The sequence below is a fragment of the Cellulomonas marina genome (assembly GCF_900111925.1).
Taxonomy (GTDB): Bacteria; Actinomycetota; Actinomycetes; order Actinomycetales; family Cellulomonadaceae; genus Cellulomonas; species Cellulomonas marina.
The window spans coordinates 1-55,727 of sequence record NZ_FOKA01000013.1; the positions used below are offsets into that span (position 1 = coordinate 1).

58 protein-coding genes, 1 tRNA gene and 1 pseudogene (1 of these 60 running past the window's edge) are annotated in these 55,727 nt (G+C 75.5%); 23 read left to right on the forward strand and 37 right to left on the reverse strand.

Annotated elements, in window-relative coordinates; all coding sequences use genetic code 11:
• On the forward strand, positions 1–548 hold a 548-nt coding region (locus tag BM048_RS18265), incomplete at its 5' end, for an HNH endonuclease signature motif containing protein (protein ID WP_175499552.1).
• Positions 549–657: 109 nt separating this feature from the next.
• On the opposite strand, the gene BM048_RS13495 is transcribed toward BM048_RS18265, so the two are convergent.
• From BM048_RS13495 to clsA, 12 genes are all read right to left on the reverse strand, one after another.
• Positions 658–1,059, reverse strand: coding sequence for a hypothetical protein (locus BM048_RS13495; protein ID WP_090033855.1), 402 nt, complete (start codon positions 1,057–1,059; stop codon positions 658–660).
• Between the two features lie 199 nt (positions 1,060–1,258).
• Complete coding sequence (locus tag BM048_RS13500; RefSeq protein WP_090033856.1) at positions 1,259–1,690, reverse strand: VOC family protein; 432 nt, start codon at positions 1,688–1,690, stop codon at positions 1,259–1,261.
• On the reverse strand, positions 1,687–1,827 hold the full coding sequence (locus BM048_RS18270) for a hypothetical protein (RefSeq protein ID WP_175499553.1): 141 nt from the start codon (positions 1,825–1,827) through the stop codon (positions 1,687–1,689). The genes BM048_RS13500 and BM048_RS18270 overlap by 4 nt, the downstream gene beginning before the upstream one ends.
• 96 nt (positions 1,828–1,923) lie before the next feature.
• A complete protein-coding gene (locus tag BM048_RS13505) occupies positions 1,924–2,589 on the reverse strand; it encodes an MBL fold metallo-hydrolase (protein ID WP_175499554.1) in 666 nt (221 codons plus the stop codon).
• 138 nt (positions 2,590–2,727) lie between these two features.
• Complete coding sequence (locus tag BM048_RS13510) at positions 2,728–3,309, reverse strand: MerR family transcriptional regulator (RefSeq protein WP_090033859.1); 582 nt, start codon at positions 3,307–3,309, stop codon at positions 2,728–2,730.
• Between the two features lie 179 nt (positions 3,310–3,488).
• On the reverse strand, positions 3,489–3,986 hold the full coding sequence (locus BM048_RS13515; RefSeq protein WP_090033979.1) for a bifunctional nuclease family protein: 498 nt from the start codon (positions 3,984–3,986) through the stop codon (positions 3,489–3,491).
• A 127-nt stretch (positions 3,987–4,113) separates the two neighbouring features.
• A complete protein-coding gene (ftsR, locus tag BM048_RS13520) occupies positions 4,114–4,779 on the reverse strand; it encodes a transcriptional regulator FtsR (RefSeq protein WP_090033861.1) in 666 nt (221 codons plus the stop codon).
• A gap of 254 nt (positions 4,780–5,033) precedes the next feature.
• On the reverse strand, positions 5,034–5,492 hold the full coding sequence (locus BM048_RS13530; RefSeq protein ID WP_090033981.1) for an FHA domain-containing protein: 459 nt from the start codon (positions 5,490–5,492) through the stop codon (positions 5,034–5,036).
• A 255-nt stretch (positions 5,493–5,747) separates the two neighbouring features.
• Positions 5,748–6,545, reverse strand: coding sequence for a DUF881 domain-containing protein (locus BM048_RS13535; RefSeq protein WP_090033864.1), 798 nt, complete (start codon positions 6,543–6,545; stop codon positions 5,748–5,750).
• The gene (locus tag BM048_RS13540; protein ID WP_090033865.1) at positions 6,542–6,874 is read right to left on the reverse strand and encodes a small basic family protein; all 333 of its coding nucleotides are present in this window, start codon (positions 6,872–6,874) and stop codon (positions 6,542–6,544) included. The genes BM048_RS13535 and BM048_RS13540 overlap by 4 nt, the downstream gene beginning before the upstream one ends.
• Entirely contained in the window at positions 6,871–7,824 is a 954-nt protein-coding gene (locus BM048_RS13545; protein ID WP_090033866.1) for a DUF881 domain-containing protein, read from the reverse strand. Before BM048_RS13545 ends, BM048_RS13540 begins: the two co-directional genes overlap by 4 nt.
• Positions 7,825–7,870: 46 nt before the next feature.
• Positions 7,871–8,491, reverse strand: coding sequence for a cardiolipin synthase ClsA (clsA, locus tag BM048_RS13550; protein WP_090033982.1), 621 nt, complete (start codon positions 8,489–8,491; stop codon positions 7,871–7,873).
• A 408-nt stretch (positions 8,492–8,899) separates the two neighbouring features.
• On the opposite strand from clsA, the gene BM048_RS13555 reads away from it, so the two are divergent.
• A complete protein-coding gene (locus BM048_RS13555; RefSeq protein ID WP_373308469.1) occupies positions 8,900–10,786 on the forward strand; it encodes a DEAD/DEAH box helicase in 1,887 nt (628 codons plus the stop codon).
• 96 nt (positions 10,787–10,882) lie between these two features.
• On the opposite strand, the gene BM048_RS13560 is transcribed toward BM048_RS13555, so the two are convergent.
• Entirely contained in the window at positions 10,883–11,977 is a 1,095-nt protein-coding gene (locus BM048_RS13560; protein WP_090033984.1) for a threonine aldolase family protein, read from the reverse strand.
• A gap of 125 nt (positions 11,978–12,102) precedes the next feature.
• Between BM048_RS13560 and BM048_RS13565 the strand changes: the two genes are divergently transcribed.
• Positions 12,103–12,648, forward strand: a complete 546-nt coding sequence (locus BM048_RS13565; protein ID WP_239079039.1) for a DUF6328 family protein — start codon at positions 12,103–12,105, stop codon at positions 12,646–12,648.
• Here the strand turns inward: BM048_RS13565 and BM048_RS13570 are convergent.
• The 3 genes from BM048_RS13570 to ku form a co-directional block, all read right to left on the reverse strand.
• The gene (locus BM048_RS13570) at positions 12,605–13,060 is read right to left on the reverse strand and encodes a Fur family transcriptional regulator (RefSeq protein WP_090033869.1); all 456 of its coding nucleotides are present in this window, start codon (positions 13,058–13,060) and stop codon (positions 12,605–12,607) included. The two genes, BM048_RS13565 and BM048_RS13570, sit on opposite strands and share 44 nt — an antisense overlap.
• A 95-nt stretch (positions 13,061–13,155) precedes the next feature.
• Complete coding sequence (locus BM048_RS13575; protein ID WP_308439555.1) at positions 13,156–14,193, reverse strand: PHP domain-containing protein; 1,038 nt, start codon at positions 14,191–14,193, stop codon at positions 13,156–13,158.
• A gap of 126 nt (positions 14,194–14,319) precedes the next feature.
• Positions 14,320–15,459: a non-homologous end joining protein Ku gene (gene ku / locus BM048_RS13580; protein WP_090033871.1), complete on the reverse strand. Its 1,140-nt coding sequence runs from the start codon at positions 15,457–15,459 to the stop codon at positions 14,320–14,322.
• Positions 15,460–15,564: 105 nt separating this feature from the next.
• Here ku and ligD (BM048_RS13585) point away from each other — a divergent pair, with 105 nt between their 5' ends.
• The 4 genes from ligD (BM048_RS13585) to BM048_RS13600 all read left to right on the forward strand — a co-directional run bounded on the left by ligD (BM048_RS13585) (position 15,565) and on the right by BM048_RS13600 (position 19,385).
• Positions 15,565–16,515, forward strand: coding sequence for a non-homologous end-joining DNA ligase (ligD, locus tag BM048_RS13585; protein WP_090033988.1), 951 nt, complete (start codon positions 15,565–15,567; stop codon positions 16,513–16,515).
• The gene (gene ligD, locus BM048_RS13590) at positions 16,512–17,525 is read left to right on the forward strand and encodes a non-homologous end-joining DNA ligase LigD (RefSeq protein WP_090033989.1); all 1,014 of its coding nucleotides are present in this window, start codon (positions 16,512–16,514) and stop codon (positions 17,523–17,525) included. The genes ligD (BM048_RS13585) and ligD (BM048_RS13590) overlap by 4 nt, the downstream gene beginning before the upstream one ends.
• Before the next feature lie 119 nt (positions 17,526–17,644).
• A complete protein-coding gene (locus tag BM048_RS13595; RefSeq protein ID WP_090033872.1) occupies positions 17,645–18,220 on the forward strand; it encodes a Dps family protein in 576 nt (191 codons plus the stop codon).
• 31 nt (positions 18,221–18,251) lie between these two features.
• Positions 18,252–19,385, forward strand: a complete 1,134-nt coding sequence (locus tag BM048_RS13600) for an App1 family protein phosphatidate phosphatase (RefSeq protein ID WP_090033874.1) — start codon at positions 18,252–18,254, stop codon at positions 19,383–19,385.
• A gap of 17 nt (positions 19,386–19,402) precedes the next feature.
• On the opposite strand, the gene BM048_RS13605 is transcribed toward BM048_RS13600, so the two are convergent.
• Positions 19,403–19,600: a hypothetical protein gene (locus BM048_RS13605; protein WP_090033875.1), complete on the reverse strand. Its 198-nt coding sequence runs from the start codon at positions 19,598–19,600 to the stop codon at positions 19,403–19,405.
• Between the two features lie 101 nt (positions 19,601–19,701).
• On the opposite strand from BM048_RS13605, the gene mqo reads away from it, so the two are divergent.
• Positions 19,702–21,237: a malate dehydrogenase (quinone) gene (gene mqo / locus BM048_RS13610; RefSeq protein WP_090033877.1), complete on the forward strand. Its 1,536-nt coding sequence runs from the start codon at positions 19,702–19,704 to the stop codon at positions 21,235–21,237.
• A gap of 11 nt (positions 21,238–21,248) precedes the next feature.
• Positions 21,249–21,545, forward strand: a complete 297-nt coding sequence (locus BM048_RS13615; RefSeq protein WP_308439554.1) for a hypothetical protein — start codon at positions 21,249–21,251, stop codon at positions 21,543–21,545.
• Positions 21,546–21,594: 49 nt separating this feature from the next.
• Here the strand turns inward: BM048_RS13615 and BM048_RS13620 are convergent, their stop codons facing one another.
• Positions 21,595–21,876: a DUF2277 domain-containing protein gene (locus BM048_RS13620; RefSeq protein ID WP_090033878.1), complete on the reverse strand. Its 282-nt coding sequence runs from the start codon at positions 21,874–21,876 to the stop codon at positions 21,595–21,597.
• Positions 21,877–21,950: 74 nt separating this feature from the next.
• A complete protein-coding gene (locus BM048_RS13625; protein ID WP_090033880.1) occupies positions 21,951–22,721 on the reverse strand; it encodes an HAD-IIB family hydrolase in 771 nt (256 codons plus the stop codon).
• Positions 22,722–23,014: 293 nt separating this feature from the next.
• Here BM048_RS13625 and BM048_RS13630 point away from each other — a divergent pair, with 293 nt between their 5' ends.
• From BM048_RS13630 to BM048_RS13640, 3 genes are all read left to right on the forward strand, one after another.
• Positions 23,015–25,252 carry a glycoside hydrolase domain-containing protein gene (locus tag BM048_RS13630; RefSeq protein ID WP_090033881.1) on the forward strand — a complete coding sequence of 746 codons (2,238 nt, stop codon included), beginning with the start codon at positions 23,015–23,017 and terminating at the stop codon, positions 25,250–25,252.
• Positions 25,253–25,355: 103 nt separating this feature from the next.
• Entirely contained in the window at positions 25,356–26,690 is a 1,335-nt protein-coding gene (locus BM048_RS13635) for a glycosyltransferase (protein WP_090033883.1), read from the forward strand.
• Positions 26,691–26,737: 47 nt separating this feature from the next.
• Positions 26,738–26,814 (forward strand) — tRNA-Pro (locus tag BM048_RS13640).
• Between the two features lie 41 nt (positions 26,815–26,855).
• Here the strand turns inward: BM048_RS13640 and BM048_RS13645 are convergent.
• From BM048_RS13645 to BM048_RS13660, 4 genes are all read right to left on the reverse strand, one after another.
• Complete coding sequence (locus BM048_RS13645; RefSeq protein ID WP_139224458.1) at positions 26,856–27,155, reverse strand: site-specific integrase; 300 nt, start codon at positions 27,153–27,155, stop codon at positions 26,856–26,858.
• Positions 27,156–27,225: 70 nt separating this feature from the next.
• Positions 27,226–29,127 (reverse strand): hypothetical protein, encoded by a 1,902-nt coding sequence (locus BM048_RS17925; RefSeq protein WP_139224459.1) that lies wholly within the window; start codon positions 29,125–29,127, stop codon positions 27,226–27,228.
• Positions 29,128–29,390: 263 nt separating this feature from the next.
• A complete protein-coding gene (locus tag BM048_RS17930) occupies positions 29,391–30,311 on the reverse strand; it encodes a PIN domain-containing protein (protein WP_139224460.1) in 921 nt (306 codons plus the stop codon).
• On the reverse strand, positions 30,308–31,318 hold the full coding sequence (locus BM048_RS13660; protein ID WP_090033890.1) for a ParA family protein: 1,011 nt from the start codon (positions 31,316–31,318) through the stop codon (positions 30,308–30,310). Before BM048_RS13660 ends, BM048_RS17930 begins: the two co-directional genes overlap by 4 nt.
• A 637-nt stretch (positions 31,319–31,955) precedes the next feature.
• Here BM048_RS13660 and BM048_RS13665 point away from each other — a divergent pair.
• The 3 genes from BM048_RS13665 (at position 31,956) to BM048_RS13675 (ending at position 34,525) form a co-directional block, all read left to right on the forward strand.
• The gene (locus BM048_RS13665) at positions 31,956–32,225 is read left to right on the forward strand and encodes a hypothetical protein (RefSeq protein ID WP_090033891.1); all 270 of its coding nucleotides are present in this window, start codon (positions 31,956–31,958) and stop codon (positions 32,223–32,225) included.
• 171 nt (positions 32,226–32,396) lie between these two features.
• Positions 32,397–33,416, forward strand: a complete 1,020-nt coding sequence (locus BM048_RS13670) for a glutamate--cysteine ligase (RefSeq protein ID WP_239078863.1) — start codon at positions 32,397–32,399, stop codon at positions 33,414–33,416.
• Positions 33,417–33,538: 122 nt separating this feature from the next.
• Positions 33,539–34,525, forward strand: coding sequence for a M20/M25/M40 family metallo-hydrolase (locus tag BM048_RS13675; RefSeq protein ID WP_090033892.1), 987 nt, complete (start codon positions 33,539–33,541; stop codon positions 34,523–34,525).
• Position 34,526: 1 nt separating this feature from the next.
• Here BM048_RS13675 and BM048_RS13680 read toward each other — a convergent pair whose 3' ends face one another.
• Both BM048_RS13680 and BM048_RS17935 read right to left on the reverse strand, forming a co-directional pair.
• Complete coding sequence (locus BM048_RS13680; RefSeq protein ID WP_090033894.1) at positions 34,527–35,786, reverse strand: BaiN/RdsA family NAD(P)/FAD-dependent oxidoreductase; 1,260 nt, start codon at positions 35,784–35,786, stop codon at positions 34,527–34,529.
• A 9-nt stretch (positions 35,787–35,795) separates the two neighbouring features.
• Positions 35,796–35,942 (reverse strand): chromosome partitioning protein, encoded by a 147-nt coding sequence (locus BM048_RS17935; protein WP_139224461.1) that lies wholly within the window; start codon positions 35,940–35,942, stop codon positions 35,796–35,798.
• Between the two features lie 144 nt (positions 35,943–36,086).
• Between BM048_RS17935 and BM048_RS13690 the strand changes: the two genes are divergently transcribed.
• Genes BM048_RS13690 through BM048_RS13705 form a run of 4 tightly spaced genes read left to right on the forward strand, consistent with a single transcriptional unit; the run spans position 36,087 to position 39,140 of the window.
• Positions 36,087–37,049 carry a universal stress protein gene (locus BM048_RS13690; RefSeq protein ID WP_175499556.1) on the forward strand — a complete coding sequence of 321 codons (963 nt, stop codon included), beginning with the start codon at positions 36,087–36,089 and terminating at the stop codon, positions 37,047–37,049.
• Positions 37,050–37,083: 34 nt separating this feature from the next.
• Complete coding sequence (locus BM048_RS13695; protein ID WP_090033897.1) at positions 37,084–37,803, forward strand: MSMEG_4193 family putative phosphomutase; 720 nt, start codon at positions 37,084–37,086, stop codon at positions 37,801–37,803.
• Positions 37,804–37,812: 9 nt separating this feature from the next.
• Positions 37,813–38,361 carry a DUF3090 domain-containing protein gene (locus BM048_RS13700; RefSeq protein ID WP_090033899.1) on the forward strand — a complete coding sequence of 183 codons (549 nt, stop codon included), beginning with the start codon at positions 37,813–37,815 and terminating at the stop codon, positions 38,359–38,361.
• Positions 38,358–39,140: an SCO1664 family protein gene (locus tag BM048_RS13705; protein ID WP_090033900.1), complete on the forward strand. Its 783-nt coding sequence runs from the start codon at positions 38,358–38,360 to the stop codon at positions 39,138–39,140. The genes BM048_RS13700 and BM048_RS13705 overlap by 4 nt, the downstream gene beginning before the upstream one ends.
• 31 nt (positions 39,141–39,171) lie before the next feature.
• On the opposite strand, the gene BM048_RS13710 is transcribed toward BM048_RS13705, so the two are convergent.
• Both BM048_RS13710 and BM048_RS13715 read right to left on the reverse strand, forming a co-directional pair.
• Complete coding sequence (locus BM048_RS13710) at positions 39,172–41,226, reverse strand: vWA domain-containing protein (RefSeq protein ID WP_090033902.1); 2,055 nt, start codon at positions 41,224–41,226, stop codon at positions 39,172–39,174.
• A gap of 11 nt (positions 41,227–41,237) precedes the next feature.
• Positions 41,238–42,623, reverse strand: coding sequence for a magnesium chelatase ATPase subunit I (locus BM048_RS13715; protein WP_090033904.1), 1,386 nt, complete (start codon positions 42,621–42,623; stop codon positions 41,238–41,240).
• A 158-nt stretch (positions 42,624–42,781) separates the two neighbouring features.
• On the opposite strand from BM048_RS13715, the gene BM048_RS13720 reads away from it, so the two are divergent.
• Both BM048_RS13720 and BM048_RS13725 read left to right on the forward strand, forming a co-directional pair.
• Positions 42,782–44,335: a GAF domain-containing protein gene (locus BM048_RS13720; RefSeq protein WP_090033905.1), complete on the forward strand. Its 1,554-nt coding sequence runs from the start codon at positions 42,782–42,784 to the stop codon at positions 44,333–44,335.
• A 58-nt stretch (positions 44,336–44,393) separates the two neighbouring features.
• Positions 44,394–44,732 carry an STAS domain-containing protein gene (locus BM048_RS13725; protein ID WP_090033907.1) on the forward strand — a complete coding sequence of 113 codons (339 nt, stop codon included), beginning with the start codon at positions 44,394–44,396 and terminating at the stop codon, positions 44,730–44,732.
• A 31-nt stretch (positions 44,733–44,763) separates the two neighbouring features.
• On the opposite strand, the gene BM048_RS13730 is transcribed toward BM048_RS13725, so the two are convergent.
• On the reverse strand, positions 44,764–45,591 hold the full coding sequence (locus tag BM048_RS13730; RefSeq protein WP_090033908.1) for an alpha/beta fold hydrolase: 828 nt from the start codon (positions 45,589–45,591) through the stop codon (positions 44,764–44,766).
• 39 nt (positions 45,592–45,630) lie between these two features.
• A complete protein-coding gene (locus BM048_RS13735) occupies positions 45,631–46,053 on the reverse strand; it encodes an isoamylase early set domain-containing protein (protein ID WP_239078865.1) in 423 nt (140 codons plus the stop codon).
• Positions 46,054–46,163: 110 nt separating this feature from the next.
• Between BM048_RS13735 and BM048_RS13740 the strand changes: the two genes are divergently transcribed.
• Positions 46,164–47,477, forward strand: coding sequence for a malectin domain-containing carbohydrate-binding protein (locus BM048_RS13740; RefSeq protein ID WP_090033910.1), 1,314 nt, complete (start codon positions 46,164–46,166; stop codon positions 47,475–47,477).
• Between the two features lie 24 nt (positions 47,478–47,501).
• On the opposite strand, the gene BM048_RS19065 is transcribed toward BM048_RS13740, so the two are convergent.
• Positions 47,502–48,083 (reverse strand): DUF885 domain-containing protein, encoded by a 582-nt coding sequence (locus BM048_RS19065; protein WP_203708870.1) that lies wholly within the window; start codon positions 48,081–48,083, stop codon positions 47,502–47,504.
• 85 nt (positions 48,084–48,168) lie between these two features.
• Positions 48,169–49,245: pseudogene (locus BM048_RS19070) on the reverse strand (DUF885 family protein); the annotation flags it as partial.
• 120 nt (positions 49,246–49,365) lie between these two features.
• Between BM048_RS19070 and BM048_RS13750 the strand changes: the two are divergent.
• A complete protein-coding gene (locus BM048_RS13750; RefSeq protein ID WP_090033912.1) occupies positions 49,366–50,241 on the forward strand; it encodes a hypothetical protein in 876 nt (291 codons plus the stop codon).
• A gap of 62 nt (positions 50,242–50,303) precedes the next feature.
• Here BM048_RS13750 and BM048_RS13755 read toward each other — a convergent pair whose 3' ends face one another.
• From BM048_RS13755 to BM048_RS13780, 6 genes are all read right to left on the reverse strand, one after another.
• Complete coding sequence (locus BM048_RS13755) at positions 50,304–50,705, reverse strand: MauE/DoxX family redox-associated membrane protein (protein WP_090033913.1); 402 nt, start codon at positions 50,703–50,705, stop codon at positions 50,304–50,306.
• Between the two features lie 69 nt (positions 50,706–50,774).
• On the reverse strand, positions 50,775–52,259 hold the full coding sequence (gene der / locus BM048_RS13760) for a ribosome biogenesis GTPase Der (protein WP_090033914.1): 1,485 nt from the start codon (positions 52,257–52,259) through the stop codon (positions 50,775–50,777).
• Between the two features lie 183 nt (positions 52,260–52,442).
• Positions 52,443–53,183: a lysophospholipid acyltransferase family protein gene (locus tag BM048_RS13765; RefSeq protein ID WP_239078866.1), complete on the reverse strand. Its 741-nt coding sequence runs from the start codon at positions 53,181–53,183 to the stop codon at positions 52,443–52,445.
• A complete protein-coding gene (cmk, locus tag BM048_RS13770; protein WP_090033916.1) occupies positions 53,180–53,953 on the reverse strand; it encodes a (d)CMP kinase in 774 nt (257 codons plus the stop codon). The genes BM048_RS13765 and cmk overlap by 4 nt, the downstream gene beginning before the upstream one ends.
• On the reverse strand, positions 53,950–55,095 hold the full coding sequence (locus tag BM048_RS13775; protein WP_239078867.1) for a prephenate dehydrogenase: 1,146 nt from the start codon (positions 55,093–55,095) through the stop codon (positions 53,950–53,952). Before BM048_RS13775 ends, cmk begins: the two co-directional genes overlap by 4 nt.
• On the reverse strand, positions 55,092–55,727 hold the 3' portion of the coding sequence (locus BM048_RS13780; RefSeq protein WP_373308431.1) for a pseudouridine synthase. 99 nt of this gene lie beyond the right edge of the window; 636 of the gene's 735 nt are visible here — the last part of the coding sequence; its start codon lies off the right edge, out of view — the gene reads right to left on this strand; the stop codon is at positions 55,092–55,094. The genes BM048_RS13775 and BM048_RS13780 overlap by 4 nt, the downstream gene beginning before the upstream one ends.

Below are 55,727 nucleotides of genomic sequence, written 5' to 3' on the forward strand. Positions count from 1 at the left end.
CCGTCACCACCCGCCAGCTCCTGGCCGGCGCGACGTGCTTGACCCGCGTCCTGACCGACCCGGTCACCGGGGACGTGCGCGCGGTGGACGGCACGTCCTACCGGCCCCCGGCAGCCCTGCGACGGTTCCTGCAGACCCGCGACGGCACCTGCCGCTTCCCCGGCTGCGGACGCGTCGTGACCGGGTGCGACAACGACCACGTCCAGGACTGGGCCCGCCGCGGCCCCACCACCGCCGGCAACCTGCTGAACCTGTGCCGCCACCACCACCGCCTCAAGCACCTCGGCGGCTGGTCGGCCACCCTGCACCCCGACGGCCGCGCCACCTGGCACTCACCCCGAGCACGCACCTACACCACCGAACCAGCCTGGACACCACCACCGACCCCACCACCCACCCCGGCGGGCACCACGAGCAGCACCCGGACGGCCGGATCAGACTTCCGGGACGGGGAGACGTCGGCGGACGGATCAGACGCGCTTGCACCCCTGCCGGGACGGGGCCTGCCGTCGTCCCTGCCCGGGCCGGACGACCCACCGCCCTTCTGACCAGCACCGCCACCGTGCCGCCGCCAGGCCCCCGGGACGTCCCGCCATGCCCTCTGGGTGTCACGGTGCTCGCGGCTTCACCCCCACGAGAGGGACCGCGGTGACGCGGTCAGCCGGCGACGCGGACGCGTGCAGCCGGGCGGAGCGCGACGAGGTGGTCGTGCGCGGCCCGCGCGGCCGCGAGGACCGCCTCGCGCTGGGCGGGCGTGAAGCCGCGGCGGGGCGTCGCCGCCGCGAGCACGGCCGTCACGAGTCCGTCGACCCGTACGGCCGCGACCACGACGTCCGGCCGCAGCGGACCCGTAGCCCGGCCGTGCAGGACGTCCTCCGCGGTGTCGAGCAGCCCCGAGCCGGCGGCGTGCACCGGGCCCCACAGATGGGCGGCGTCGAGACCCGTGGCGCCCCCGGCGACCACGAGGACCGCGGAGGCCGCCTCGGCCGCGAGAGCCGCCTGCCGAGGCAGGTCGGCGAGCTGGCGGTGACGTCGGGCGGCGGTGTCCTGGTCGAGCACGATGACCTCCTACGGGACGGGATGCTCTCCCCGGCCGATCGGCCCTCCGGGTGAGGTCCTGAGGCGTCCGGTGTGAGGTGTGCCGCTTGTCCTCAGGCCCGAGCCGGCGCCCTGCAGCAGTCGCGCCGCGGCCCGGACCGACCGGGGGGGCAGCGCGCACACGGGCTGCACCCCTCGTTACAGCACCGCGGCGGGGTCCTCAGGCGACGAAGACGCAGAACGGGTGGCCCGCCGGATCCGCCAGGACGAACAGGGGCTCTTCGGGGTCGTCCGACCGGTCGTGCAGCTCGCGGGCGCCCAGGGCGAGAGCTCGGCGGCGGACCTCCAGCAGGTCGGCGACCGACCCCACGGCGGTGTCCAGGTGCAGCATCTGCGGCACACCCGGCTCGGGCCACGTCGACCGCGGCTGCTCGTCGACCTGCTGGAACGCCAGGCGCACGTCGCCGTCGCCCTGCAGCACGAGCCAGTCCTGGTCGGGCCGGCCGTCCGTCGGCGGCTCGTCACCCTCCCGGTAGGTCAGCCCGAGCAGTACCCGGTAGAACTCCGCCAGCCCGCGGACGTCCGTCGTGTCCAGCACCACGGACACGAGACGGGGGACGACGGCGACCGCGTCGCCCCCCGGTGTGGTCATCCCTGCCCGCCGTGCCCGGCGGGGTCGGGCGTCGCGCGCAGGGCGTCGGCGACCTCCTCCTCCGGGCGCGGGGCCACGGTCTCGTCGTCCTCCAGCAGCGGGACCTCCGCGGTCCCGGGCGGCAGGCTCTCGGTCATCGGCCCTTCCTCTCCTCGTCGTACCGGTCGTGCTGTGGGCTCGTGGGTGTCGCGCCGGCGCACCCGTGTGGGCTGACGCGTCGTGCGGCACCGGTGTCACAGGTCCGTGGACTCGCCCATCTCCAGCACCACGGGCTCGCCCGCGCCGCCGAGGTTCGTCAGCAGGGTCGACGCGAGCTGGCGGCCGGCGCCGCTGAGGACGGCCTCGTGGATCGGCACGACGCGCCGCGGCGCGACCGAGCGCACCCAGTCGATCGTGTCGGCCAGCTTGAGCCAGGGCGCGCCGACCGGCACGAGCAGCGTGTCGACCGTGACCCCCTCGGGCGCCGCGACGAAGGCGTCCCCGGGGTGCAGGACCGTCCTCCCCTCCACCTCCAGGAGGAACCCGACGTTCGCGATCCCCGGGATGTCGGGGTGGATCACCGCGTGGTCGCCGCCCACGACGGTGAAGGTGCCCCCCGCGAGGTCCAGCCGGTCGCCGGGCGACACGGCGTGCGCCCGCTCGGCGGGCAGGCCGGCCTCGACGAGCGCGTCCACGACCGCCTGCGGGGCGTGCACCTCGGTCGACGACCCGAGCCCCGCGAGGTGCGCGACGAGGTCCGCCGGCACGACGTGGTCCTGGTGCTCGTGCGTCACGAGAACCGCGACGGCCCCGGGCAACGAGCGGTCGAGGTCCGAGAACGCGCCGGGATCGACGACGACGGCGCCCCCGGGCAGCTCGAACCGGACGCAGGAGTGTCCCCAGTGGGTGAGTGTGCTCATGGGGGTCAGCATGCCGCGAGGCCCTGAGGACGGCACGCGCAGGCGCACCGCTCGCCGCAGGCGTCGGTGGCCCTCCGACGTGCGGCGGAGCAGACGCCCGAAGGTCAGCCGGCGCGGCAGGTCGGCCGGCGCGGCAGGTCAGCCGGCGCTGCGTGCCCGGCGGCGGGCGGCGAGCTCGTCGCCCGGGGCGGGCTCGGCGGTCGCGTCGTCCTCGGCGCGCTCGGTCGGCAGCTCGGCCAGCGTGCCCTCCACCTCGCGCCACACGCGGCCGACGGCGATGCCGAACACGCCCTGCCCGCCCTGCACGAGGTCGATCACCTCGTCCGCCGACGTGCACTCGTACACCGACGCCCCGTCGGACATGAGCGTGATCTGGGCGAGGTCGTCGACGCCGCGCTCGCGCAGGTGCGCCACGGCCGTGCGGATCTGCTGCAGCGAGACCCCGGTGTCGAGCAGCCGCTTGACCACCCTGAGCACGAGGATGTCGCGGAAGGAGTACAGGCGCTGCGTGCCGGACCCGGTCGCGGGCCGGATCGACGGCTCCACCAGCCCGGTGCGCGCCCAGTAGTCGAGCTGGCGGTAGGAGATGCCCGCCGCGCGGCAGGCCGTCGGGCCGCGGTATCCGGTCGCCTCGTCGAGGTCGGGCAGCGCGTCGTCGAAGAGCAGACCCTGCGCGCGTTGCGGGACGCCCGTCGTCTCCGCGCCGTCTGTGCTGGCCACTGGTCCTCCTCGGTCCGGACGCGGCCGCTGCCTCGCCGTCGTGGTCACGCTAGGGGTGCGGGCACCCCGGCGCAACGACGTGCCCCCCGAGCGGCCCCCGGCGTGTCGCGCCCAGGCGGGCGCGGTGCTCCTCCGCTGCGCACGCTGTGCGCCGCCCCGGGGGGCACGACCCGCGACGGTCAGCCCTCGTCCTCGGGCTCGAAGTCGTCGGCGGTCACGTCGTCGAGGAAGGCGCGGAATCGCGCGACCTCGTCCTCCGGCGTGGTGCGCCGCACCTCCACGCCGGCCCGCTCGACGACCGCCCGGGCGCAGAGCACGGGGCAGCCGAAGCGCAGCGCGACGGCGATCGCGTCGGAGGCGCGGGCGTCGACCCGTGCGCCGCCCAGCAGGAGCAGCTCGGCGTGGAAGACGCCGGCGGTCAGCGCCGTCACAGCGACGCGCACGACAGGCTCCCCCGCGGCGACGAGCGCGTGGTGCAGCAGGTCGTGCGTCATGGGCCGCGGCGGCGTCTCCCCCGCCATGGCGGCGACGATGGCGGCACCCTCCGGTCGACCGACGACGATGGGGACGACGAGATCCGTCCCCGGCTCGAGCAGGAGGACGAGCACGGCCTCCTCCTCCGGCTGCTGCCGGACGCCGACCACCTCGACGGGGACGAGCCCGGGGTCCTCACCCATGCCGCCCACGGTACGACCCGGGGGCGCGTCCGGCAGCGGGGCCGTCGGTCCGCCGGCAGCGTCCGTCAGACCGACCGCAGCACCACCGCAGACCGGCCGGACCAGGTCCAGCGGCGGGAGGTGAGGCTCAGGGCGTGAGGTCGGCGACCGCCGCGCGCAGGACCGCCGTGTGCACCTGGCCGCAGAGCTCCCCGAGCTCCGCCGCGAGCCCGGCCGCCCGGGCCCGGGCCGACGCGCTGCGCTGCCCACGGATGGGTGCGACCGCCTGGGCGACGAGCTCGACCTGCCGCTCGGCCGCGACGCGGATCTGCCGCAGGTGCCGCGCGTCGATGCCGTGCTGCGCCAGCGTGGCCGCCGCCCGCACCAGCTCCGCGTCCGCCGGGGCGTACGTCCCGCGCGCGTCGGCCCGCAGCACGCCCGCCGCGGCGAGCTCGGCGACGAGGGCCGCGCCCACGCCGGCCTCCTGCGCGAGGCGCGGAGCCGTCCACCGGGCCGTCGTCGGCACACGGTCGCCGTCCCGGGTCGCCAGGCGCGCACGCGGGGTCGGCTCGTCCTCCAGGCCTGCGTCGAGCGCGGCGAGGCGTTCGGCGATCACCTTCAGCGGCAGGTACCGGTCGCGCTGCTGCGCCAGCACGTAGCGCAGCCGCTCGACGTCCGCCGGGGAGTACTGGCGGTACCCCGCCGGGGTCCGCACGGGCGTGACGAGCCCGTGCTCCTCCCAGAACCGCAGCTTGGACGTCGTCACCGCGGGGAACTCGACCTGGAGGGCCGCCAGCACGTCCGATATGCGCATGGAGGCGCGTCGCGAGATGCCCCGCGGCCAGGGCTCGTCCGCGGCACCGGGACCGGCGGTGGCCGACCCGGCCGTCGCCGACGCAGCCGTGGAGGACCCGGCCGAGGATGCTCCCGCCGACGACGGTCCTGCCGACGACGGTCCTGCCGACGACGGTCCTGCCGACGACGGTCCTGCCGACGACGGTCCTGCCGACGACGGTCCTGCCGACGACGCCTCCGCCGACGCCCGTGCCCCGCCCCGAGCGGCCGCGCTCACCCCTGGCCCTGGCCCCGGGCGGGGCTCGGGTGGAAGGTCAGGCGGTACTTGCCGATCTGCACCTCGTCGCCAGCGCGCAGGACGGCCTCGTCGATGCGCGTGCGGTTGACGTAGGTGCCGTTGAGGGAGCCCACGTCCCGCACGGTGAAGGAGGTGGCCTGCCGGACGAACTCCGCGTGCTTGCGCGAGACCGTCACGTCGTCGAGGAAGATGTCGGCGTGGGTGCTGCGACCCGCGGCGGTGCGGTCCGCGTCGAGGAGGAACCGCGCCCCGGCGGACGGCCCCCGCTGGACGACGAGCAGCGCCGACGTCGGCGGCAGCGCCTGCACCGCGGCGACGTCCTCGGCGCCGAGCCCCACGGGGGCCAGCGCGTCCACGTCGCCGACGTCGACGGCGCCGAACTGGATCGTCGTCTCCGGGACCGCGGGGCGCGGAGCGGGGGTGCTCCCCGGCAGGCCCTCCACCTGGTCCTCCGGCTGGCCCTCCGGGAGGTCCTGACGCTCGCTCACCCTTCGCCTCCCGACGTCGTCGCAGCCACGCCGCACACCCTACGCACACCGGCCCGGCGGGCGCACCGACCTGGCCGCACGGCCCGGCGGCCCGTCCCTGCCGCCCGTGCAGGTCGCCGGTGCGGGTCGCCGGTGCAGGTCGCCGGTGCAGGTCGCCGGTGCAGGGTCGCCGGTGCAGGTCGGTTCAGGCCGTCCGGGCCCTCAGCCGTCCTCGGCCGGCAGCGGGGTCGCCCAGGTCGGCGGTGCGGGGGTCGCGAGCGCCGTGACCTCCACCTCCTCGCGCCGCAGCACGCCGCCGTCGCCGCCGTCACGGCGCACCGCGGCCAGCGCACCGCCGGGGATCTCGAGCGCGGTGGCGATCGTGTCCGGGTCCCCGATGACCACCCACCGGTACGGCGCCTGCAGCGGCTGCCCGTCCAGCAGCACCTCGCCCGCACCGCCCGTGAAGGCGCTCGAGGCCGTGAGCCGCACGTCGCCGACCTGCATGGCCTCGGCGCCCGCGTTGCGCAGCTCCTCGAGCAGGTTGAGCAGGGTCGCCGGCTTCACGCGGCCGTCGGGGTCGGCGACGGTCACGACGACCCCCGGCCCGACGGCCGGCAGGCGCCCGGTGAGGATCCCCTGCGTCTCGGCGGACCGCCGGGCGGCGTCCTGCGCTGCCTGCCGGGAGCTGTCGTCGGAGAGCAGCTCGTCGCGCTCGGCCTCGAGGCGGGTGAGCTCGCGCGCCAGCTCGTCGCCGCGCGTGGTGGTCTCGTCGAGCAGGCGCACGAGGTCGTCCTGCCGCAGCGTGCTCAGCGTGGCCGTCGACGCCTGGCGCACCTGCGTCACGACGGCGAACCCGAGCAGCGCGCACAGCACCCCCGTCACGACCTGCGCGCGGGAGACCCGCGGGCGCAGCGCGTGCGCGAGCACGGACCACCCGGACGGCGCGCGCTCCTCGCGCGCGGCGTGCCGGTGGTGCCCGCCCGGAGCGGGGCCGCGGCCCCCGTCGGCCGTGCTCACGCGTGGAAGAGGTGCCGCCGGATGGAGGCGGCGTTGGAGAAGATGCGGATGCCGAGGACGACGACGACGGCCGTCGAGAGCTGGGAGCCGACGCCGAGCTGGTCGCCGATGAAGACGATGAGCGCGGCGACCACGACGTTGGACAGGAACGAGACGACGAAGACCTTGTCGTCGAAGATGCCGTCGAGCAGCGCGCGCACGCCGCCGAACAGCGCGTCCAGCGCCGCGACCACCGCGATGGGCAGGTACGGCTGCAGCTCGACCGGCACCTCCGGCCGTACGGCCAGGCCGACGACGACCCCCAGCACGAGCCCGATCGCCGCGATCATCCGTCCGTCCCCTCCGACGCCGGTGCCCCGCCCGACCCCTCGTCCCGTCCCTGCGACCCGTCCTGCAGGCCGTCCTGCACGTCGTCCTGCGCGACGCCGGCCGCCGACGGTCCACCCGTCACGGGATCCACGCCCTCCGGCAGCCGCGACTCGCGCAGCGCCGGCGCGCGCCCGGCCGGCAGGGTCAGTGTGCCCTGCCGGGAGGTCTGCACGCCGATGCCCCACACCGAGCGCAGGGCCGCCAGGTGGTCGGCGGCCGACGAGCGCGCGAGCCCCGTCTCCAGCCCGGCGGGGTCCCCCACCGCCTCGACGACGTACGGCCCGACGACCGGCACGAGGTCGACGAGCACCGCGCCCGCCCGGTTGCGGATCTCCGCGGTCGCCGTCAGCCGCTGCCCGCCGACGGCCACCGCCTCCGCCCCGGCCGCCCACAGGGCGTTGACGAGCAGCTGCAGGTCACCGTCCCGCACGGCCGACTCCGGCTCGCTGCCGTCGGCGGCGCCGGGGCCGTCGGTCAGCACCACCCGCAGGCCGGGCCCGCGCACCGGCGCGGACCCGGCCGCGACGACGTCGGCGGCCAGCACGTCGGCCAGCGCCGGGTCCAGCCCGGCCAGCGCCTCGTCCTGCAGCTCGCGCACCTGCGCGCCGAGCTCGGCCGCCCGGGCGTTGCGCTCCACGACCCGCGACGAGCGCTCCTCGATCTGCTCGACGAGCAGCGCCCGCGCCCGTTCCGCCGACCCCGCGGGCCGGCGCAGCTGCAGGACGGCGGCCGACGTGATGAGCCCGAGGACGAGCGCCGTGGCGACCAGCAACGCGGTCGCGCGCCGGGAGCGCCGCGGCGCCGGTGCCCCCGCGCGCGCCGCTGCCGCTTCACGCTCGGCGCGCCGGGCCGCGGCCAGCGCGTACCCGGGGTCGAGCGGGCGCTCCTGCGCCTCGACCAGCAGCGTCATCGACGCGTCGGGCCGCGGGGTCCCGCGCGCTCCTGCGTCGGGCCGCTCAGGCACCGGACCGGCGGGCGCCGACGAGCACGCGCGTCGCCTGGAGGAGGTACGCGGCGCCGGCGACCCAGTAGAGGGCCAGCCCCCACAGGGCGAAGGCCCACCCGACGACCGTGGCGGCGTGCCCGACCACGGAGGACCACTCCGACAGGAGCAGCAGCGGGAACGCGTAGAGCAGCGCGAACGTGCCGGCCTTGCCGGCCATGTGCACGGGCAGCGGCGCGTACCCGGCGCGCGCCAGCACGAGGAGGACGACGAGCAGCACCACGTCCCGCGCCACCAGCACGGCCACGAGCCACCACGGCACGACCCCGCGCCACGCCAGGCCGAGCAGGGTCACGAGGATGAACAGCCGGTCGGCCGCCGGGTCCAGCATCTGCCCGAGCCGGCTCACCTGGTGCAGCGACCGCGCGAGCACGCCGTCCAGCCAGTCGCTGAACCCCGACACCGCCAGGACGAGGACCGCCCAGCCGTCGTGGCCCTGCGCGATGAGCACGGCGAAGACGGGCACGAGGGCGAGCCGGGCCGCGGAGATCGCGTTGGGGACGGTCCACACGCGGCGGGTGACCGGCTCGTCGGCGCCGGGGACGGGCGTGCCGCGGCGCTCCTGCGCCGTCATGCGCCCCGCGTCCGTCGTCACCCCGTCGCCACCCTCCACCGGTCGTCGCGCCCGATCCTAGGGGGTCGGTCCCCCGGACCGGCGAGGGCGCCACCCCATCCGCAGCCCCGCCCGCCACCCGTGCCCCGCCGTATTCCCGTCGCGGCCCCCACGGGCGCGTCGTGCAGGACACAGGCCCCCTCCCCGCCCGGCGCGGGCCCGCTCCGGTAGGCTCTCCGGTGATCCAGGAGTTCGTCGCTTCCCCCGTGGGTGCGCCGGGACCGTCCCCGTCCGGGGCCGGTGGCGCGCGAGCAGTCAGGCACCGGCCGTCGCCGGTGGTCCTCAGGGTGTCGGGGCCGCGACCACCGCCCACCGTCCCGGTGCGCGGTCGGGGCTCCTCCCGCACGAACGGTTCGCCTCTTGAGCACTGTGCTGCCCGCTTCCCCCCACCACGACCTCCTCCCCGACGACGAGGCCCGCGCGGCCGACGTCACCGGCACCGACGAGGCCCCGGCGACGCCCGCCGCCGCCGGCCCGGCCGGGTCCGCCGCCCCGAGCGCCCCCGTCGCCGGCGGCTTCGACGCGCTGGGGCTGCCCCCGGTGCTGCTCGACGCCGTGCTGGATCTCGGCTTCGTCACGCCCTCCGCCATCCAGGCCCAGGCGCTGCCGGCCCTCCTCGACGGCCGCGACGTCGTCGGCGTGGCGCAGACCGGCACCGGCAAGACCGCCGCGTTCGGCCTGCCGCTGCTCGCGGCCGTCGACCCCGAGGTCGGCGCCGTCCAGGCCGTCGTCCTGACCCCGACGCGCGAGCTCGCGATGCAGGTGGCCGACGCCATCTCCTCCTTCGCCTCGCGGCTGCGCGGCCTGTCAGTGGTGCCCGTCTACGGCGGTGCGCCCTTCCTGCCGCAGAAGCGCGCCCTCGAGCGCGGCGCCCAGGTCGTCGTCGGCACCCCCGGCCGCGTCCTGGACCACCTCGACCGCGGCTCGCTGCACCTGGAGGACGTCCGCTTCCTCGTGCTCGACGAGGCCGACGAGATGCTGCGCATGGGCTTCGCGGAGGACGTCGAGCGCGTGCTGTCCTCGGCACCCGTCGAGCGCCAGGTCGCCCTCTTCTCGGCGACGATGCCGCCGGCCATCCGCCGCGTCGCGAACGAGCACCTGCGCGACCCGCTGGAGATCACGGTCGCCCGGCAGTCCTCGACGGTCACGGCGGTCCGGCAGACCTACGCCGTCGTCCCGCACCGGCACAAGACCGGCGCCCTCGCGCGCGTCCTGCAGGTCACGGACGCCGACGCCACGATCGTCTTCGTCCGCACCCGCGGCGCGGCCGAGGAGGTCGGCACGGCCCTCGTCGCGCAGGGCATCCCCGCGGCCCACATCTCCGGCGACGTCGCCCAGGCCGACCGCGAGAAGATCGTCGAGCGCCTGCGCAGCGGTGCCCTCGACGTCCTCGTCGCCACCGACGTCGCCGCCCGCGGGCTCGACGTGGACCGCATCGGCCTCGTCGTGAACTTCGACGTGCCGCGCGAGCCCGAGACGTACGTGCACCGCATCGGCCGCACGGGCCGCGCCGGCCGCACGGGCGAGGCCCTGTCGTTCGTCACCCCGGCGGAGCAGTCGCGCCTCAAGCAGATCGAGCGCACGACGCGCAGCCCGCTGCACCTCGTCACGATCCCGAGCCCGGCCGAGGTGTCGGGCCACCGGGCGGCGCGCCTGCTCGAGCGGGTCGCGGACCGGCGGGAGCGGGGCCGTCTTGAGGCCGCCCGCACGGCGGTCGAGACGTACCTGGCCGCGCACCCGGGCACGGACCCCGTCGAGCTGCTCGCCGTCGTCACCGCCCTCGCGGTCGGCGACGAGGGGCCCTCGCCGCGGCCCACCGAGGGCGACGACCTCGACGACGCGCTCAGCCGGGCACGCCTCGTGCCCGAGCGCGGGGGCGACCGCGGCGACGCGCGCGACCGCGGCCCGCGCGACAGCCGTCCGGGCCACCGCACGGAGAACCGCCGCTCGGGCGGCACCGGCACGCGCTACCGCGTGGCGGTCGGGCACAAGGACGGCCTCCAGCCGGGGGCGCTCGTCGGCGCGCTGACCGGGGAGGGCGGCCTGACGGGCAAGGACGTCGGCAAGATCGACATCTTCGCCGGGTTCTCGCTCGTCGACATCGACAACCTCACGCCGGAGGCGGTGGACCGGCTGGCGCGCACGCGCGTCGCCGGCCGGCCGCTGCACCTGCGCCCCGACACGGGTCCGCGGGCGCCGCAGGGCGCCTCGCGCCCGACCGGCGGCCCCGGCCACCACCGGCGCCCGCGCCCCTGACGCCGAGGCCCGTCCGGCGGCTGCTGCACCGACACGGCTCCGACCCGGCCCCGTCACCGCCCGCCGCGGTGACGGGGCCTCGTCGTCTCCCGGTGGTCAGACCCGACCGGCCGGCGCCGGTGCGCGCACGGCGTCGGCCGGCACGCGGGCGGCCTCCTGCGCCAGCTGCGCCACGAAGGCGTCGACGTCCTCCGGACGGGTGTCGAAGGCGCACATGAGGCGCACCTCGCCCGTGGCGGCGTTCCAGTCGTAGAACCGGGTCCGCTCCCGCAGACGGTCGGCGACCCCCGGGGGCAGGACCGCGAAGACCGCGTTCGCGTCCGTCGCCCGGGTGACGCGCACGCCCGGGACGTCCTCGATCCCGGCGCGCAGCCGGGCCGCCATCGCGTTCGCGTGGGCCGCCGACCGCCGCCACAGGTCGCCGTCGTACAGCGCGAGGAGCTGCGCGGAGACGAACCGCATCTTCGAGGCGAGCTGCATGCCCATCTTGCGCAGGAAGTCCAGGCCGGGGGCGGACCCCGGCGTGAGGACCACGACCGCCTCCGCGAACAGCACCCCGTTCTTCGTCCCGCCGAGGCTCACCACGTCCACGCCGGCGTCGGTCGTCAGCGCCCGCAGCGGGACGTCGAGGGCCGCCGCCGCGTTGCCCAGGCGCGCGCCGTCCAGGTGCAGCCGCATGCCGAGCGCGTGGACGTGGTCGGCCAGGGCACGGATCTCCTCGACGGAGTACGCGGTCCCCAGCTCGGTGGTCTGGGTGATCGACACCACCCCCGGCTGCGCACGGTGCTGGTCGCCGAACCCCCACGCCTGCCGGTCCACGAGCTCGGGGGTCAGCTTGCCGTCCGGGGTCGGCACCGTGAGCAGCTTCAGGCCCGCCACGCGCTCCGGCGCGGCGTTCTCGTCCGTGTTGACGTGCGCCGTCTCCGCGCACACGACCGCCCCCCAGCGCGGCAGCACCGCCTGCAGCGACAGGACGTTCGCCCCGGTGCCGTTGAAGACGGGGAAGGTCTCCGCGTCCGGGCCGAGGTGCCCGCGCACGACCTCCTGCAGGCGGGCGGTGTAGACGTCGGCGCCGTACGCGGGCTGGTGGCCCCCGTTCGCGGCGGCGAGGGCGGCCAGCACCTCGGGGTGGACGCCGGCGTAGTTGTCGGAGGCGAAGTCGCGCCGGTCCGTGTCGTGGAGAGGGTGCACGGGACCATCATGCGACGTCGGCACGGGTGCCCCGTCGGCGCGGGCGTCGTCGACCGGCCGGGCGCCGGCGCCGGCGCCGGACGTGTGCACGTGCACGTGACGGGTCGCTCGGCCACGATGCCGCCATGACGCACGTGGCACCCACCCCGGCCGACCCGCAGGCCGTCGACGCACCGGCCGCCGGCCCCCGGGACCGGGACGAGACACCCACCGAGCGCGCCGACCGCAACTGGAACGAGCTCCTCCAGGAGCTGCGGGTGGTCCAGACGGGCGCGCAGATCCTCGTCGGGTTCCTGCTCACCATCCCGTTCCAGAGCCGCTTCGCCGACCTCGACACCCAGGAGCGGACGACCTACCTGACGCTGCTCGTGCTGGCGACGGTGGCGACGACGCTCATCGTCGCCCCCGTCTCGCTGCACCGCGCGCTGTTCCGCCGCGGCCGCAAGCCGCAGCTCGTCACGAGCGCCGACCGCCTGGCCCGGACGGGCCTCGTGGTGCTGGCCGCCGTGCTCGCCGGGGTGCCGCTGTTCCTGTTCGACGTGGTCGTGTCGCGGACAGCCGGCTACGTGGTCGGCGGCGCCGTGGCGGTGCTGCTGCTGCTCGTCTGGTGGCTGCTGCCGCAGGTGCTCATCCAACGGGCGGAACGGTCCCGTCCGTCGGACCCGCGCTGAGCCCCGCCTCGTGGTTGGCCTCCCGGCACGCGGCGCAGGTGCCCACGAGCTCGATGGTGTGGTCCACCTCCGCGAAGCCGTGCGCGGCGGCCACCGACTCGGCCCAGGACTCCGCGGCCGGTCCGTCGATCTCCACGGTCCGGCCGCAAACCCGGCACACGAGGTGGTGGTGGTGGCTGCCGCGGCGCTCGCACCGTCGGTAGACCGACTCCCCGTCGGCCGAGCGCAGCACGTCGACCTCCCCCGCGTCGGCGAGGGTCTGCACGGCCCGGTAGACCGTCGCGAGCCCGACGCCGGAGCCGCGCGCCCGCAGGAGCTCGTGGAGCTGCTGGGCGCTGCGGAACTCGTCCACCTCGTCGAGCAGCCCGAGGATCTCGGCGCGCTGCTTCGTCCGGCGGGCGACGACGGCCATGCGGGACCTCCTGCGGGCGGGACGTGCGGGACGGACGGGCGGGACGTGCGGGACGGCGGGCGGCCGCGCCGGACGGACCAGTCTAGGCGCGCACCTCAGCGCCGGAACCCGGCCAGCAGGTCCTCGGCCGTGCGGGTGGTGACCACCCGCTCCGGCCCGATGCCGTGCTGCACGGCCCGCACGCACCCGGCCATGAGCCAGTCGAGCTGGCCGGGCGCGTGGGCGTCGGTGTCGATGCTGAACAGGCAGCCGGCCTCCACCGCGACGTCCAGCAGGGCGTGCGGCGGGTCCAGGCGGTCCGGGCGACAGCTGATCTCCACCGCCACGCCGTGCTCGGCGCACGCCTCGAACACGGCCCGGGCGTCGAAGGTGCTCTCCGGCCGGCCGCGTCCGGTCACCTGCCGCCCGGTGCAGTGGCCGAGCACGTCCGTGCGCGGGTCCGCGACCGCGGTCAGCATGCGCCGCGTCATCGCCCGCTCGTCCATGCGCAGCTTGCTGTGCACGGAGGCGACGACGACGTCCAGCGCGTCGAGGAGCTCCGGCTCCTGGTCCAGCGACCCGTCGTCGAGGACGTCGACCTCGATCCCCCGCAGCACCCGGAACGGCGCGACCGCCCGGCCCAGCGCCTCCAGCGCCGCCATCTGCGCGCGGAGCCGCTCGGGGGACAGGCCGCGGGCCACCGTCAACCGCGGCGAGTGGTCCGTGATCGCGACGTAGTCGTGCCCCAGCTCGAGCGCCGCCAGCACCATCTCCTGGACGGGGGTCGCGCCGTCGCTCGCCTCCGTGTGCGCGTGCAGGTCGCCACGCAGGCGCTCGCGCAGCGCGCGGGCTGCGGCGACGGTGGCCTCGTCCGGCTCCGGCGACCCCGGCACCTGCGACGGCGGCAGCGTCTCCGCCTCGGCCTCCAGCCGCTCGAGGTAGGCGACCGGCTCCCCCCGCGCGGCCTGCGCGGCGACCTCCGCGGTGCGCGGGCCGACCCCGGCCAGCTCCGTCAGCGCGTCCCGCCCGACGAGGTCTCGGACCGCCGCGGGGCTCTCGGCCTCGACCGCCCGCGCCGCGGTGCGGAACGCGGCCGGCCGGTAGGACGTCGCCCGGCCGCGCTCGAGGAGGAACGCCACCCGGCGCAGCGCCACGACGGCGGCGTCGCGCGCTGTGTCGTCCCGCGACGTGTCGTCCCGCGATGTGTCGCCGCGCACGACGTCGCCGTGGCCGACCTCCTCCTGCGCCGAGCCGGCCGGGTGCTCGCCGGGTGCCACGCCTCAGGAGGCCTTGCGGCGCGTGCGTCGCGCCGGCGTCTTCTCGCCCGTGTCCTCCGCGGACTCGTCGGTTGGTGCGGCCGCCGCCTTCGTGCTGCGGCTGCGCCGTGCGGGTGCCGGTGCCTCGTCCTCGTCGGCCGCTGCGCGCGTGCGCGACCGGGACCGTGCGGGGGCCGGCTCGTCGCCGTCCTCCGTCCTCTTCCGCGAGCGCGTGGCGCGCGTCGGCTTCGCGGGTGCGGCGTCCTGGGCGTCGTCGTCGGCACCGGCCTCGGCGGCCGTCGCGGTCCCCGCCGACGACGACGTGCCCGACGACGCGCCCGACGAGGTCCCGTCCGCGCCCGCGTCGCCCGCCGGACGACCGGCGCGCGCGCGCTCGACGCTGCGCTGCAGCGCCGCGAGCAGGTCGACGACCTCGCCGCCCCCGCCGCCCGCGGGCTCCTCGACGGCGGGCACGGCCTGGGTGCGGCCCGCGCTGATCTTCTGCTCGATGAGGGCCGTCAGCGCGGCCTCGTAACGGTCGTGGAACTCGGAGGTGTCGAAGTCGGCGGCCAGGGACTCGACCAGCGAGGACGCCATGGTCAGCTCCTGGGGTCGAACGTTCACCTCCGCGTCGAGGACGGGGAAGTCGGCGGCGCGCACCTCGTCGGGCCACAGCAGGGTCTGGAGGCAGATGACCTTGCCGCGCACCCGCAGCACGGCCATGGACTCGCGCTGGCGCAGCGCCACCTTGACCACCGCCATGCGTTCCGACTGCTCCAGGGCACCGCGCAGCAGCGCGTAGGGCTTGGCCGCCGTCTTGTCGGGCTCGAGGTAGTACGTCTTGCCGAGCAGGATGGGGTCGACCTGCTCCGCCGGCACGAACTCGAGCACCTCGATCTCGCGGCTCGTCGTCAGCGGGAGGTTCGCCAGGTCGTCGTCGGTGAGCACGACGAGCTCGCCGTCGGCCGTCTCGTAGCCCTTGGCGATCTGCGCCATCTCGACGGGCTCGCCGTCGATGCTGCAGACCTTCTTGTAGCGGATCCGCCCCCCGTCGGCACGGTGCACCTGGTGCAGGGACACCTCGTGCTCGCCGGTCGCGCCGTAGAGCTTGACCGGGACGTTGACGAGCCCGAAGGCCACGGCGCCCTTCCAGATCGGTCGCATCGGTGCATCCTCTCGCCTGGGCGGCCCGTCGGCGGCACGTCCGTGCAGGCCAACACCGGCGCGCCCCGCGGGCGCACCCACGGGCAGGATGGACCCGTGGACCCCATGCTCGCCACCCCGGCGCCCGACCGGGCTGCCGGGCGCGACGACCTCGGCCCCGCCTTCCCGCGCGGCGAGGGCTGGCTGTACGAGGTGAAGTGGGACGGCGTGCGGGTCCTGGGCGACACCCGCGGGCCCGTCCCGCGGCTCCTGAGCCGCAACGGGCTGGAGGTCACGACGGCGTACCCCGAGCTCGCGGGCCTTGCCGGGCTGCCCGGCGTGCTGCTCGACGGGGAGGTCGTCGCGCTCGACGCCGGCGTGCCGTCCTTCGCCGCGCTCGCCGAGCGCATGCACGTGCGCGACGCGCGCCGCGCGGCGCAGCTCGCCGCCGCGCGTCCGGTGACCTACCTCGTGTTCGACCTCCTCGCCGCGGGCGACGAGGACCTGACGGCACGGCCCCTCGTCGAGCGGCGGGCGGCGCTGGCCGACCTCCCGCTGCCGGAGCACGTCGAGCTGTCCCCGGCCTACCCGGACGTCGACGAGCTGTGGGCGGTCACGCGCGCGCACGGCCTGGAGGGGGTCGTGGCCAAGCGGCGGGACTCCCCCTACCGGGCGGGGCGGCGGTCGGGGGACTGGGTGAAGGCGGCGCACCGGCACGGCCGCACCGCGCTCGTCGGCGGGTGGCGGGAGGAGAGCACGGGCTCCGGGCGGCTGGGGGCGCTGCTGCTCGGCGCGCCCGACGCGACCGGCGCGCTGCGGTTCCTCGGTCGTGCGGGCAGCGGGCTGACCGGGGCGGTGGCGGCCGACCTCCGGGCGGCGCTGGAGCCGCTGGCCCGGGCGACGAGCCCGTTCGACGAGCCCGTCCCGGCGGTGGACGCGCGCGGGGCGCACTGGTGCGAGCCGGTGCTCGTCGTCGAGCTGGCCTACCTCACGCGCATGCCGACGGGGCGCCTGCGGCAGCCCGTCGTGCGCGGCCGGCGCACGGACGCCGCCGCCGACCCGTGGGAGCGGACGTGACGCCGGCCCCGCCGCAGCGCCTGCGCGTCGACGGACGCGACGTCCGGGTCACCCACCTGGACAAGGTGCTCTACCCGGCCACGGGCACGACGAAGGCCGACGTCCTGTCCTACGTCGTGCACGCCGCCGACGCCCTCCTCCCCCAGCTCCGCGGGCGTCCGGTGACGCGGGTGCGCTGGCCCGAGGGCGTGGCGGACGAGCGGTTCTTCGAGAAGAACGTCCCCCGCGGCGCCCCCGACTGGGTGCGGCACCTGCGGCTCCCGGCGGCACCCGGCGCCGGCGGCGGTCGTGGTGGCGGCGGTGGTGGCGGCGGTGGCCGCGGTGGTGGGCGTGGCCGCCGGGACGACGACGAGGGGACGGTGCTGGACCTGCCGTTCCTCGACGACGCCGCCGGCCTCGTGTGGGCGGCCAATGGCGGGGCGCTCGAGCTGCACACGCCGCAGTGGCGTGTGGGGCCGCGCGGCGGTGTGCGTCCGCCGGACCGGCTCGTCGTCGACCTCGACCCGGGTGCGCCGGCGGGCCTGGCCGAGTGCGCGGAGGTCGCGCACCTCGTCGCCGAGCGGCTGCGGGCGGACGGGCTGGAGCCGGTGCCGGTCACGTCGGGCAGCAAGGGGCTGCAGCTCTACGCGCCGCTGCCGTCCCACCGTGCCGACCTGCGCGGCGACCTGCGCGGCGCCATGGACGTGCACGCGTACGCCAAGGACCTCGCGCAGGCGGTCGCCGCGGACCACCCCGACCTCGTCACCTGGGTCATGCGCAAGGACGTGCGCGGCGGCAAGGTCCTCCTCGACTGGTCCCAGAACCACCCCGCGAAGACGACGATCACGCCGTACTCCCTGCGGGGGCGCGAGCGGCCGCACGTCGCCGCGCCCCGGACGTGGGACGAGATCGGGCCCGGGCTCACGCAGCTGACGCCCGACGAGGTGCTCGCGCGGCTCGACGCCGGGACGGACCCGTTCGCCGGCACGGACGTGGCCCGCGGTGCCGGGATGCGGGCGCCGGACGGCTAGGGCACGGTGGTCGACGGCGGCGCGACCGGGGCCGGGAGCGGCCGCGCCAGCGTGACGCCCTCCCGGCGCACGACCCCAGACGAGGCGGACCGCAGGTCCGCGACGAAGGAGCGCACACCATGGCACGGCAGCTGCCCCGCTACACGGTCCCGACGATGTCCCCGGAGGACGGCGCGAAGGTCGCCGAGATCCTCCAGGACCGGCTCAACGCCCTCAACGACCTGGCGCTCACGCTCAAGCACGTGCACTGGAACGTCGTCGGCCCGCACTTCATCTCCGTGCACCAGATGCTCGACCCGCAGGTGGACGCCGTCCGCGAGATGGTGGACCAGGTGGCCGAGCGCATCGCCACCCTGGGCGGCTCGCCGCTCGGGACGCCGGGGGCGATCGTCGCCGGCCGCACGTGGGACGACTACTCGCTCGGCCGTGAGGGCGCCATCGCCCACCTCGGCGCGCTCGATCTCGTCTACACCGGCGTCATCAGCGACCACCGCAAGGCGGCCGAGGAGACCGAGGGCGTCGACGACGTCACCAACGACATGCTCATCGGGCACCTGCACGAGCTCGAGCTGTTCCACTGGTTCGTGCGCGCGCACCTCGAGAACGCCGGCGGCTCGCTGACGACGCAGGACGCGAGCTCGGAGAAGCAGGCCGCGGCGGACGCCCAGGCCGCCCACGGCTCCGCCGACCACTGACGCGGACGCGACCGGCGCGGGGGCACGCGGCGTGACGACGACGAGCGCGGGTGGGGCCGTCTCCCGACGGCCCCACGCGGCCGCGCGCTGGGAGGACCGGCTCAACCGCCGCGTCGTCGCGGTGCTGCGGCGGCGCGGGTGGACCGAGCGGGTCGAGGCGTACGCCGGCTACGGCGGGCCCGGGTGGGTGCGGGTGCTCGCCCGCGTCGTCCTGGCCGCGCCCGCCGTGGCCGACGCCGACCTGCCGGGCGCGGGCGGCGCCGAGCAGGCGGGCGCCCCCGAGGACGCGCCCGCCGTCCGCGGCTGGCGGTCGTTCGCCACCGCCCAGGTGCCCGGCGGCCGGCTGCACGCCCGCATCGGCACGGTCGAGCACGACCTGCCGGCGGACCGCGGCGGCTACGTCGACGTCGTCGTCTCCTCGGACCTGCCACCGGGCTGGCACGACGTCGTCCTCACCTCGGTCGACGGCCGGTCGAGCACCGCGCGCATCCACGTCGTCGGCGCGGAGGAGCAGGTGGGCCTCGTCAGCGACATCGACGACACGGTCATGGTGACCCGGCTCCCGCGACCCCTCGTCGCCGCCTGGAACGTCCTGGTCCGGTCCGAGAGCGCGCGCGAGCCGGTGCCGGGGATGTCGCGGCTCTACGCCGCTCTGACGGGCGGGCAGGAGCGCTTCCCCGTCGTCTACCTCTCGACCGGGGCCTGGAACGCCGGGCCCGCGATCGCGCGCTTCCTGCACCGGCACCGGTACCCGGGCGGCCCGCTGCTGCTCACCGACTGGGGACCGACGAACACCGGCTGGTTCCGCAGCGGCCGTGAGCACAAGCGCGCCCAGCTCGAGCGGCTCGTGACCGAGCTCCCGCAGGTGCGCTGGCTGCTCGTGGGCGACGACGGCCAGCGCGACCCCGAGGTCTACGCCGAGGTGGTCCGCCGGCACCCGGACCGCGTGCGTGCGGTCCTGCTGCGCCAGCTCACCTTCGCCGAGCACGTGCTGGCCCACGGGGCCCCCGTGCCGGTGCCGCAGCGCCCGGCGGACAGGGGCGGGCCCGCGGCCGGCACGGGCACCGGGGCCGAGGACCAGCTGCCCGTCGAGGTCCTGCAGGGCCCCGACGGCGACGCTCTGCTCGACGAGGCACGCCGGCGCGGGCTGCTGCCCGACGCCTGACGCGCTCGCCCTGTCGGCTACAGCCGGTCCGGGTCGTCCCACTCGTCGCCCGCGGCGAGCTGCTCGTCGTCGGCGGCGAGCTCCGCGGCGTTCAGCGAGCGCGGGCCGCGGCGCGGGTCGCCGCCGGAGCGGACGTCCGTGCCCTCGGTCGGCGGCTCCGGCAGGGCGATGCCCTCGGCCGACGGGTCGGAGGTGAGGTCGCGGTGCTGGCGCATGCGCCGATCATCCCCCGGACGTGACCGGGACGACACCGTTCGGCGGTTCTTCTGCGCGACCCGCGTGTCGCTCCTCAGGTGGGGGCACCTACCATCGAGGGGTGACACAGCACGAAGTGGTGGACGTCGCGCTCGTCGGGGGCGGCATCATGAGCGCCACCCTGGCCGCGATCCTCAGCTCCGTCGAGCCCACCTGGACCATCCGGGTGCTCGAGCGCGAGGGCGAGCCGGCGACGGAGAGCTCCAACGCCTGGAACAACGCCGGCACGGGCCACGCCGCCCTGTGCGAGCTCAACTACACCCCCGAGCGCGCCGACGGCAGCATCGACATCTCGAAGGCCGTCGTCATCAACGACGAGTACCGCCTCTCGCGCGAGCTGTGGGACCACCTCGAGCGCTCGGGCCGGCTGCCCGCCGGGTCCCCCTTCCTCTCGGTCACCCCTCACATGACCTTCGTGCGGGGCGCGCAGAACGTCGACTACCTGCGCCGGCGCCACCGCGCCCTGGCCGCCCACCCGTCCTTCGCGGGCATGCAGTTCTCCGACGACCCGGCGCAGATCGCGCGCTGGGCGCCCCTCGTCATGGAGGGGCGCGGGACCCGTGAGCCCGTCGCCGCCACGTACGCGCCGGAGGGGACGGACGTCGACTACGGCGCCCTCACGCTCCTGCTGCTCGACGACGCGCGCCGGCGCGGTGCGGAGGTCCGCACGCACGCCGAGGTGACCCGGCTCAAGCGGCGCCGCGAGGGCGGCTGGCGGCTGACAGTGAAGGACCGGCGGTGGAACGGCGGGGAGGGCAGCACGCTCGACGCCCGCTTCGTCTTCGTCGGCGCGGGCGGCGGGGCCCTGCGCCTGCTGCAGCGCTCGGGGATCCGCGAGGCGAAGGGCTACGCCGGGTTCCCCATCAGCGGGCAGTTCCTGCGCGCCACCGACCCGGCGCTGACCGCCCGGCACCAGGCCAAGGTCTACGGCAAGGCCGAGATCGGCGCTCCGCCCATGTCGGTCCCGCACCTCGACACCCGCGTCGTCGACGGGCGGGCCTCCATCATGTTCGGCCCCTACGCGGGGTGGAGCATGAAGTTTCTCAAGAGCGGCTCGTGGACCGACCTCATCCGCTCGGTGCGGCCCGACAACCTGTGGCCGATGGTGCTCGTCGGGCTCCGGAACGTCGGGCTGCTCAAGTACCTCATCAGCGAGGTGACGGCCGGCCGGACCGCGCGGCTGCGTGCCCTGCAGGCCTTCATGCCCACGGCGCGGGACCGGGACTGGGAGCTCATCACCGCCGGGCAGCGCGTCCAGGTCATCGCCCCGGACGGCGTGCTGAAGTTCGGCACGGAGCTCATCACCGCCGCCGACGGCTCCATCGGCGGGCTCCTGGGGGCCTCCCCCGGCGCCTCCACCGCGGTGGCGACGATGGTCGACCTGCTCCAGCGGTGCTTCCCGGACCGCCTGGCGGCGTGGACGCCGACGCTGCTCGACCTCATGCCGACGCTCGCGGGGCAGCTGCCCGGCACGCGGGCGCCGCGCGGGGGCGTCCCGGCCGGCGGACCGGCGACGGCAGCGGGCGAGGGCGACCTGCTGACGTCCGGCGACCCCGACGTCTCCCTGCACGCGCCCGACGCCGCCGTGCGTCGCTGAGGTCCCGGTCCGTGTCCCCGGAGTCGCTGCCCACCGCGGCCGACGACGTCACGGAGGCCGTCAGCGCCGGCATGCGCCGGGCGAAGGTCCGCGCGGCGACCGAGCACACCACGGTCGGCAGCCTGCAGACGCTGCCCGACGGGCGCACGAGCATCGCGTGCGCCTGCGGGATGGCCCTCGTCAACGGCCCGACGTGGTCGCTCGACGAGCACATCCGCCTGCACCGGGCCGAGGCGCGGTACCTCGCGCTGTCCGCGGCGGCGCCGGCGGGCATCCCGCGCCTCGTCGAGCCGGCCCGGGTGCTGTAACCGCCCTGCCCTGAGCGCAGCGGGACAGGCCGCCGGCGCGCGCGAGGGGTCAGACGCTCGCGGCCCGGCGGGCCTCGATGCGCGCGACGACCTCCGGCCGGCGCAGCGGCGGGACGGTGGCCGGCGGGCGGCGCCGCTCGGGCAGGGTGTCGAGCAGCTCCGTCGTCGCGGCGACGATCCGCGCGACGGCCGCCTCGACCGCCGGGCGCGTGGTCTCGCTGATCGCCGTGACGCCCGAGACCTTCCGGACGTACTGGAGGGCGGCCGCCTCGATCTCGGCGGGCGTCGCCCCGGGCTCGAGCCCGCGCAGGGTCGTGATGTTCCGGCACATGCTGCCGACGCTAGGACGCCCCCGGCCGTCTGTCGACGGTCGGGGGCGTCCGGTGCTGCGTGGTGCGCCTGGGGTCAGGCCTGCGCGGCCAGGCGCGGGATGAGGTCGTCGAGGTAGGCGGCCGTGTCCTCCCAGCCCTCGACCGCGTGGCACGGCACGCCCAGCGCCTTGACGGGGTAGTCGTTGCCGGCCTCGTCGAGCCGGTCCCCGACGAACAGCATCTCCTGCAGGTCGATGCCCGTGAGCTCTGCCAGCCGGCTCATGCCGTACGCCTTGTCGATGCCCTTGCGGGTGATGTCGACCGAGGTGGACCCGCCGGAGCGGACCTCGAGGTCGGGCAGGTCCGCCTGGACCGCCGCGCGCAGGGTCGACTTCTTCTCCCCCGTCGGGTCCCACGCGGACTTCGCGGCGACGGGCGCCGCCTGGCCGAGGGCCGAGAAGGTGATCTGGCTGCCGCGGTCCTCGAGGATCGGGCCCCAGGTCTCGCTCTCCCAGAGGCCCAGCTCCTTCGCGCGGGCCTCGACGGAGGCCAGCGCCCGCGCCTTCTCGTCGTCGGTGAGGTTCTCCGCGTACTGCTGCTGCCACGTGCCGTCGACGAACAGCCAGTACTGCGTGCCGCACGTCGGCATGAGGTGCAGGCGGGAGAACGACGCGGCCGCCTCCGCCGGGAGGTTCTGCACGACCTGCATGTCGAACTGCCCGAACTGGCCGCCGCTGATGATGCAGACCTCGACCTGGTCCAGCAGCGCCACGAGCAGGTCCGCCATGCGCGGGTCGAGCGGGGACTTCGACGGCGCGAGGGTGTCGTCGAGGTCGAACGCGACCAGGCGGGGACGGGACGGCACGGCAGACACGGTGGGCGGACCTCCGGGGTCGGGACGACGACCGCTGCAGCCGTCGGCGCCCGACCCTAACGGCTGCCGCACCCGCCACGGTGGCGACCGCGGGCGCCGACGGCGTGACGTGCGTCCCGTCGTGCTCGTCCCCACCGTCACCGCCCGGCAACCTGCCGGACACACACGGGCCGTAGCGTCGCCGGACCGGTGCGCACGCCCGGTGCGCGACGACGTCGTCGGGAGCAGGTCCCGCCCACCCGCCGCGCGACGGGACGGCAGGTCGGCACGACGACGGAGGTGCGGTGTACGAGGACGTCGATCCGTTCATCGGGACGCAGGTCACCGACCTGCCGCCGCCCACGGGCCTGGCGGCGACGTGGTGGTGGCCCAAGCCGCAGGTGGGCAACACGCACCCCGGCGCGACGTACCCGTTCGGCATGGTCTCGGCGTGCGCCTACTCGGGGGCCTACCCCACGGGCTACGGGCTGTACGACCTCAGCCTCGAGGGCATCCCCGCGTCCCTCCACGACCGGCCGGTCGCCTCCGGCTTCACGCACTTCCAGCAGTCCGGCACCGGCGCCATCCGCAAGTACTACAACTACGTCCGCACGACGCCGATGCTCCAGCCGCTCGACGACCTCGGGCAGCTGTGGGACGTCGTCGACGAGGAGGCCGAGCCGGGCTGGTACGCCGCCACGCTCTCGTCGGGCATCCGCTGTGAGCTCACCGTCGGGCCGAAGAGCGCCGTGCACCGCTACACCTTCCCGGCGCACCGCGACGCCCGGGTCGTCATCGACCTGTCGATGGGCGGCCTGGTGATCCCGTACGGGAGGACGGTGCCCCTGCGCGCGCACCTCGACCTCGTCGGGCCCGGGCAGGCGCAGGGCGAGATCGCGGTGGAGGGCGCGCCGCTGGCCGTGCACGTGGAGTGCGACGCGTTCCGCTGGCGCCAGATGCTCTGGTACGACCGGCGCCTCATGCCCGGCGGGACGCGCCTGGACTTCGACCGCATCCGCCCGACGACCCTGCGCCCGTTCGGCCTCATGTGGGCGGGTCCGTCGGAGCCGGGGCAGACCGTGGAGCTGCGGTTCGGGTTCTCGCTGCGCGGCGTCGAGCAGGCGCGGGCCAACCTCGAGGCGGACTGCGGGCCGCGCGAGGGCAGCTTCGTGCGCCGCCGTGCCGCGACCGCGGAGACGTGGCGGGAGCACGTGGAGACGGTCACGGTCGACACGCCCTCGTCGGCGAAGCAGGCCGTGCTGTCCACCGCGGTGTATCACTCGCTCATCAAGCCGTGCCTCGCCCGCGACGAGAGCCCGTTCTGGCCGACGCCCGGCCCCTTCGCCTTCGACCTCGCGACGATGTGGGACGTCTACCGCACGCAGCTGCCGCTGGTGACGACGCTGTTCCCCGAGCGCGCGGTGGAGCTGGGCGAGGCGCTGCTGCACATCGCCGAGGAGGAGGGCAACCTGCCCATCGGCTACCGGATGGCTCGCGGCGCCGACCGCTTCTCCCGGCAGGGCAGCGCGCTCGCGCACACCTTCTTCTCCGATCTGTGCCAGCTCGGCCTGCCCGGCATGGACTGGGACTGGGCGCTGGTGCACATGGTGATGGACCTGCGGCGCGGGTACGGCGAGGACTTCCTGCTGCGCGGGCGCGCCCACCCCATCAGCCACACGCTGGACCTGGCGTTCGGCTACTGGTGCACCGCCCAGGTGGCGGCGCACGTCGGCGACCGCGCGCTCGTCGAGCAGCTCGTCCCCCTGGCCGCCCGCTGGGCCAACGCCTACGACGAGCGCACGGGCCTGCTCCGGGACTCCGAGTTCTACGAGGGCGGCCGGTGGAACTACTCCTTCCGCCTGCAGCACGACATGGCGTCCCGCATCGCGCTGGCGGGGGGCGACGAGGCCTTCGTCGGCCTGCTGGACCGGTTCTTCGGGCACGGCGCGGGGCCGGTCGTGCAGCCGGGGCCGGCCCCGACGCTGGAGGAGATGGCCGCCGGGTACGCGCTCGACCGGTTCGAGGGGCTCAACAACGAGCCCGACATGGAGGCCCCGTGGGCCTACCAGTACGCCGGCCGGCCGGACCGCACGGCGGAGGTCGTGCACGCCGTCGTCCAGCACCAGTTCGGCACGGGCCGCGGCGGCCTGCCGGGCAACGACGACTCCGGCGGGCTGAGCTCCTGGTACGTCTGGGCCTCGCTGGGCCTGTTCCCCGTCGCCGGGCAGAACCTGTTCCTGCTCAACGCACCGGCGTGGCGGCACGCCCGCCTCGCGCTCGGCACCGGGCGGGAGCTGGAGATCGACACCGTCGGGTTCGTCGAACCCGAGCCGGGCGGCCCGGCGCAGTACGTGCAGGCGGTGCAGGTGGACGGCATCCCGCTCGAGCGTCCGTGGCTGTCCGGCACCGAGGTGCACCGCGGCGGGCACGTCGTCGTCGAGCTGGGGCCGCAGCCGTCCGGCTGGGGCACGACGGTCCGGCCGCCGTCCGCGACCGGTCCCGCCCCGCGCAGCGTCGGGACCGTGCCGACGACGAAACGCTGACCCCACCCGGCGGCCGGTACGACGCGCGGTCACCCGCGCGACCCGGCCGCCGCACCCGCGGCCCCGCCGCCCTCCCCCGACCCCCCGCACCCCGAGGACCGACATGACCACCACGCCGACCGCCGCCCGCCGTCCCGACCGACGCCTCGTCGTCGTCGTGCGCGCCGACCCGGTGATCTGCGGCCACTCGGGCGAGGCGCGCAACCTCGCCGAGGCCGCGCTGGACCGCGGGTTCGACGAGGTGCGGATCCTCACCTGGCCGCTGGACGTCCTCGAGCGCTCCGGCCTGCCGCTCAAGCCGCTGGACCGCGTGCTGCCCTACCGCGAGGGGGTCGTCGTCGAGCGTCCCGCCCCGGTCGGGGACTACAAGGTGCCCGACGGTCGCTGGCTGGCCGGGCTGACCGGGCGGCTCGTCGAGCTGTTCACCGACGGGGTGCCCACGGTCGCCGTGTCGCTGTACCTGAGCCCGCACGCCGTGGCCGTGGCGGACGCGGCGAGGATCGCGCGCGGCACCGGCCTGCCGGTCGACCTCGTGACCGTGGCGGAGGCCGTCGGGTCCGACGTCACGAACGTCGTGCGCGCCGCCGTGGCGGAGGACCGGTTCGGCGCGGCCGCGCACGTGCTCACGGCGTACCTCGACCACGACGTCGTCCTCGCGGTGTCCCGGTACACCGCCGAGCTCGTCGTCGCCGAGGCCGCGGCCGTCGACGCCCGGCACGGCACCACCTTCGCCGCCCGGCTGTCCGAGCGGGTCCAGGTCTCGTACCCCGCCATCGACGTCCGGCCGTACCTCGAGCTGGACCCGGCGCGCACGGACGAGGTGCTGGCCGCCCGTGGGCTGCAGCGGGACGGGTACGTCCTGTTCCTCTCGCGGCTCATGCCCGCCAAGGGCGTGGAGGACCTCATCGAGGCGTTCGGGCTGTCGCGCGCGACGCAGGGCGTCGAGCTCGTCGTCGCCGGCACGGGGCCGCAGGCGGGGCTGTACCGGGAGCTGGCGGCCGCGTCCCCGCGCGCCGCGCACATCCGCTTCCTCGACGACGTCGACGACGAGGAGAAGCGCCACCTCATGGCTGCCTGCGCCGCCTACGCGCTGCCCAGCAAGCCGCTGCCGGAGTTCGTCGAGACGTTCGGCATCGCGCTGGCCGAGGTCATGCTGGCCGGCGGTGGCCCCGTCATCACGACGACGACGGGCGGTATCGGCGAGGCCGTGGGCGACCACGCGATCCTCGTCCCCGTCTCCGACCCCCCGGCGCTGGCCGCGGCGCTGGACCGCGCGGTGACGATGCCCGGCCTCGAGCGGGAGGCGCTCCTGGCCGGTGCCCGCGAGCACGCCCGCCAGTTCGACCGCGAGCCGGTCCTGGACGCGATCCTCGAGGCCGTCGACGCCGTGCGCCCGTCCCCGGCGCCCGCCGCGCCGCTGGCGGTGCCCGTGCTCTAGGGCCGGTGTGCGTGCGGTAGAGTCGTCGCGCTCCCTGCGGGGAGCGGCGGGCTGTAGCGCAGCTTGGTAGCGCACTTGACTGGGGGTCAAGGGGTCGCAGGTTCAAATCCTGTCAGCCCGACCACAGGGCCTCGATCTGCTTACGCAGGTCGGGGCCCTATTGGTTCACGGCACGAGGAAGCGCGACGCCGCCTGCACCGAACTTCTGGTCCCCATTGAGTCCCACCAGGCCGAGAACGCCCCGCCGGCGTCCCTAACGGCGCCGTGATCGGGGTACAGGTAGCGCGCCGTGGCAGCCGGATCGTGGTGGCCCGCGACGCGCTGCAACACGTAGAGCTGCACGCCGCTGTCCGCCATCCACGTGAACGCGGTGTGCCGCAGACCGTGGCGGACGAGCGCCGGGTAGCCGAGCCGGCTCACGAGCTCGCTCCAGCTCGTCGCGAGCATCGGTGGAGAAACTGCCACGTACTCCTAGCAGTCACCGAAACCGATCTAGTGGGCGATCTCTTACTTGCCGCCTGATCGAATGACTGGTTTACGAAAGCGTCGGTGCAATACCGATATCGACCGGATGACGGTGGTCAGAGCCGTCCACCATGACTCCGGTTAGTGGAACGTGGTGGTAGTCCTCGACCCAGATTGCCTTGGGTCGCGGGCTCGTCCTTGCGCGATGCTCGACCGCTATCGAGACTGGCAAAGTGTAGCCATGCGAATGGTGAGCAACATCTGCGATTCCGTGCAAGCGATCTACGAAACCCGCGGGCAGGTCGCCGGTCTCCACGTCTACCTCGATTGCGAGGTGCTGACTCCGGTCGTGTCGAACCCACAGGAGCAAGCCATCGGGATGACGCACCGCGATTAGCCACGCGCCTCGATCGTCCGGCACCCGAACCCGCGCCGTTTGATCCCGTCTGGTACGCCTCCATGACTCGCGCCAACGTTGGAAAGTCTCAGTCCACGCGACCTCAGACGCATCATTTTGCAGATTGCGAACACGGTTCGTGTACGCATTGCGTTTCCGCAAGCCCGTCTCACCGGCCAGGGCCAGCGCTGTTCGCGGATACTTCTTCAGGATTTCCGGGCTGGCCAGACGATCACAGAAGAACGCCACAAGCTCGTTGACACCAAAGAAGGATTGGCGACTCTCATCGAGATTAGGCCTGTACGCGGCATGAGCCACCCGGTGCCGGAGGGCGGCTACGTCTTGTGCCCAGACTCCGATCGGGTTCCGAGCCTTAACGTCCCACGGTCTGAGAAGACGAGCCGGCAAAAACGCGCGAGCTCGCGCGTCGAGACCCTCAAGCCAATCCCTTGCTACGTACTCAGGGAGCTGACCTTCCTCCCACATAAGGTGCAGAATGAGTTCGTCGATCAGCGACTCAGCGGATATTCCAAGGAGCAGCGCGGCGAGCCGGTAGTCCCCGAGCCGCGTCAGCGCGACGTGCGCTTCTCGGTGCACGTCCAAGTGAGCAGCAAAAGGCCCATCGTCGATTCTATGCCGCGCGTCGTTTACCGTCTGCATCTCATCATCAGTGAAGGGCTCTGGCACGTGGAGATGCTCCGTGTTGGGATGTGTCGCGAGAAGGACCGTATGCGCCCCGCCATCCGGACGGCCGATCCCACCCGCAAAACGAATCACTACGGGCACGACAAGCGGGAGGCGCTCAAGGGAAGCGATAACAGTAGGCGATCGCCGGACAGCCTGTGCGGCACGCTGTATCGTTCGCAGTTCTGTCAGCGCAATATCCAACGCCGCTCGAAGGCGTCGCTCTACGAGTTCACTGTCGGGCGCCATCCCTTCCGGGAACTTGCGCCATTGCCACATAGAAATCTCATCTGGAAATATCCGATCCGACTCCAGCGGCCCGAAAGGCGCATCTCCGCCCGTGCCGCGTGTGAGTGGGCTTTCGAGATCCGGCAACTCTCCGATGATGCGCAGCCCCACGCGGCATTCGGCGACCGTTACTGCGCCCAACCCGATATCCCGGAGGCCAGGCGCGCCGGCGCTTCCCTCAACGTCGAACTGGTCGAGAGCGTTCCTCTTCTCCTCCGTTGTGAGCCGCGGCCCGGCGACAACATGAGCTAGCCTCATGGCCGGTTCAAGGCCGAGCCGTAGGCCGGCGTCACTGAAGGTCTGGTGAAACTGAATCGACGTTACAAGTGCGTACTTGTTCGACCAGTTGACCGGTCCATTTTCGGCGTCATCCGCAGCGAATGCGTCACGGCACATCATGATCGCCGACTGGTCTGCGCGTTGCAACCACAACTCGTCCAGCCACGGCTCGAGAATGCGAATCGCCGCTTGTTCAAGCCGCCTGTAGGTCGGGAGAATGCTCGAGTCTGGAAGTGGGATCGGGTCGGGAAGCGGGACAAGAAAGGTCGCAACGAGTTCGCACGGATGGACCACGGTCCACTCGCTGTCGTCAGCCTCGTTCACGAAGCCATCCTCACATAACGGCTACCAGCACGCCACCTACCTGGGTGATAATGTGCAACTTGATTGCGCATTATCGAGTCGTTGCGTCGAGTTGCTGCATCTGTTGCTGCATCCGGCTGCCGATTTCGGCTCTCGTGTATCAAGGCGCCGGTTTCGCCGGCGCGCGCCTGCGGGCGCCGCTTACGCGCCGTCCTCGGCCCCGCGCAGTCTGCCGGGAGCGCGGGTGAGAATCCTCCAACTGAGTGGTTTCCTCCCGGTGAGGCTCAGCTCGCGTCATCCGCGTTCGCTTCCTTGATCCAGTCGAAGTCGGACAGGTCGACCGCGAGCGCTGTGCCAGTTGCAGGGTCGAATGTTATCCACCCCTGCACGGTGCTAGTCGCCGCGAATCCAGCTGCTTCCAGGCGAGTCGCTGCATGGAAGTTGAGCAACCCCTTGCCATCAACCTCGTACGCCGCGCCCACCGAAGGGGACAACAACTCCGGTGTCGTTTCCACGTCGTCGGCCGACTCTCCCTCTAGAACTACGAACAGTAGCGCTTCTGAGAGGAGTTGCGATGCGGCTAGGCCGTTCACCATACCCCAGTTCATCTCCGGCGCCACGATGCTGGGAGCGATTTGATCCAGAAGGGCCTTCATGGTTGGGACGTAGAGGACGGAACCGGCCAAACCGTCGAGCTCAGCCTCCAGATCTGGAAGGAGGCTAGTCTTCCCGAAGTCATTGGAATTCTGTGTAACGAGGTATACCGTTGCGCCAGCCCGCGCAAGCCGTACCGCCGACAGCCAGATGGCAGAGTCCCGAGCTCCGACTCCTCTTCTCGCGGGTGGGAGCCTAGCTGCCTCTCGCCGTAACGCTTCCTTAGCGTCATCACCATGGAGCTCCAAGACCGAGAATTTCGCTTCCAGCTCACGGGCGAAAGCAGCGACCAGGTCTTCCACATCTGGGATGTAGAGCGGCTCCAGTTCAGTCAAGCGAGAAACTGCGGCGTGTCCCTTTCGGAGTGCCTCTACCGCCTCGGCGGCCGCCTCGCGCCGCCGGTTAAGCACTTCGTGCCGGATAACTTCCGTAATGGCCAACTCGATGCCCTTCGCCCGACAGATGCGGGTGACAGCCCGCCAGTAGGCGCTGTCTGGTGACCCCTGTGTCGGCAGTACGTTCGTGTCGCAGATGACAACACTGCGACTCATGCGACGGACTCTGGCGATTGCACTTCACCTAGCCGCGCCATAATGGTCAGCGCCAGTTGCTGGAAGTCAGATTCAGTGTCACGCGCGCGTGTGTATTGTGACCCGCGCGCTTCTGAACCGCTCAGTTCGAAGATGGCTGCATTCGCTTCTTGCGCCATGGGAACCAGGCTCGACAAGTTTCGCACTGTGCCGATTTCGCCTGGGCCGCTCGGGGTCGCAACGCCTTCAGCTCGCAGTTTTTCGACGACACTATCATGGTAGGCGGTGGGTATGTCGTCGAGCCATCTCTGAAAAGCGGCCGCGGGAGCGCTGCGGTAACTGGCGAACTGTTGGCTGACGTAACCAAGTGGCGACGGGGTCCCTGTGAAGAGGCCTTCCGGGAAGGCTTCAAGTACCCCAGTGCGCTGGCCCTGTGAGAGCGCAACCTTCCACTCTGCAATCCAGTCGGCCAGGCTCCTGCCCACGCTTGGCAGTGCCGTGAGGGAAAACAAGTCTGGGGCGAGGGGGAGCACAAATCCACTAGAGCCAAGAAGCACCACCCGATTGAGAGGCCCAACGCTTGGGCCTACGTCAACGAAGGCGACATCCGCTTCTACGCTGCTAGCCACCTGCAAAATCATGCGTTGCAGCGCCGTTGTCCGCTGAAATCCTTGATAGCGTCCGGCGAGGCTGTCGGTCCACGCTTGCGACAACGTTTCCTCATACTCGCTGAGTCTGATGTGTCCAGGTAGGATCCACACGTTGTCTCGAATCTCCGCCGGCGTCAGTTCACGCGGCTCCCCGGATCCTTGGATGACCGGCACCAGGGCATGGTAGCTAGTGCTCTGTCTTTCGACGATGTCCTCATACGTGACCGCATCGATAGCAGTGCCTGTGAGATTTGTTTGGGCGTCAGCATCGACGAGCAGAACACGCTTCCCCGTCCGCCCCAAGGCGATAGCAACGTTGAACAGCAGTGTTGTCTTGCCCACGCCGCCCTTGTGATTGAAGAACGAGATGATGTCCACGTAACAGTCCTTCGCCCGCCGATGGAATCACGCCACCGTGCAAGCTCTTGCGCGGGGCGCGTGTGTGCTCGGCTGCACCCTACAGGCGCCACCGTTCGCGTTCGCGCAAGCAAAGGTTCACGCGGGCAGAACCGGGCCGCTGGCGATGGCGCCCTGCTTGGGGGGCAGCTCCATGCCGGTGTGCCGTCTCACGCCGCCGGCCCTCCGCCGAGCATCCGCGCGACTCCGGCCAACCCCAAGGGCGTCTACGGCGTCGCTCCGCGATGGCCTTCGGCCACCCTTGCCCCTGCCCTGCGTCGTGCTCTTGGGCTCCGCTACGGGTCGGTGGCTCAGCCTGGCCACAGTTGCCCGCCATCCGGATGGGTCTCCGAAAAGGCCCCGACGGCGTGCCCGCCACGCGTGCGGAGGTGACCACCGGGCGCGCCGTACATTCGACCGCGAATGGGCGGGGGAGGCCCCGCCGATCTAGGAGTCAAGGGGTCGCAGGTTCAAATGCTGTCAGCCCGACACCGTGTCTACGACATCAGAGGCCATCGCACCGTCGGTTGCGGCGGCCTCTACCGTCCTCGTCCGAGCTGTCGCCCCGCGGCCAGGCCACGACAGGGCCGACAGGGTGACACCGGGCTAGGTTGACGGGGTGAGCGAGCAGCCCGAGGTCATCCGCGACGTCGCGCCGCCGAGCCCGCTGGGGTGGTGCGCGCGGCACCTGGACCAGGGGACCCTGCGGGCGGCGCTGACGCTGCTCGACGGGACGGCGCTGTGCCGCGAGTGCAACCGCGAGGCGCACGACGCGCTGCGGGCGGGCGCCGCCGGTGCGGAGCGGATGCTCGGCCAGGTGCAGGAGGCCGTGTTCGGTCAGCTCCAGCCGCCGGGCGGCGCCCCACGACGCACGGGCTTCGGGCTCTGACGAGGACGCGTCCGCGCGCGGGGTGCTGGGCGCGGACGCTCCCGTCGTCGTCGTCGTGGTGCGGCGGAGGCGGGCCGGTGCGACGCTTGTCCGGCCCCGCCGGCAGAGGTGCCGGTCGCGGCCCGCCGGTGCAGAGCCTGCCGGCCTCGCCGTCGAGCGACGGAGACCACCATGCTGCCGACCACCCGGCGCCGTGCTGCCACGGCGACGCCTCTGCTGCGACCGGGCACCGCGCCCACCGCACCCGCGTCCCCCTCCCCCCTCGTGGCCGACGCCCTGGCGCTCGCCGCGTTCGGAGCGGCCCCGGTCGCCGCCCCGACGGGACTGCGCACCATGGGCGTCGAGGAGGAGCTGCTCCTCGTCGACCCGCGCACGGGACGTCCCGTGCCCCGCGCCCCCCAGGCCCTCGCGGCCGCGGCGCTGCTCGCCGCGAGCACGTCGGGCACGGACGCGGGCTCCGGGACCCCCGTCGTCGCGCCGCCGCTCGGGGCCGAGCTCCAGCAGGAGCAGGTGGAGACCGCCACGCCGCCCCGCACCTCCCCCGACGACCTGCTCGACGACCTCCGCCGGCTGCGAGCGGCGGCCGACGAGGCGGCGCGCGCCGTCGGTGCCCGGGCCGCGGCCCTGGCCTGCTCGCCGCTGCCGGTCGTCCCCACCCGTGCCCCCGGCGACCGGTACGACGCCATCGCCCGCGCCTTCGGCATCACGTGCAGCGAGCAGCTGACCTCGGGCTGCCACGTGCACGTGGCCGTCGCCTCGCCGCACGAGGGCGTCGCCGTCCTCGACCGCATCCGGCCGTGGCTCCCGGTGCTGCTGGCGCTGTCGGCCAACTCGCCCTACCGCGACGGCCAGGACACGGGCTACGCCAGCTATCGCACGCAGGCCTGGGTCCGGTGGCCGGGCGCCGGCCCGACCGACCTCTTCGGCTCGCCGGAGCGGTACCGCGCGGAGGTCGCGGCGCTGCTGGCGACCGGCGTGCCGCTCGACGAGGGGATGGTCTACTTCGACGCCCGGCTGTCCGCGCGCTACCCGACCGTCGAGGTCCGGGTGGCGGACGTCTGCCTCGACCCGGCCGATGTGGCGCTGCTGGCCGTCCTGTGCCGGGCGCTCGTCGAGACCGCGGCCGCGGAGTGGCGGGCCGGGGAACCCGCCCCCGACGTGCCGACGACGATCCTGCGCATGGCCGCCTAGCGGGCCAGCCGGTCCGGGCTCGACGACGTGCTGGTGCACCCGCTCGGGCTCGCGCCCGTACCGGCCGTGGAGGCCGTCGCGGCGCTCCTCGCGCACGTGCGACCGGCGCTGGCCGGTGGGCCGTGCGCGCCCACCTGGCGGCCACGGGACGCGACGTGCCCGCCGTGAACCTCAAGCTGCTCGTCGAGGGCGAGGAGGAGCAGAGCTCCCCGCACCTGGCCGGGCTCGTCGAGAGGTTCCGGCCCCGTCTGGACGCGGACCTCGTCGTGCTCTCCGACACCCTGCTGTGGCGCGCCGACGCCCCGGCCGTGTGCCTGGGGATCCGCGGCGTCCTCAGCGCCGAGCTCGAGGTGTACGGCCCGGAACGGGACGCGCACAGCGGGGCGGTGTCCGGGCCGGCACCGAGCGCGGTCCTCGCGCTCTGCCGGCTCGTGGCCGCGCTGGTCGGGCCCGACGGACGGATCGCCCTGCCCCGCTTCTACGACGACGTCCTGCCGCCGGACGAGTCCGAGCGGGCGGCGATCGCGGCCCTGCCCTACTCCGACGAGGACTGGCTCGCGCGCAGCGAGACGCGCAGCGTCGGCGGGGAGGAGGGGTACTCCGTCCTCGAGCGGCTCTGGCTGCGACCGGCGCTGGAGGTCACCTCGGTGGTCGCCGGCGACGTGGAGGGCCCGCTGCGCGCGGTCACCCCCGCGGTGGCGCGTGCGGCGATGAGCATCCGCACGGTGCCGGGTCAGCGCGTCGAGCGGGTGGCCGAGGCGCTGCGCACCTTCGTCGCCGACACGCTCGGGCCGTCCGTGCCGCACGCGCTGCAGATCGCGCTGGAGACCGCCCAGGAGGCGTACCGGACGCCCGACGACGTGCCGGCCGTCGCGGCCCTCCGGCAGGCTATTGCCGAGGGGTTCGGGCGCGAGGTCGGGCAGATGCGCAACGGCGGCGGTGCACCGGCGGACCTGCTGGCCTCGTCCCTCGGCGCGCCGGTGGTGTTCTTCGGGACCGGGCTCGTCGAGGACCACTGGCACGACAGCGACGAGAGCGTGCGGGTCGACCTGCTGCACGCCGGCACCGCCACCCTCGCGCTGCTGTCGAGCCGGCTGGCGGAGGGCTGAGTCAGACGTCGGGTCCGCCAGCCGACGGCTCCGACGTGCCCAGCCACTTCAGGACCCCGCGGGCCGCCGCCACGCCGGTGCTGAAGGACGCCTGCAGGAGGTAGCCGCCCGTCGGCGCCTCCCAGTCGAGCATCTCCCCCGCGACGAAGGTGCCCGGCAGCCGGTGGAGCATGAAGGAGGGGTCGACGTCCGACCACGCCACGCCGCCGGCCGTCGAGATGGCCCGCGCGATCGGCATGGTGCCGGTGACGACCACCGGCACGGCGCGCACGAGCGCGGCGACGGCATCCGGGTCGTCCGGCAGGCGGCCGCCGCCGGCCTCGCGCAGGAGGCCTACGGACACGGGGTCGAGCCCCAGCGCGCGCCGCAGCCAGCTCGAGGCGGAGTCCTTCGGCCGGCGGCGCCGCAGCCGCTCGACGAGCTCGTCCGTCGAGCGGTCGGGGCGCAGGTCCAGCTCGAGGACGCAGCGGCCGTCGGCGTCGAGGGCCTCGCGCACCGCGACCCCGAGGGCGTACAGGGGACCCCCCTCGAGGCCGGCGGCCGTGACCATCGCGTCGCCGCGGACGGCCGGCACCGGGGCACCGCCGACGGGCGGACGCACGGAGACCGCCACGTGCTTCAGCGGCGTGCCCGCGAAGCGCTCCGCGAACACGTCCGACCAGCCGACCCGGACCCCGACGTTCGCCGGCCGCAGCGCTGCGACCTCCACGCCCCGCGCGGCGAGGACCGGCACCCAGCCGCCGTCCGACCCGAGCCGCGGCCAGGACGCACCGCCGAGCGCGAGGACGGTGGCGTCGGCGCGGACCTCGCTCGTCGTGCCGTCCTCGGCCCGGAACCGCAGCGCGCCGTCGTCGCCCCAGCCCTCCCAGCGCTGCCGCCGCTCGAGCCGGACGCCGAGCCCGGCGAGGCGTGCCAGCCACGCGCGGGCCAGCGGCGTCGCGCGGAAGGACGCGGGGAACACCCGGCGGCTCGACCCGACGAACGTCGGCTCGCCGAGGTCGGCGCACCAGGCGCGCAGGTCGTCGGGACCGAAGGCCGCGAGCGCGGGGGCCAGCCGCTCGGCGGACGCGCCGTAGCGCTCGAGCATCCGCCCGACGTCCTCGCTGTGCGTGATGTTGAGGCCGCCGTGGCCCGCCAGCAGGAACTTGCGCGGCACGGACGGCATGCGGTCGTGGACCGTCACCCCGATGCCGGCACCGGCGAGCACCTCGGCGGCGATCAGGCCGGCCGGGCCGCCGCCGACGACAGCGACCCGGGTCATGCGCCCACCCTACGGGCGGGCGGAGCCGTCCTCGTCGAGCGGCTGCAGGCTCGTGTCCTGCGGCTCCTCGGGCGTGCCGTCTGGGTCGGGGTCGACCGCCAGGCTCGGCAGGTCGGGCTGCTGCGGGTCGAAGCTGCGGGGGGCGTCCTCGGTCATCGCCCCACCGTGCCCCCGCCCCGACCACCCCGCCACCGGACGTGCAGGACCTCCGTCCCACCTGGACGCCGTGCGATGTGCCCAGGCTGGAGGAGGCGTTCGACGACGACCCGACGAGCGCCGGCCCCGACGGAGGGAGTCGCGATGCGCACCGACGGTCCGGTCCTGATCGCACTGGCCGGGTCGGCCGGCAGCGCGCAGGTGCTCGCGTGGGGGCTGCGCGAGGCGGAGCTGCGCGGAGCGCCGGCCGTCCTCGTGCGCGCCTACCAGGAGCCGCAGGACATGCCGACCTGGAGCTGGTACCCGCTCGTCGAGGACGCGGGCCTGGGGCGGGCCGCGAAGGAGTACCTCGAGGCGCAGCTCGCCGAGGTGCTCCGCGGGCGTCCGCTCGTGACCGTGTCGACGCACCTCGTGCACGGACCGACCGTGCCCGGGCTGCGCGCGCTGTCCGCGTCGGCGCAGCTGCTCGTCGTCGGGGCCGGGCGTGCGCAGGGAGTCGGCAGGGTCGCCGCCCACCTCGCGGCGCACGCGCGGTGCCCGGTCGCCGTCGTGCGGGACACGGCCTCGGAGACGGCGGCGGCGGCGTCGGCGACCGCGGGTGCAGTGACCGCGGCGTCGGCGACGAGCGCTCCGCCGACGACGACGTCACCGACGACGCGGGCCGCCGGCGCGCCCGTCGTCGTGGGCGTCGACGGGTCTCGCGCGTCGCTGGCGGCCGCCGCGCTCGCGGCGGAGGCCGCGCAGCGGTACGAGGCACCGCTGCTCGTGCTGCACGCCCGCCCCGCGGCCCCGACACCAGGCCGGCTGCCACCGGTCGTCGGGCCGGCCGACGGCGACGCGCCCGCCCGCCGGGCCCTCGCCGACGCGGTGGCGGAGCTGTCCGCCGGCAGGCCGGGGGTGACGATCCGCGCCGAGGTCGTCGACCGGGACCCGGTGCCCGCGCTCGTCGGGCGGGCGGCCGGTGCACGGCTGCTCGTCGTCGGGTCGCGCGGGTTCGGGGCCTTCCGCGGGCTGCTGCTCGGGTCGGTGAGCCACGCGGTCGTGCGCGACGCGCCGGGGACGGTCCTCGTCGTGCACGCCGACGAGGACGAGGAACGCGAGGCCTGAGGCCCCGCCGGACGGCGGGCCGTAGGGTCGCGGGGTGGCCACCGTCCTCCTCGTCCGGCACGGACGCACCACCGCCAACGTCGACGGGGTGCTCGCCGGCCGGACCGCCGGGGTCCTCCTCGACGCCACCGGCACGACGCAGGCGGAGCGGACGGGCGAGCGGCTCGCGCCCGTGCCGCTGGCCCGCGTCGTCACCAGCCCGCTCGAGCGCTGCCGGCAGACCGCCGACGCCCTGCTCGCGCGGCAGGGCGGCACGCCCGAGGTCGTGGTCGACGAGGACCTCACGGAGTGCGGCTACGGCACGTGGCAGGGCCGGCTGCTCAAGGACCTCGCGCAGGAGCCGCTGTGGTCGGCGGTCCAGTCGCAGCCGTCCGCCGTGGTGTTCCCCGACGGGGAGGCGATGGCGGCGATGCAGGCCCGGGCGGTGGCGGCCGTGCGCCGGCACGACGCCGCGGTGGAGGCCGCGCACGGGCCGGCGGCCGTGTGGGCCGCGGTGAGCCACGGCGACGTCATCAAGGCCGTCCTCGCCGACGCCCTCGGCATGCACCTGGACCTGTTCCAGCGCATCGCCGTCGGCCCGGCGTCGGTGTCGGTCGTCCGCTACGGCACGGGCCGCCGGGAGGTCGTCAGCACCAACACGGACGGGGGCGACCTGTCCTGGCTGGCGGCCCCGGCACCCGTCGCGGACGCACCTGTGGGCGGCGGCGCGGGCCCGGCCGCCCCCGGGGACGACGGCGGCGCCCCCCGCTCCTAGAGTGGCCCCATGCCGACCCTCGTCCACGAGTTCGACTGGCCCGACCGCGTCGTCGTCGGGACCGTCGGGCGCCCCGGGTCCCGCACCTTCTACCTGCAGGTCCGCAGCGGTCCGCGGATCGCCAGCGTGGCGCTGGAGAAGGAGCAGTCCGCCCTGCTGGCGGAGAAGCTCGACGAGCTGCTCGACCAGCTCATGGCCGACGAGGGCAACCGCCACAGCGTCCCGTCCGGCACCCCGGCGGAGCTCCTCGACGACGAGCCGCTCGACCAGCCGGTGGAGGAGGACTTCCGCACGGGCGCGATGCGCCTGAGCTTCGACCCCCGCACGGCCCAGGTGGTGCTGGAGGCGTTCCCGGTCGTCGGCGGCTCCGACGACGAGGAGGAGACCGAGCTCCCCGAGCCGAGCGAGGTCCTCCTCGTGCGGATCCCGGTGGGGACGGCGCGCGCGTTCGCCGACCGCACCCGGCGTGTCGTCCGCGCGGGCCGGCCGCCGTGCCCCCGCTGCGGCCGGCCGGTGGACGAGGACGGGCACGACTGCGCGGCTCCCGACGGCCCGTGACGCTCGACGTCCCCCCCGACGCCGACCTCGACCACGGGGAGCTGGAGCTCCTCGGGCGGATCACCGTCGCGTCGAACGCGACCTTCCTCGGCCGGGTCGACGGGGTCGCCGTCGTCTACAAGCCGGTCTCCGGCGAGCGGCCGCTGTGGGACTTCCCCGACGGGACGCTCGCGCAGCGCGAGGTCGCGGCGCACCTCGTCTCCGAGGCCACGGGCTGGGGCGTCGTCCCGCTGACCTGGCTGCGCGACGGGCCGCACGGGCCCGGCATGGTGCAGCTCTGGCAGGAGCAGGACCCGGCGCAGGACCCCGTGGACGTCGTCCCGGTCGAGGCCGTCCCGGCCGAGGGCTGGCGGACCGTCATGGAGGGGACCGACGAGGACGACCGCGCGGTGGCCGTCGTCCACGAGGACTCCCCGGCGATGCGCCGGATGGCCGTCCTCGACGTGGTGCTCAACAACGCCGACCGCAAGGGCGGGCACGTCCTGCCCATGGCCGACGGCCGGCGCCTCGGCGTGGACCACGGCGTCACGCTGCACGAGGGGCACAAGCTGCGCACGGTGCTGTGGGGCTGGGTCGGCGAGCGCCTCGACGACGAGGAGCTGGCGGGCGTCGAGCGCGTCCGGGCCGCGCTCGACGACGACCTCGGCCTGCGGCTCGCGGAGCTGCTCACGGGGCGCGAGCTGACGGCGCTCGTCGGCCGGTGCGACCGGCTGCTGCGGGTCGGCCGCTTCCCGCGGCCGCGCGGCGACATGCCCGCCGTCCCCTGGCCGCTGTTCTGACGCCCCTCCCCTCGTCCCGGCCGGTCCGGCTCTAGCGGGACCAGCGGCCGCCACGTCCGCGCAGCGCGTCGTCGGGGCCGTCGCCGCGTCCGCCGCGCCCGTCCTCGGACCGGGAGCCGAGGTAGGAGCCGATGACCGCCGCGCCGAGGTCCTCCGCGCGCGGCGCGACGACGGTGCCGCCGACCCGGCGGGCGATGCCGTCGACGAAGCGGGCCAGCCCCGGGTCGTCACCGAGCCGGAACACGGTCGTGCGGGCGCCGAGGCGGGCCGCGGCGTCCAGCTCGTGCACCGCCAGGGCGATGGTCCGCGGGTCCGGGGGGTACTGGAAGACCGCCTCGCCGTCGGGCTGCAGGTGCGCCGTGGGCTCCCCGTCCGTCACGACGAGCAGGACCGGGCGGGCGTCCGGGTGCCGGCGGAAGTGCCGGTTGGCCAGCAGCAGCGCGTGGTGCAGGTTCGTGCCCTGCTCCCACTGCGCGTCGAGCCCGACGAGGGCCTCCACGGGCATGACCGCCGCGGTGCGGCCGAACCCGACGAGCTGCAGCGCGTCGCCGCGGAACCGGCTCGACACGAGCGTGTGCAGCGCCAGGGCGGTGCGCTTCATCGGCACCCAGCGGCCCTCCATCGCCATGGAGAACGACGTGTCGACCAGCAGCGCCACGCACGCCCGCGTCCGGGCCTCGGTCTCCTGCACCTCCACGTCGCGCACGTCGATCCGCAGGCGACCGTCCGCCGGCCCGCCCTCGCCGGCCCGGCGCAGCACGGCGTTGGTCAGCGTCCGCGTGACGTCCCACGGCTCGGTGTCGCCGAAGGCCCACTCCCGCGTCGACCCGGACCGCTCCCCCGCGGCTCCCGCCCGGTCGAGGTCGTGGGCACCGGCGCGCGCCGACAGCGTCCCCGTCAGGTCCCGGAGGATGCCCTTGCCCAGCAGGCGCATGGCCTTCGGCGACAGCGCCAGCCGGCCGTCGGCGCCGCGGCGCAGCGCCCCCGACGAGCGCAGGGCCTCCTCGAGGCGCTGCAGGGCGCGCGCGTCGACCGCGACGTCGGGGCCCAGCTGGCGCGCCAGCGTCTCCAGGTCCAGGTCGTCCAGGCTCGCCCCGGGGTGGGCCTGCGCGAGCTGCTCGGCCAGCGCGTCGAGGTCCGCGAGGTCCGACAGCACGCCGACGCCCTCGCCCAGGCCGACGCCCTCGTCGCCGTCGAGCCGCTCCGACCCCGACCAGTCCTCGCCCGGTCGCAGGGACCGCAGCGTGCCGTCCAGGCGCGCGAGCCGCTCGGCCAGGCCCGGGGAGCCGAACGCGCCCTGCGCCAGCGCGTCGAGCTCGCGGCGCTGCTCCCGCGTGAGCGAGTTGCGCAGCCGCCCGGCCGCGGCGGCGCGCTGCGCGAGGGTGTCGAGCAGCTCGTCGACGGACCCGGGACGCTCCGGGAAGTGCTCCCCGTGCCGGTCGAGGAACCTCTCCAGCGCCCCGGTCGTGTCCTCGCCGCGCGCGTGGGCCGCCAGCAGGTCGTCGAGGTCGTCGAGCATCTGCTCGAGGTCGGCGCGGTCGGCGTCCGTCGCGCCCTCGAGGGCCTGCTTCATGCCGGCGAAGCGCTGGTCGAGCATCTCGCGGCCGAGCAGGTCGGCGATCCGCTCGTACTCCGCCCGCGCCTCGGCGCTGCGCCACGGGTAGGACGCCAGCTCCCGGACCGCGCCGGCGGGCGACGGCGGCAGCGCGTCGAGCTGCATCTGTGCCAGCGCCCGGTCGCCCTCGTCCATGTCGACGTCGCGGGCGAGCTGCCCGCGCTCGGCGCGCAGGGCCCGTTCGAGGATCTGCCGGACCTCCTCCAGCGTGCCGTCCAGGCGGTGCCGCCCGACCAGCTCGCGGCGGCGCTCGGCCACCCGCCGGGCGAGGTCGTCCAGGCCCGGCCCGTCACCGGCGCCCCGCCGCAGCAGCTCGCGCAGCGCCCCCTCGGCGGACGACCCCGCCATGACGTCCTCGCCGATCGCGTCGAGGGCGGCGCGCAGGTCCACGGGCGGTGCCAGCGGGTCCGGGCCGTCGGTGTACGGCCGGTACCGCGAGAACCGCGTCAGCCGCCGGTTCGCCCGCACCATGTCAACCCGCCCTACCCGTAGACCGTCTCGCCGTCACCGGTCTCCTTGCTGATCCGGCGCGACAGGTACAGCCCCTCGAGGGCCAGCTCGACCGCCCCGGCGCGACGCCCCGGGGTGTCGCCGCCCAGGCGGTCGGCGATCTCGTCGTACAGCGGGAGCTCCCCGAGGTCGGGCAGACCGGCCAGGAACGCCGCGGCCGCGACCTGCTCGCCCGTGCTCACCAGGGCGCCACCCGTGATGGCGGCGACGAGGGGCGTCAGGTCCAGGCCGCGCAGGTGCTCGCGGACCGTCTCGGCCGTCGCCATCCGGAGGAGGTGGTCGAGCACCTCGTCCTCGCGACCCTCCTCGCCCTGCTCGAACTCGATCTTGCCGCCGAGCACCTCCACGGCGGTCTCGAGGTCGACGGGCCGGGCCACGGCCTCGTCCTCGCCCTGCCGGGCCGCCCGGTGCAGCGCGGCCGCGGCCACGGTCTCGGCGCCGGCGATCGCGAACCGCGCGCTGACGCCGCTGCGCTGGTCGACCGCGCTGGACTCGCGCAGCGCCCGGGTGAACCGGGCCAGGACCTCGAGCAGGTGGTCGGGCACGTCGGCGACGAGGGTCGCCTCCTGCCGGACCACCGCGACCTCGTCGGCCAGCGAGAGGGGGTAGTGCGTGCGGATCTCCGCGCCGAACCGGTCCTTCAGCGGCGTGATGATGCGCCCGCGGTTGGTGTAGTCCTCGGGGTTCGCGCTCGCGACGACGAGGACGTCGAGGGGCAGGCGCAGCACGTAGCCGCGGACCTGCACGTCGCGCTCCTCCATGACGTTGAGCATCGCGACCTGGATGCGCTCGGCGAGGTCGGGGAGCTCGTTGATGGCGACGATGCCGCGGTGGCTGCGCGGGACGAGGCCGAAGTGGATCGTCTCCGGGTCGCCCAGCGTGCGGCCCTCGGCGACCTTGACGGGGTCCACGTCGCCGATCAGGTCGGCCACCGAGGTGTCCGGCGTCGCCAGCTTCTCCACGTACCGCTCCTCGCGGTGCCGCCACGTGATGGGCAGGTCGTCGCCGAGCTCGTCGGCGCGGCGCCGGCTCGCCGCCGTGATGGGGTCGAACGGGTGCTCGCCGATCTCGGAGCCCTCGATCACCGGCGACCACTCGTCGAGCAGCCCGACGAGCGTGCGCAGCAGCCGGGTCTTGCCCTGCCCCCGCTCGCCGAGGAGCACCACGTCGTGCCCCGCGAGCAGGGCGCGCTCGAGCTGGGGGACGACGGTGTGCTCGAAGCCGTGGATGCCCGGCCAGGGGTCCCGCCCCTCGCGCAGCGCAGCCAGGAGGTTCTCGCGGAGCTCGGCCCGGACCGTGCGCAGCTCGTGGCCCGAGGCCCGCAGCTCGCCGACGGTCGTCGCAGGGGGACGCATCATCGCGACGAGCCTAACCCCGGGTCCACGGCGTGCGCCGACGCCAGGTCGACGACGGTGCCGCCGATCCCTCAGCGACGCCGATCCCCGGACGATCGGGACCGCGACGACCACGCCGCGTCCCGAGCGCTGCGCGACCCCACGTCGACGAGAGGTTCGCCATGTTCCTGCGCCGCACGCCGGCCGCGCCCGCCGCCGCCCTGCCGTTCCCGCGCGACGTCGAGGCCCTCGAGCAGGCCCTGCTGGCCTTCGACGACGGGGTGCGCGACGCGCAGGACGCCCGCGTGAAGCTCACCGACGCGATGGTCCGCACCCTCGGCCTGGCGTACGGGGCCCGGTGGGTGCCGGCCCGGGACGGGTCGCTGACCCTCGCGTACGAGACCGGACGGCTGACCTCGGTGCTCGGCGCCGGGGCGGGCGCGACGTCCGCCGACGGCGGCATCCTCCAGCGCGCCGCGCGGGGGCGGCGCCCCGTGCTCGTCCGGGCGGACGAGGCCGCCGACCGCGGGGCCTGCCCCCGGTGGGCCGCGGCCGCCGCCGCCGGCATGGTGGCGGGCGCGGCCGTGCCCATGATGGACGAGGGCGACGTCGTCGGCGTCATGGAGTTCTACGGCGAGGACCCGCTGCCGCGCTTCGCGGACGACAAGTGGTCGGCGATCAGCCGGATCGCGACGCTGGCCCGGCGGCAGGCGCTCGCGGCCTCCGAGATGCAGGAGACCCTGGCCGACCGCGAGGCGGTGACCACGGTCGTCGGCCAGGTCAGCGCGGCGACCGACGAGGCGTCGGCCGTGCGTGCGGCGCTGGAGTCCGTCCGCACCGCCTTCGGGTGGGCCTACGGCTCGTTCTGGGCGCTGGACCCGGAGGCGGCCGTCCTGCGCTTCGCCCTGGAGTCGGGGACCGCCGGCGCGGAGTTCCGCCGCGTGACCGAGCAGGCCTCCTTCGCGGAGGGCGTCGGCCTGTCCGGCCGGGCGTGGCGTGCGCGGGACCTGGTGTTCGTCCCGGACCTGGCCGACGTCTCCGACTGCGTGCGGGCGCCGGCCGCCCGGCGGGCCGGGGTGCGCTCGGGGGTCTGCTTCCCCATCACCGACGGCGACGTCGTCGTGGGGACCATGGACTTCTTCACGACGGAGTCCATCGCGCTGTCCGCGTCGCGCACGGCGGCGCTGCGCAACGTCGCCCAGCTCGTGTCGCAGCGCCTGTCGGTGCTGCGGCGGTCCTCGGCCGACGCCCGCAACGCGGAGGTGCTGCTGCAGACGGTGTCGCAGCTGCGCGCGGCGGCCCGCGACGCCGGGACGGTCGCGCAGGAGGCCGTCGGGCGCAGCGCGGCCATGCGCACCGAGGTCGAGGCCCTCGGGGCCGCCTCCGCGGCGATCGGCGACGTCATCAAGGTCATCACCACCATCGCCGCCCAGACGAACCTGCTCGCCCTCAACGCGACGATCGAGGCGGCCCGGGCCGGCGACGTCGGGCGCGGGTTCGCCGTCGTCGCGGGCGAGGTGAAGGCGCTGGCCAGCGAGACCGCGGCCGCCACCCAGCGCGTCGCCGCCCAGATCGCGGGCATCCAGGGCAGCAGCCGGGCCGTCGCGGCGGGCATCCACGCGACGAGCGAGATCGTCGGGCAGCTCGACACCGTGCAGGCGCGCATCACCGAGGTGCTCGAGGAGCAGGCCCGCATGGCCACCGTCTTCCGGCAGGACGGCGCGGCCGCCCGCTGAGGGACCGGCCGCCCCGGCTGGCGCTGCCGATCCCGGGCCCGTGCCGCACCATGGCGTGATGGGCCACGACGACGCGGCAGCCGCGACCGAGGAGGGGACGATCAGCGTGTCCTTCTTCGAGGGCCACGCCTACGTCGTCATGCGCGGGGCCGTCGACGTGGAGACGGTCCTGCGGCACGCGACGATCCCGCCCATCGTCGCCCGCGACGGCACGAGCGCCAGCGTCGACCTGCGCGGGCTGACGTTCATCGACTCCTCGGGCCTGTCGTTCCTCATCCGGCTGGCCCGGCCCTTCCTGCCGCGTCGCCTGCGGCTGGAGCACCACCGGCACACCGAGCTGGGGACGCTCGTGTCGATGATGGCGCTCGAGGAGCTGTTCGAGCTCGTCGACGACTGAGGACGAGGACGACCGGCTCGACCGTCACGCGCTACCGCGCGCCGGCGAGCTCGACGACGGCCGCGGCCACGGCCGCGGGGTGGCCCTCCGGGACCCAGTGGCCACCGGGCACCCGCACCGAGCGGAACGGCGCGCGCACGAACCGGGCGGTCGCCACCACGCCGGCGGGCGCGAAGAACGGGTCGTCCTCGCCGTACAGGTACGTCGTCGGCACGCGCGTCGGTCCCCCGCCGCCGCCACCGGGCAGCGGCAGCGCGCGGTACCAGGCCAGCGCGGCGGTGAGGGCGCCCGGCTCCCGCATCCGCGCGACGTAGCGGTCGGCGCGCGCGGGCTCCAGGCCCGACGCGACGAGCGCGCGCCGCAGCCGCGCGCCGTCGTGCGCGAGGAGCGCCCGCTCGGGCAGGGCGGGCACCTGGAACGCGGCCATGTACGACGAGCGCAGCGCCTGGGTGCTGCGCGTCAGCGCCGCGACCATCGCCGCGGGGTGCGGGGTCGACAGCGCCACGAGGCCGCGCACGCGTGCGGGGTGCCGCCCCGCCAGGTCCCAGGCGACGGCGCCGCCCCAGTCGTGCCCGGCGACGACGGCCCGGTCCACGCCCGCCGCGTCGAGCAGCGCCACGACGTCGCCGACGAGGCGGTCGAGCCGGTACGGCGCCCGCCCCCGCGGCCGCGCGCCCGGGGAGTACCCGCGCTGGTCGGGCGCGAGCACGCGCAGCCCGTGCCCGACCAGGAGCGGCACGACCGCGTCGTACGCCGAGCCGTCCTGCGGGAACCCGTGCAGCAGCACGACCGCCGCGCCCGCGGGGTCGCCCGCGTCCCGCACCCGGAAGGTCAGCCCGTCGTGCGCGTAGCCGTCCACCCGAGCAGCGTGCCCCCGGCCCGGGCCGCGCACCAGCGGTCAGACGTGGACGACGCTCCCGTCGGCGGTCACCACGTCGGCGGCGTGGTCGTCGAACCAGCGCCCGTGCTCCGCGAGGTAGCGGAACCGGACCGTCGTGCCGCCGGGGACGACGACGGACGCGCTCGCCGTGCCGTTCGACCGGCGCTTGAGCACGTGCTGCCCCGGCGTCCAGTCGTTGAAGGTGCCGACGACGCTGACGGCCCCGGTCACCTCCTCCGCGGGGAGGGCGAACGTCAGGGTGCACGTGCCGGCCTGGCGGGAGCGGGTCTGCTTGATCACTGCGGGTCCTTCGACGGTCCTGTCGTCGCCGCGCCGGTCGGCGGCGGCCAGCGAGAGGGTGCCCGACGAGCGGCGCCCCGGGCGGGCGGCGCGCCGGGCGACGGCGCCGGACGCGGCGAGGATCACACCTGTACCCGTCACCCGACCGGGCGTACGGCCCGTTCACGCGACCGTGTGAACCGTGCGCCGTCCGCCCTGCTCGGGGGCGCGGGTCCCTCAAGGGCACCACCCGGTCGCGCCGACATGGTGGCATGGCCACCCGACGCTCCCTGACGACCTTGCTCACCGGCGCCGCCCTCGGTACCGCCACCCTGCTGACCGCCGTCCTCGGAGCCGCCCCCGCGACCGCCGCCGCCGCGCTGCCGGCGGTGCCCGCCGCGACCGCCTCGGACACGGCCGCCGGCACGACGACCGCCGTGCGCGTGCGGGCGGGGTCCGACCAGGCGTACACGGACACCGCGGGCCGCCGGTGGGACCCCGAGCGCGGCACGGTCGGGGGCCGCTGGACGTCGGTCACCCCGGGGCCGGTCGCCGGGACGGACGACGACGCCCTCTACCAGCGCCTGCGGGCGGGCCTGGGGTCGTGGTCGCTGGCGCTGCCGACGGGCGGCGTCTACCGGGTCACGCTGCACCTGCAGGAGAACTGGTACGCCACCGCCGGGTCCCGGGTGTTCTCCGTGGCGGCCGAGGGGACGCCGTTCGTCACCGACCTCGACCTCGTCGCCACCGCCGGGGCGCGGACGGCGCACACCGTCAGCCGCACGGTGCTCGTCGAGGACGGCCGGCTCGACCTGGGGTTCACCGCGCGCAAGGGGGAGGCGACCGTCTCGGCGGTCGAGGCGGTGCTCGTGCGTCCGACGCCGGCGCCCGTCCGCGTGACCGCCGGGCAGAGCACGCCCTTCGTCGACGGCGCGGGCCGCACGTGGGAGGCCGAGCGCGGCACCGTGGGCGGGCGCTGGACGACGAGCGCCGACCGCCCGGTCGCCGGCACGACCGACGACGTCCTCTACTCGCGCCTGCGCATCGGCCTGTCCGCGCTGCGCCTGCCGGTGGGCGAGGCCGGGACCTACCGCGTCACCCTGCACATGCTCGAGAACTGGTACGACGCCCCGGGCCGGCGCGTCTTCTCGGTCGCGGCGGAGGGTGCGCCCGTCGTGCAGGACCTCGACCTCGTCGCCGCGGTCGGCAAGGACACCGCCTACAGCGTCACGCGGGACGTGCCGGTCACGGACGGCGAGCTGACCGTCGCCTTCACGGCGACGAAGGACCTGGCCACGCTCTCGGCGGTCGAGGTGCAGCTCCTGCTCGACCCCACGACCGCGGTCGCGCCCGTGCCCGGCCCGGCGCCGACGCCCAGCCCGACCGCGACCGCGAGCCCGACCCCCAGCCCGACCCTCAGCCCGACCCCGGCGCCCACCGTCGCGCCGACCGTCGCGCCCACGGCGTCGCCCAAGCCCACGCCGACGCCCACGCCCACCCCGACGCCCACCCCGACGCCCACGCCCACGCCCACGCCCACCGTCGCGCCTGCGGACCCGTCCCCCTGGTCCTGCGTCGCGCCCTGACGCAGCCGGCGCGGCCGGCCGTCGTCACAGCCGGGCGAGCTCGCCCTCCAGGTCGTCGAGGCCCAGGGACCCCAGCCCGAGCGCGGCCGTGTGCCACGCGCGCAGGTCGAGGTCCCGGCCCTCGGCGGCGTGGCGCGCGCGGGCCGCGTCGCGGCCCCGCAGCCAGGCGCGCTCGCCGAGCTTGTAGCTGATGGCCTGCCCCGGCCAGCCGAGGTAGCGCGTCACCTCGCTGTCGACGAAGGCCGCCGGGGAGCCGCTCCGGGCGCCGAAGAACGCGCGTCCGAGCTCCGGCGTCCAGGTCGCGCCCGCGTGCCCGGTCCCCGCGGGCAGGCGCAGCCCGAGGTGCATGCCGATGTCCACCACGACGCGCACGGCCCGCATGCGCTGCCCGTCGAGGTAGCCGAGCCGCTCCCCCGGCGTCCGCAGGTGGCCGAGCTCGTCCATGAGCCGCTCGGCGTACAGGGCCCACCCCTCGGTCGTCGCCGACACCGACCCGATGCTCACCTGGTAGCGCGAGAGCTGCGCCGCCCGGTGCGCCCAGGCGCCGAGCTGCAGGTGGTGCCCCGGGACGCCCTCGTGGTACCAGGTGCTCACCAGGTCCCACACGGGGAACCGGGTGCGGCCGAGGGGGCAGCCACGTGCGCCCCGGCCGGCTGAAGTCGAGCGACGGGCGGGTGTAGTACGGCGCGGCGGCGGCGCCGGGCGGCGCGATCATCGCCTCCGCGTGCCGCACCGGCCCGGGCACGTCCACGACGGTGCCGTCGAGCTCGGCGACCGCGCGGTCCATGAGCCCCTGCAGGTACCGCCGGACCTCCTCGACGCCCTCGACGGCCTCCCCCTCGGCCTCGAGCAGGGCCAGTGCCTCGGGCACGCCCGCTCCCGGGCGCACGCGGCCGGCCTCCGCGGCCATCTCGGCCTCGATGCGCGCCAGCTCCTCCCAGCCCCAGGCGTAGGCCTCCTCGAGGTCCACGTCGGCGCCCAGGTGCAGACGCGCGGACAGCCGGTACCGGTCCGCGCCCACGCCGTCCGGGACGCCCGCCGCCCGCGGCGCGTAGTGCTCGGCCAGCCAGGTGCGCAGCCCGGCCACCGCGTCCGTCGCCGCGTCGGCACCGGCGCGCAGGTCGTCGGCCAGCGCCGGCGGCGCCCCGTCGACGAGCTCGTGGTACCAGCCCGGGGACCCCGCCGTCGGCAGCCAGGCCCCGAGCTGGTCGACGACGGCGGCCACCTGGCGCGGCGCGCTCACGTGCCCGGAGGCCAGCCCGTGCGCGAGGGCGTCACGGACCGACCCCGCGGCGGCGCGCACGTGCCCCAGCCGGCCGGCCACCGCCGCCCAGTCCTCCTCCGTGGTCCGGGGCATGAGCAGGAAGATGCCCTGCAGCACCTGCACGGGCGACCCGATCGGCCGCAGCGCCACGAGGTCCTCGCCGGCCTCGTGCACCGCGAGCTGCGCGGTGAGCCGCTCGCGCAGCAGCGCGGCGCACCGGCGGTCGTCGTCGTCGCGGACGGCGGCCCCCTCGAGCTCGGCCAGGGCCGCCCGCGCCGCCGCCGCGCGCTCCGCGAGCCCGGCGGCGGACAGGTCCGGCATCCGGTCGTCCCCGGGGCGGATCCCCAGCCCGGTGCCGACCGCCGGGTCGAGGTCGGCGAGCCGCTCGACCCAGCGGTCGGCGACCTCCCGGGCGGTGGGGGCGTCGGACGGGGTGCTCGTCGTCGGCGGGGTCGTCGGCGGGGTCGTCGGCGGGGTCGTCGGCGCGGTCGTCGGCGGGGTCATCCTCGCGACCCTACGGGCGTGTCGTCGCAGGGCGCACGGCGACGAGGCCGCGCCCGCGCGCGGGTCGACCGGAGGTGAGCCGACCGGGCGGACGTGGGTGGGGCGGGTGAGGATGGCCCGGTGGGGCCCGCCGTCGAGACGTACCGCTTCCTCCGCCTCGGCGTCGCAGGCCTGGTCCTGCTCCTGCTGCTCGCGCTCGTGCTGCTGCGGGTGACGGGCGCGGGCGCTCACGGCGGCACGGTCGTCCTCGACTCCATCAGCGCCGCCTACTGGACGCCCGTCCGGGACGTCCTGGTCGGCGTGCTCGTCGCCACCGGGACGGCGCTGCTGGCCATCCGGGGACGGCGCGGCACGGAGGACGGGCTGCTCAACCTGGCCGGTCTTCTGGCGCCCGTCGTCGGGCTGGCGCCGACCCCGCTGGCCGCCGACGACCCCCGCTGCGCGGGCCGCCGGTGCCTCCCGCCGGGCGCCGCGGAGGCCGTCGGCGTGCAGGTCGCGGCGCTGCTCGTCGTCGGCACGGTCCTGCTGGTCGTCACGGCGCTCGTGCAGCGCCGACGGCGGGGCTCGCCGGGACGCACGCAGGAGCTGCGCTGGACGGCGGTCGCCGCGCTCGTCTGGGCCGCCCTGACGGTCTGGTTCGTGCTGGGCCGGCCCTCGTTCCTGCTCCTCGCGCACTGGGTGGCCGCGGTCGCGCTGTTCGGCCTCGTCGCCGGAGTCGCGGCGCTCAACGCGCGCGCCGTCCGCACCCGCGTCTCGGTGCGCGCCCTGCGTCCCGGGCAGTACGCGGGTGCCTACGCCGCCATCGCGGTCGGGATGGCCGGCACGGTGGTGGCCGCGGCCCTGCTCGCAGGGGCGCAGGCGGTGGGACTGGTCGACCCCCCGCGCGGCACGGTGCTCGTCGTCGAGCTCGTGCTGCTGCTGCTCTTCGCCGCGTTCTGGGTGCTGCAGACGGCCGAGAACTGGGAGGAGGGCGTCCCGCCGGGTGCGGCCGGCTGACGCCCTCCTCCTCGCGCCCGCCGGGCGCGGGCCCTTCGTCGCGCTCTCTCGGGCGCGGTCCCTCAGTCGCGGTCGAGCAGCAGGTTGGCCGCGATGCCGACGAGGAACACGTCCTTCGCCACGCCGATGCCGTCGGGGCTCGGCCGCAGGTCGTACCCCTCGCCGTGCAGAGCCGGCGTCCGGGCGTACATGCCGACGAGGCCGCCGGAGAAGGCACCGAGGGCCAGCGCGGCCAGCTTCGTCGGCACCGCGGGGAGCAGCAGGGCCGCCCCCAGCGCGATCTCGGCGGCGGACAGGGCCCGCAGGAACGTGCGCGGCTCGACGTCCTCGAGGAACGGGTAGGCGTTGGCCGCCATCGCGTGCAGCGCCTGGGCCGTGCCCTCGTCGCCGCCGCGCTTGGACAGCCCGGAGTTGAGGATGTACGCACCGGCGGCGAGGCGGGGCGGGACGTGGCGGAGCTTCACGGGTCCTCCTGGGAGACGACGACGGGTGTCCCCGGCACGGTACGGCCTGCCCGCCCCGCCCGCCGGACGTCAGCGCTTGCGCTTCTCCCGCACGCGGACGGCGACCTGGATCGGGGTGCCCTCGAACCCGAACGCCTCCCGCAGCCGCCGCTCGATGAACCGGCGGTACTGGGGCTCGAGGAACCCGGTCGCGAACACCACGAACCGCGGCGGCCGCGTGGCGGCCTGGGTGGCGAAGAGGATGCGCGGCTGCTTGCCGCCCCGCAGGGGGTGCGGGTGCGCGGCGACGAGCTCACCCAGGAAGGCGTTGAGCCGGCCGGTGGGGATGCGGGTGTCCCACGAGTCCAGGGACCGCTCGAGCGCGGGCACGAGCCGGTCCGTGTGCCAGCCCGTGCGCGCGGAGACGTTGACGCGGGGCGCCCAGCGGATCTGCACGAGCTCCTTCTCGATCTCGCGCTCGAGGTAGGGCCGGCGGTCCTCGTCCATGAGGTCCCACTTGTTGTAGGCGATGACGAGCGCGCGCCCGGCGTCGACGACCTGCTGGATGACGCGGGTGTCCTGCTCCGTCATCGGCTCCGAGGCGTCGAGCAGCACGACCGCCACCTCGGCCTTCTCGATGGCGGCCTGCGTGCGCAGCGAGGCGTAGAAGTCGGCCCCCGAGGTCTGGTGGACGCGGCGCCGGATGCCGGCCGTGTCGACGAAGACGTAGGGGACGCCCTTGAGCTCGACGAGCTCGTCCACCGGGTCCCGGGTGGTGCCCGCGGTGGCGTCGACGACGACCCGCTCGGCGCCCAGCACCTTGTTGAGCAGCGAGGACTTGCCGACGTTCGGCCGCCCGACGAGGGCCACCCGCCGCGGGCCGCGCACGGGTGCCCGGCCGTGCGCGGTGACCTCGGGCAGCGCGTCCATCGCGGCGTCGAGGAGGTCCCCGGTCCCGCGCCCGTGCAGCGCCGAGACGGGGTACGGCTGCCCGAGGCCGAGGCTCCACAGCTCCGCCGCCTCCGCCTCACCCCGGGGGCCGTCGACCTTGTTGGCCGCGAGCACGACGGGCTTGCCCGAGCGGCGCAGCAGGCGGACGACGCGCTCGTCGGTGTCCGTCGAGCCGACCGTCGCGTCGACGACGAAGACGACGGCGTCCGCCAGGGAGATGGCCACCTCGGCCTGCTCGGCCACGCGCGCGTCGATCCCGGCGACGTCGACCTCCCAGCCGCCGGTGTCCACGAGCGTGAACTCGCGGCCCGCCCACTCCGCGGGGTAGCTCACGCGGTCCCGGGTGACGCCGGGCTTGTCCTCGACGACCGCCTCGCGCCGGCCGAGGATGCGGTTGACCAGGGTCGACTTGCCGACGTTCGGCCGCCCGACGACGGCCAGCACGGGCCAGGCCGCGTCGGCGCCGCCGTGCTCGTCGTCGTCGTCGCCGCCCTCGAGGAGGGCGAGGTCGGCCTCGTCGAGCTCGTAGTCGGCGAGGCCGGCGCGCAGGGCGCGCTCGCGCTCCGCGTCGTCCACCGGGTCCGGGGCGTCGGGGCCGGGGGCGTCGCTCGCGTCGAGGGTCATGGGGCCATCATCCCAGGCGCCCGGCCCCCGCCGCGCACCGGCGGGCGTACGAGGTGGCAGGGCACCGAGCGAGGGCGCCGGACGGCCCCGTCCCGAGTGCCGTGCCGAGTGCCGTGCCGAGTGCCGTGCCGAGTGCCGTGCCGAGTGCCGTGCCGAGTGCCGTGCCGGGGGTCGCGTCGGGCGTCAGGGGGCGCGCCGCGCGCCGGGGTCGTCGAGCGGCAGGGGCAGCCCGGAGCGCTCCGACGCGGCGACGACGAGCGCGGCCAGGGCGGTCCGGACCTCCTCCGCGGCGCGGCCGACCGCGTCGCGGCTCGTCTCGCCGGGGCGCCGACCGACGTCCAGCGGCTCGCCGAGCTCGAGCAGCAGCCGGCGCCGCGGCGGCGGCACGTGCCCGGAGGACTCCCCCGTGCGCCGGGTGCCGAGGATCGCGACGGGGACGACGGGCGCCCCGGCGTTGACGGCGAGCCAGGCGACACCTGCGCGCGCGCTGGCGACCGCCCCGCTGCCGCGGGTGCCCTCCGGGAAGACGCCGACAGCGCCGCCCCGGCGCAGCACCGCCAGCCCCGTGGCGAGCGCCGGCCGCCCGTTGGTGCGGTCGACGCTGATCTGCCCGGCCAGGCGCAGGACGGTCCCCACCGGGCCGCGGAACATCTCCTGCTTGACGAGGATGTGCAGCGGCCGTGGCGACAGCCCGACGAGCAGCGGCCCGTCGGCCACGCCCGTGTGGTTGGCGGCGAGGATCACGGGACCGGTGCGCGGCACGCGTCCCGCGCCGACCACCTCCGTCGCCCACCAGCCGCGGGACAGCGCCCGCCCGACCTGCCGGGCCCACACCGGCCCCCACGCGGCGGGCGCCGCGGGTGCGCCGGACGCACCGGGCGCGTCGGGCGCGCCGGACACCGCCGCCGGCGGCCCGCCGCTCACGCCCGGCCCGCGGCGCGCACGACCGCGAGCAGCGCGTCCACCGTCTCCTCGAAGGAGAGGTCCGAGCTGTCGACGGTGACGACGCCGTCGGCCGCGGTGCGGAACTCGACGACGGTGGAGTCCTGCGCGTCGCGCCGGACCACCTGGTCGTGCGTCGCCGCGACGGCCGCCGCGTCGGCGGTCCCGTGCACCTCGAGCGAGCGGCGGCGCAGGCGCGCCCCCTCGCTGGCGGTGAGGAGGACGCGGACCGGGGCGTCGGGTGCGATGGCGGTGGTGATGTCGCGCCCCTCGGCGACGACGCCGCGCCCGCCCGACCAGCCGCCGGTGCGCTCGGCCGCGATGACGGCCCGCTGGCGGTCGCCGAGCGCGGCGCGCGCGTCGAGGTTGGTGGCGACCGCGCTGACGGCGGCGGAGACCTCCGTCGTGCGGATCGCCGCAGTCACGTCGTCGCCGTCGAGGAGCACGGTCGGCGCCTCGGGGTCCAGGCCCTGCTCGAGCGGCAGCGCGCGCACGGCCGCCGTGACGGCGGGGGCGTCGTCGAGCGCGACCCCCTGCCGGACGCACCACAGGGTGGCCGCGCGGTACATCGCGCCCGTGTCGAGGTACGCGAGCCCCAGCGCGCGGGCGACCGCCCGCGACACGCTCGACTTGCCCGAGCCCGAGGGCCCGTCGACCGCGACGACGAGCCCGTCGTCGGTGCTGACGTCGCCGGTGCTGACGTCGCCGGTGCTGACGTCGCCGTGGCCCCGCGGGCCGCCTGCCGTGCTCATCGGACCAGTCTCCAACCGCGGCGCGTCAGCTCCGCCTCCAGGTGCTCGGCGCTGCCGGGCAGCACCGAGATGACGGCGACGCCGACCGGGCGGCCGGCGGCGTGCTCGAGCTCGAGGTCCTCGAGGTTGACCCCCGCCTCGCCCACGTCGGTGAGCAGCCGCGCGAGCTCGCCCGGCGCGTCCGGCACCAGCACGGGCACGAGCGCGTAGGGGCGCGAGGCACCGCCGTGCTTGCCCGGGACGCGCGCGACGCCGGCGTTGCCGGCCGCGACGGCGCCCGCCAGCGCAGCCAGCGCGCCGAGTCGGACCGTCTCCGGCCCGCTCGCGGCGTCGGCCGCGGCGAGCGCGTCGAGCACGCGGTCGAGGTCCTCGCGCACCCCGAGCAGGACCGCGCGCACGGCGCCCGCGTTGGCGGCGAGGATCGAGGTCCACAGCGCCGGGTCGGACGCCGCGATGCGGGTGACGTCCCGCAGGCCCTGCCCGGCGAGCTGCAGCGCCGCGTCGTCGGCCTCCCGCAGCCGCCCCGCGACGAGGCTCGCCGCGACCTGCGGCACGTGGGAGACGAGGGCGACGGCGGCGTCGTGCTCGTCGGCGGACATGCCGACCGGCACCGCGCCGAGGTCCACCGCCAGCGCGCGTACGGCCGCCAGGGCCTCGGGCCGCGACCGGCCCGAGCCGACGACGACCCACGGCCGCCCGAGGAACAGCTCGGGCACGGCCGCCGCGGGTCCGGAGCGCTCGCGCCCCGCCATCGGGTGGGACCCGACGTAGCGCTCGAGGTCCGCGCCGGCCTCGCGCAGCTCCGCGAGCACGTGCCCCTTGACGCTCGCGACGTCCGTGACGACCGCGTGCGGGTGGGCGGCGAGCTCCGCGGCCACGACGTCGGACGTGACGTCCGGCGGCGCGGCGACGACGACGAGCGCCGGCTCCGCGTCGTCGGGCGCCGCGGGCCGGCCGGCCCCCACGTCGCGGGCGAGGGCGAGCGCGGTGCGGCTCGGGTCGTGCAGCACGACGTCGACGCCCAGGCGCACGAGGGCCAGCCCGACGGACGCGCCGAGCAGCCCTGTGCCCACGACGCGGACAGGACCGGCCGTCGCCGGGGCCGGCACGCCGGCGGTGTGCGCCGCGGCGGGGGCCGTCACAGCCCCACCGACGTCATGAGCGAGCCCACCTCCGTGCGGCTGAGCACGCGCGTCCGGCCGGGCTTGAGGTCGCCGAGCCGGATGGGGCCGACCTGGGTGCGCACGAGCTTCGTCACCGGGTGCCCCACCTCCTCCAGGAGGCGACGCACGACGCGGTTGCGCCCCTCGTGCAGCACGACCTCGACGAGCGACGCGCCCGCCACCTGCTGCACGAGGCGGACCTTGTCGGGGTGCACCGGGCCGTCCTCGAGCTCGACGCCGGCCTGCAGGCGCGCGAGCGTGCCGGGCGTGACGCGGCCCTCGACCTCCGCGAGGTACGTCTTGGGCACGCCGTGCGCCGGGTGCGCGAGCCGGTTGGCGAGCTCGCCGTCGTTCGTCAGCAGGAGCAGGCCCTCCGTCTCGGCGTCGAGGCGCCCGACGTGGAACAGCCGCTCGGGGCGGTCGGCGACGAGGTCGGCCAGCGACGGCCGGCCGTTCTCGTCGTGCATCGTCGAGACGACGCCGCGGGGCTTGTTCAGGGCGATCGTCACCGCCGACTCGTCGAGCTGCACGCGCATGCCGTCGAGGTGGATGACGGCGGTCCGCGGGTCGACCCGCACGCCGAGCTCGGTGACGACGCTGCCGTCCACCGT

Excerpts from the sequence above, each read along its gene's own strand:
- BM048_RS13500 (WP_090033856.1), bottom strand. The coding sequence starts at position 1,690 with ATGACCACACCGGGGGGCGACGCGGTCGCCGTCGTCCCCCGTCTCGTG.
- BM048_RS18270 (WP_175499553.1), bottom strand. The coding sequence starts at position 1,827 with ATGACCGAGAGCCTGCCGCCCGGGACCGCGGAGGTCCCGCTGCTGGAG.
- BM048_RS13505 (WP_175499554.1), bottom strand. The coding sequence starts at position 2,589 with ATGAGCACACTCACCCACTGGGGACACTCCTGCGTCCGGTTCGAGCTG.
- BM048_RS13515 (WP_090033979.1), bottom strand. The coding sequence starts at position 3,986 with ATGGGTGAGGACCCCGGGCTCGTCCCCGTCGAGGTGGTCGGCGTCCGG.
- ftsR (WP_090033861.1), bottom strand. The coding sequence starts at position 4,779 with ATGCGCATATCGGACGTGCTGGCGGCCCTCCAGGTCGAGTTCCCCGCG.
- BM048_RS13540 (WP_090033865.1), bottom strand. The coding sequence starts at position 6,874 with ATGATCGCGGCGATCGGGCTCGTGCTGGGGGTCGTCGTCGGCCTGGCC.
- BM048_RS13545 (WP_090033866.1), bottom strand. The coding sequence starts at position 7,824 with ATGACGCTGCTGGTCGAGGCGCAGGAGCGCCCGCTCGACCCCGGGTAC.
- clsA (WP_090033982.1), bottom strand. The coding sequence starts at position 8,491 with ATGACGGCGCAGGAGCGCCGCGGCACGCCCGTCCCCGGCGCCGACGAG.
- BM048_RS13565 (WP_239079039.1), top strand. The coding sequence starts at position 12,103 with ATGACGCACGTGGCACCCACCCCGGCCGACCCGCAGGCCGTCGACGCA.
- BM048_RS13570 (WP_090033869.1), bottom strand. The coding sequence starts at position 13,060 with ATGGCCGTCGTCGCCCGCCGGACGAAGCAGCGCGCCGAGATCCTCGGG.
- ku (WP_090033871.1), bottom strand. The coding sequence starts at position 15,459 with ATGCGACCGATCTGGAAGGGCGCCGTGGCCTTCGGGCTCGTCAACGTC.
- ligD (WP_090033988.1), top strand. The coding sequence starts at position 15,565 with ATGCTCGCCACCCCGGCGCCCGACCGGGCTGCCGGGCGCGACGACCTC.
- BM048_RS13595 (WP_090033872.1), top strand. The coding sequence starts at position 17,645 with ATGGCACGGCAGCTGCCCCGCTACACGGTCCCGACGATGTCCCCGGAG.
- BM048_RS13605 (WP_090033875.1), bottom strand. The coding sequence starts at position 19,600 with ATGCGCCAGCACCGCGACCTCACCTCCGACCCGTCGGCCGAGGGCATC.
- BM048_RS13620 (WP_090033878.1), bottom strand. The coding sequence starts at position 21,876 with ATGTGCCGGAACATCACGACCCTGCGCGGGCTCGAGCCCGGGGCGACG.
- BM048_RS13635 (WP_090033883.1), top strand. The coding sequence starts at position 25,356 with ATGACCACCACGCCGACCGCCGCCCGCCGTCCCGACCGACGCCTCGTC.
- BM048_RS17930 (WP_139224460.1), bottom strand. The coding sequence starts at position 30,311 with ATGAGTCGCAGTGTTGTCATCTGCGACACGAACGTACTGCCGACACAG.
- BM048_RS13670 (WP_239078863.1), top strand. The coding sequence starts at position 32,397 with ATGCTGCCGACCACCCGGCGCCGTGCTGCCACGGCGACGCCTCTGCTG.
- BM048_RS13680 (WP_090033894.1), bottom strand. The coding sequence starts at position 35,786 with ATGACCCGGGTCGCTGTCGTCGGCGGCGGCCCGGCCGGCCTGATCGCC.
- BM048_RS17935 (WP_139224461.1), bottom strand. The coding sequence starts at position 35,942 with ATGACCGAGGACGCCCCCCGCAGCTTCGACCCGCAGCAGCCCGACCTG.
- BM048_RS13690 (WP_175499556.1), top strand. The coding sequence starts at position 36,087 with ATGCGCACCGACGGTCCGGTCCTGATCGCACTGGCCGGGTCGGCCGGC.
- BM048_RS13700 (WP_090033899.1), top strand. The coding sequence starts at position 37,813 with ATGCCGACCCTCGTCCACGAGTTCGACTGGCCCGACCGCGTCGTCGTC.
- BM048_RS13710 (WP_090033902.1), bottom strand. The coding sequence starts at position 41,226 with ATGGTGCGGGCGAACCGGCGGCTGACGCGGTTCTCGCGGTACCGGCCG.
- BM048_RS13715 (WP_090033904.1), bottom strand. The coding sequence starts at position 42,623 with ATGATGCGTCCCCCTGCGACGACCGTCGGCGAGCTGCGGGCCTCGGGC.
- BM048_RS13720 (WP_090033905.1), top strand. The coding sequence starts at position 42,782 with ATGTTCCTGCGCCGCACGCCGGCCGCGCCCGCCGCCGCCCTGCCGTTC.
- BM048_RS13725 (WP_090033907.1), top strand. The coding sequence starts at position 44,394 with ATGGGCCACGACGACGCGGCAGCCGCGACCGAGGAGGGGACGATCAGC.
- BM048_RS13740 (WP_090033910.1), top strand. The coding sequence starts at position 46,164 with ATGGCCACCCGACGCTCCCTGACGACCTTGCTCACCGGCGCCGCCCTC.
- der (WP_090033914.1), bottom strand. The coding sequence starts at position 52,259 with ATGACCCTCGACGCGAGCGACGCCCCCGGCCCCGACGCCCCGGACCCG.
- cmk (WP_090033916.1), bottom strand. The coding sequence starts at position 53,953 with ATGAGCACGGCAGGCGGCCCGCGGGGCCACGGCGACGTCAGCACCGGC.